Consider the following 57,274-nt stretch of genomic DNA (forward strand, 5'->3'; position numbering starts at 1 on the left):
GAGAAGAGTGATCAGTTCGATGGTCAATCGCGCTACGAGACCTGGGTGTTCGGCATTCTCAAGCACAAGATCCTGGATGCCTTTCGCACCCGCAAGCGCCAGCAGCAATGGCAGGACTGGGAGGATCCCGGCATCGAGGCCGAAGTCGACCAGCAGTTTCAGGACTCGGGGCGCTGGGCCGTGGCGGCGCGTCCACGGCATTGGGGAGACCCGGCCCAGACCCTGGCCAGCGAGCGATTCTGGCAGGTCTTCGATGTCTGCATGACCGCGCTGCCCGAAAAAACCGCTCGCATCTTCACCATGCGCGAGTTTCTGGGACTTTCGACCAGTGAGGTCTGCGAGGAGGCCGGTATCAAGGAAAACAACTGCTGGATCATCCTGCATCGCGCGCGCTTGAAACTCAGGGCCTGCCTGGAAAAGGGCTGGCTGACGGAGGAATGACCATGAAAATGTTGATGTGTCACAAGGCCACTCGCCTGATGTCGAAACGTCTGGATGTGCCGCTGACACGCAAGGAAAGACTGGCGCTGACGTTGCATCTGGCCATGTGCGGCGCCTGCAAGAACTGCAACCGGCAACTGACGCTGATCCATACGGCAGGCCATGAGTACGAAGAGCAGGCTTGGCCCACCGACCCGCAGACGCCGGCCCGGTGAGTGTGCCCGAGACCGCAGCGCCGGGCGGTCAGGATACCCTGACACGCCTGCTGCAACCCATCTTCCTGGGCAGCCATTTCTACCATGCCGCCAAACACTGTGGTGAGTGGCTGCTGAACCACCAGCATGCGGTAGCGCCGAGTTTTCATCTGGTCACCGAGGGCCAGTGCCGGCTCACCTGGCAGGACGGCCAGGAGGAAATGCTGGCGGAGCGCGAGCTGGTCTTTTTCCCCGGGGACACCCCCCACCAGTTGATGCCGGGCCCTCGGGAGGCCGTCTGCCACCCGAACATGGTCTCGCTACACAGTCCGCAGCCAGGTACCGGGCTGGTGTGCGGGCAGTTCCGCTTTCTCCACAATGTTCCCCCAACCTGGTTTCATCAGCTGCCGCGCATCGTGCGTCTTCCCGTGGCGATCCGGCACACCGCGCTGGACCAGGTGGTTAACGCGATCATCGACGAGATGATCAGCCACGACAGCCCGGGCCATGAGCTCACCGTCAACGCCCTGGCCAATGCCCTGCTGACCATGGTGCTGCGACACTGCCTGCAGCACTCACTACTGGATCCGCGTAGCCTCGGTGCCTTTCTCGACCCTCCCATCAGCCGGGCCATCAACCTGTTGCACGAGGACCCGACACGCCACTGGACAGTGGCACAACTGGCGACACAGGCCGGGCTTTCAAGATCCAGCCTGAGCGAGCGCTTCCCGCGCGTTGTCGGCACCACGGTGGCCAATTATCGGGCCAGGCTGCGCATGATACTGGCCGATCAGGCGCTCGCCAGAGGAGAGAGTGTTATGGGCGCCATGCTGGCCAGCGGCTACCGCTCGGAATCCACCTTCCGCAAGGCCTATCAGCGCATCCGTGGCATGCCGCCCAGGCGACTTCATCACCCGCCGGCCTGACATCCGGGAAGGCCCAAGCGATGCGGCACACATCCAATGCCTGGACGCTGCGACATGAACGCCGGACGTAGCAACGCGCAGCCCCTTGCCCCATCGGGCTAGCATCGAAATGCTGTATTCACACCTTTCAGGAGGACAGCATGACCGATTTCACCCTGCACACGCCCGAGAGTGCCCCCGCCGAGTCTCGCGAGCGGCTGGCCGCAGCGCAGCAACAGATGGGCTTTGTGCCCAATCTCTTCGCCATGATGGCCGAAGCGCCCGCCTTGCTCGAGGCCTACCAGACACTCGATGAGATTTTCTCGCGCACCAGCCTGAGCGCGGCGCAACAGCAGGTCGCACTGCTGGCCATCAGCTCGGTCAATGGATGCAGCTTCTGCGTAGCTGCGCACACGGGTGGCGCACAGGCGGCACAGGTCGCTCCCGGCGAGATCGACAAGCTGCGCGAGCTGAGCAATCCTGACGATCCCAAACTGGCGGCAGTGGCGCGCTTCGCCAAACACCTGGTCGAGATGCGCGGCTGGGCCAGCGACGAGGAAATCCAGGCCTTCCTGACCGCCGGCTTCGAGAAGCAACAACTGCTGGAACTGGTCATTGCGGTCAGCCTCAAGACATTGTCCAATTTCACCAATCACATCGTCGAGACACCGCTCAATGAAGAGCTGCAGTCACTCGCCTGGCAGGACCCGCGGAACTGACCGGCCGGCACGACCTTGACCAGGGCGGCATACCCGACCGGGATGCCGCCCTTTTGTGTGACATCAAGCATCGCCTGTAAGGATGCGGGCCATCTCGCGACCAAACCCACATGAACGGCGTCCGAGCCGTTACCCTGAGCACCAGGCCAACTGCATACCCCAGGATTCAAGGAGAACCGGTGAAACCTTACCGCTTAGTGATCATCGCCGTGATTGTCGCCCTGGTGGCCGTCTTTTTCGGCGCCGGACTCGATGACTACCTGACCCTGGAGTCCATCAAGTCGCTGCAATCGCGTTTCGATCAATGGTTCGCCGCCTCGCCGTGGCTGGTGGCCGGCGGCTTCTTCGTCATCTATGTGCTGATGGCCGCCCTGTCGCTGCCCGGTGCCGCCCTGCTGACCCTCTTGGGTGGCGCCCTGTTCGGCCTCGGTTGGGGCCTGGTGCTGATCTCCTTCGCCAGCAGCCTCGGCGCCACCCTGGCGTTCCTGCTGTCGCGCACCCTCTTCCGCGAGACCGTGGAGCGACGCTTCGCACGCCAGATCGAGACCATCAACCGTGGCGTCGAGCGCGACGGTGCGCTCTACCTGTTCAGCCTGCGCCTGGTCCCGCTCTTTCCGTTCTTCGTCATCAACCTGGTGATGGGCCTGACCCGGCTGCGCACCCCGGTGTTCTACCTGGCCAGCCAGATCGGCATGATTCCCGGCACCTTCGTCTACGTGAACGCCGGCCAGCAGCTCGGCCAGCTGGAGTCGGTCGGCGGCATCGTCTCGCCCTCGCTGCTGCTGTCCTTCGCCCTGCTGGGCATCTTCCCGCTGGTGGCACGCTGGGGCGTCGACTGGCTGCAGCGCCGCCGGCGCTATCAGGGCCATCAGCGGCCGGCAAGCTTCGACTACGATGTGCTGGTGATCGGCGGCGGCTCGGCAGGGCTGGTCACCAGCTACATCGCCAGCGCCGTGAAGTCCCGTGTGGCGCTGGTCGAACGCGAGGCCATGGGCGGCGACTGCCTGAACACCGGCTGTGTGCCCTCCAAGGCACTGATCCGCGCCGCCCGTGCCGCTCAGCAGGTCCGCGAGGCGCCGCGCATGGGCGTGCACGCCGGCGAGCCACGCATCGATTTCGGCGAGGTCATGGATCACGTCCGCCAGGTGATTCGCGAGGTGGAACCCCATGACAGCGAGGAGCGCTATACCGGCCTGGGCGTCGAAGTCCAGCGCGGTTCGGCACACCTGACGTCGCCCTGGACGGTGGACGTCGATGGTCGCCGCCTGAGCGCCCGGCATATCGTCATCGCCACGGGAGCCACGCCCTTTGTGCCGAATATCCCCGGCATCGAGCAGGTCGAGGTGCTGACCTCCGACAACCTCTGGTCGCTCACCGAGCTGCCCGAACGCCTGGTGGTCATGGGTGGCGGGGCCATCGGCTGCGAGCTGGGCCAGAGCTTCGCCCGCCTGGGCAGCCGGGTCACGCTGGTCGAGGGCACGCCCCAGTTGCTGGGCCGCGAGGACGCGGAGGTCGGCGAGCTGGTCGAGCGCACCCTGAGCGACGAGGGCGTCACGGTGCATACCGGCACCCAGGCGGTGGAGGTCTGTGTCGAGGCAGGCGAGAACTGGCTGGTGGTCGAGAGCGCCGCCGGCGAGCGCTCGCATCTCGCCTTCGACCGGCTGCTGGTCAGTGTCGGCCGCCGGGCCAATGTCGAGGGGCTGGGGCTCGAGGAACTGGGCATCACCACCCGCGACAACGGCACCCTGGAAGTCAACGAACAGTTGCAGACCCACCTGCCCAACATCTGGGCCTGCGGCGACGTGGCCGGCCCCTACCAGCTGACCCATGCCGCGGCCCACCAGGCCTGGCACGTGGCCGTCAACGCCCTGTTCGGCGAGTTCAAGCGCTTCCGGGTCGACTACCGCATCATGCCCGCCGTGACCTATCTGCAGCCCGAGGTGGCGCGGGTCGGCCTCAACGAACGCGAGGCACAGGCTCAGGGCATCGCCTACGAGGTCACCCGCTATGAGATGGCCGAGAGCGACCGCGCCATCGCCGAGCGTGCCAAGAGCGGCTTCATCAAGATCCTCACGCCCCCCGGCAAGGATCGTATCCTGGGCGCCACCCTGGTCGGCGAGCATGCCGGCGAATGGCTGGCCGAGGTCACCCTGGCCATGAAGCAGGGCATCGGCCTCAACAAGCTGCTGGGCACCATTCATCCCTACCCGACCCTGTCGGAGGCCGTGAAAGGCTCCGCCGGCCTGTGGAAGAACGCCCACAAGCCGGAACGCCTGCTGGGCTGGCTGGCCCGCTATTTCGCCTGGCGACGCGGTGAAACAGCGGCGTCCCGGAAAGTGCCCGGCAAGGGCGGAGGCACCGAGTAACAGAGGGGAAATGGCACCGCTCGCATATTTAGGCGGCTACATTTATACTTTCGTCGTAATTTTTCGCGATCCTGGCGCTTAGGAAACGCTGAATAAATCGACGAGCATAGTGAAGCGCAAGGCGCACGGAGCATAGAAAGCGAGACATAACATATAGTTAGGCGAGCTTTCGAGCACCGCGCAACGTAGCGATTTGCATGCGCAGGCATTTAAGCAGTGTTTCCTTTTGCCGGGATCGTGTTCGTTTGAGGAGCTCACCCATGTCCACCGCCCCCAAGGCACATAACCCCCGACTGGCCGAGGTGGCCCTTGCCCTGGGCGGCTTCGGCATCGGGACCAGTGAGTTCGTGATCATGGGCCTGCTGGAGCGTGTCGCCGCTGACCTGCAGGTCGCCACCGCCGAGGTGGGCTATGCCATCTCGAGTTATGCTCTGGGGGTCGTCGTCGGCGCGCCGCTGATCTCCGCGCTGGCCGCCCGCCTGCCGCGCCGCATGCTGTTGATCGCCCTGATGCTGGTCTTCGCCGTGGGCAATATCGCCAGTGCCATGGCCACTTCCCTGTGGCCCTTCGTCGGCCTGCGCTTTCTGGCCGGTCTGCCCCACGGCGCCTATTTCGGTATCGCCGCCCTGGTGGCCGCTGCCGCCGTGCCGGTGGAAGAGCGGGCCAGGGCGGTGAGCCGAGTGATGCTGGGCCTGACCTCGGCCATCGTGGTGGGCGCGCCGCTGGCGACCAGGACCGGCCAGTGGCTGGGCTGGCACAGCGCTTTCCTCGGGGTCGGCCTCATCGCGCTGGTGACGGCGCTCATGATCCGTCTCTGGGTACCCAGCCAGCCCCGCGATCCCCATGCCAGCCCCAAACGCGAGATGTCAGCGCTGGTCAAGCCGCGCGTGCTCTTCACCCTGGGCGTCGGCAGCATCGGCTTCGGCGGCATGTTCGCGGTCTTCAGTTATGTGGTGCCCACCCTCTCCAGCCAGGCCGGCATGGCCGAGACCCTGGGTCCCTGGGTGCTGGCGATCTTCGGCGTGGGGACCATCATCGGCAACCTGGCCGGCGCCCGCGCGGCGGACAAGAACCTGACCCGGGCCATTCCCTGCATCCTGGTGTGGTGCCTGCTGGTTCAGGGCGGCTTCTACTTCGCCGCCAACCATCTGATCACCGGCCTGCTCTTCGTCGGCCTGGTGGGCACCAGCATGGCCCTGGGCCCGGCCCTGCAGACTCGTCTGATGGATGTCGCCGGCGATGCCCAGACCATGGCGGCCTCGATGAACCATGCCGCTTTCAACGGCGCCAATGCGCTGGGTGCCTGGCTGGCGGCGGTGGTCATCAAGGCCGGGGCCGACTGGTCGTCTTCCGGCCTGGTCGGCGCCGGACTGGCCTCGTGCGGCCTGGTGGTCTTTGCCATCGGCCTATGGCAGGAGCGGCGACAGCCGAGCGCGACCCGGACAGCGTAACCCCGGCCAGACAGGCACGGCTCGGGGCTGGGGCTGGGGCTGGGGCTGGGGCTGGGGCTGGGGGAGGAGATATGCGATACTTTCCCGTCCCATGAGCCATGAGCCGCCCACTGCTTAGGACCCCTGCCCATGCCACAAGGTACGCTGTTCATCGTTTCCGCTCCGTCCGGCGCCGGCAAGACCAGCCTGGTGCGCGAGCTGATCGAGAGCCTCGACGGCCTCAAGGTATCGGTCTCGCATACCACCCGCCCGCGTCGGGAAGGCGAGGTCGACGGCGTGAACTACCATTTCGTCGATCATGCCGAGTTCGAGTCGTTGATCGAGCAGGGCGAGTTCTTCGAATACGCGCAGGTTTTCGACAACCTGTACGGCACCTCGCGCGGGGCCGTCGAAGCCCTGCTCAAGGCCGGCCAGGACGTGATTCTGGAGATCGACTGGCAGGGCGCGCGTCAGGTCCGCGAGCGTTTCCCGGATGCCGTCTCGGTCTTCATCCTGCCGCCATCCCGCGAAGAGCTGGAACATCGCCTGGCCGGTCGCGGTACCGACCAGCACGCCGTGATTGCCTCACGCATGCGCGAGGCAATCAACGAGATGTCGCATCATCACGAATATGATTACCTGGTGATCAACGATGACTTCACCACGGCACTGCGCGAGCTGCAGTCGCTGATCATCGCCCAACGCCTGAGCCAGGCGCGCGCCGGCCAGCGCCTGGCCCCCCTGCTGGGGGCGCTCTTGTCAGAGGCACCGGGCGTCGAGTAATCTATCCCGTCTATTCACTGGAATCCCTGGGGCGCCATGACGCCGGCCGGGGTTTTTCCCGTCAGCATTCAGGAAGGCACCCATGGCCCGAGTCACCGTCGAAGATTGTCTGGAAAACGTCGAAAACCGCTTCAAGCTGGTGATGATTTCCACCCACCGTGCCCGCCAGCTGTCCCGCGGCTCGCGTGATGCCCTGCTGCCCTGGGAAAACGACAAGCCCACGGTCATGGCGCTGCGCGAGATCGCCGAAGGCCTGATCGACGCCAGCGTGCTCGATGAGCCGATCGAGGCGTCCCAGCCGCCGGTTCGTCGCGAGTACAATGCGCCGGATGCTGAACAGGAAGCCCCCCTCGACGAATGAGGCCTTCATGGGCCCGGCCACGGGCCTGTCGACCTTGCTCGGGGCTGACACGACGTTCGGGGCTCTCACGACGTACTCAAGGCGCGCTGCATGTTCACCATTGATGACCTGGCCGACCGACTCGGCGGCTATCTACCCCAGGATGAGATCCAGCAGGTCAAGCGTGCCTTCTATTACGCCGAGCAGGCACACGACGGTCAGCGTCGTCGCTCCGGCGAACCCTATGTGACGCACCCGCTGGCGGTCGCCAACATCCTGGCCAACATGCACATGGACCATCAGAGCCTGATGGCTGCCATGCTGCACGATGTCATCGAGGATACCGGCATCGACAAGCAGGCCCTCGGCAAGCAGTTCGGCAAGCCGGTGGCCGAGCTGGTGGACGGCGTCTCCAAGCTGACCCAGATCACCTTCGAGGACAAGGCGGTCGCCCAGGCCGAGAACTTCCAGAAGATGGTGCTGGCGATGTCCCGCGACATGCGGGTGATCATCGTCAAGCTGGCCGACCGACTGCACAACATGCGCACGCTCGGCGCCCTGCGCCCGGAGAAGAAACGGCGCATCGCCCGCGAGACGCTGGAAATCTATGCGCGCATCGCCAGCCGCCTGGGTATCAACACCATCCGCGTCGAGCTCGAGGACCTCTCCTTCCAGGCCCTGCACCCGATGCGCTCGGAACGCATCAAGCGCGCCGTGGCCAGTGCCCGCGGCCATCGCCGGGCGTCGATCCGCCAGATCCAGAACAGCCTGCAGCAGAGCCTCGACGACGAAGGGCTGAAGGGCTCGGTGGTCGGCCGGCAGAAGCACCTGCTGTCGATCTATCGCAAGATGCGCGATCAGCGCAAACCCTTCGCCGAGATCATGGATGTGTTCGGGTTCCGCATCATCACCCAGGATGTGGATACCTGCTATCGCATCCTCGGCGTGGTGCACAACCTCTACAAGCCGGTGCCCGGGCGCTTCAAGGACTACATCGCGATTCCCAAGGCCAACGGCTACCAGAGCCTGCACACCACCCTGTTCGGCGCCGGGGGCATGCCCATCGAGGTGCAGATACGCACCCGCGAGATGGAAGCCATGGCCAACAACGGCATTGCCGCCCACTGGTTGTACAAGGCCGGCCAGACCGAGCATCCGATTGCCGAGGGCAGCCATGCCCGGGCACGCGCCTGGGTCAAGGGCCTGCTCGAGATGCAGCGCCATGCCGGTGACTCGCTGGAGTTCATCGAACACGTCAAGAACGACCTTTTCCCGGACGATATCTACGTGTTCACGCCCAAGGGCGACATTCGCGAGCTGCCCCAGGGCGCCACGGTGATCGACTTTGCCTACAATGTGCATACCGATATCGGCAACCGCTGCATCGCCTGCCGCATCGATCGCCATCTGGCGCCGCTGTCGACCCGGCTGGAAAGCGGCCAGACCCTGGAGATCATCACCGCGCCCGGCGCCAAGCCGAATCCGGCCTGGCTCAACAGTGTGGTGACCGCCAAGGCGCGCTCAGCGATTCGGCATGCCCTCAAGCACCAGCAGCAGACGGAGGCCGCACAGCTGGGTCGCCGGCTGCTCAACAAGTCGCTGGCCGCCTACGAGACCAGCCTCGAGGAGCTGCCCGAGGGCGCCATGGCGGCCGTGTTGAAAGAACTCGAGCTGGACGATGCCGACGCCTTGCTGACGGCTATCGGGCTCGGCACCCGGGTGGCGCATGTGGTGGCACGGCGCCTGGTGGCTCTGCCGCATGACGATCAGGTACCGGTGGCCAGCGAGCAGGTCCAGGGGCCGATCATGATCAGTGGCGCCGAAGGCATGGTGATCAAGTATGCTCGCTGCTGCCATCCCTTGCCGGGCGACGAGGTGATCGGCCACCTGTCGGCCGGCAAGGGCATCGTCGTGCACCGTTCACGGTGCCGTAATCTGGCCGAGATTCGTCGCGACGACCCGGAAAAGCTGTTTCCGCTCAGCTGGGCCGACCAGGGCGACGAAGACTTCCCGGTGCCACTGCGCCTCGAGGTCGAGAGCCGACGCGGGCTGATCGCCGAACTGGCCAGCGTGGTCACCGATGCCGATGCCAACATCGAACGCGTGGATATCGAGGAACGCGACGCTCGGCTGGCGATCGTCAGCCTGACCCTGGCGGTACATAGCCGCGGCCACCTGGCGCGCATCATCAAGCGACTGCGCAATCTGTCACACGTCAGCAAGATCAACCGCCTGAGCAATTGATTCAACCTGCCCTCGGCCTGTCGTCATCGTCGGCAGGCCAGGTTAGCTATTTCATCAACATCACAACACCATCACGGGAGCGCACCATGAGCAACAAGGCCGTCATCAATACTCAACAAGCGCCTGCCGCCATCGGGCCCTACTCTCAGGCCATCAAGGCGGGCAACACGGTTTATATCTCCGGCCAGATTCCGCTGGACCCGGCGACCATGGAGATCGTGTCCGACGATTTCGAAACCCAGGCCCGTCAGGTCTTCGCCAACCTCAAGGCGGTCTGCGAAGAGGCCGCCGGTGGCCTGAAGGATGTGGTCAAGCTCAACCTCTACCTGGTGGATCTGGACAACTTCGCCATCGTCAATCAGATCATGGAAGAGGTGTTCGACTCTCCCTATCCAGCGCGTGCTGCGGTGGGCGTCAAGGCGCTGCCGAAGGGCAGTCAGGTCGAGGCGGAGGCGGTGTTGGTCATCGGCGACTGAGGAAAGGATGATTCATTGCTGCGCTCGATATCCTGGCCGCCGGCGGTGCTCGCTATCCTCATGTAGCAGGCTACACTCCGGTAGCTGCGCTCCGGCAGCGACCAGCCTATCTTCGCTCACAACATGAATCTTCTCTTTCCTTTTACTGCTAAATGAGACTTTTCCTCGCGCTGATTCCCCCGCCCGGGCTGCGCCGGCAGCTCGGGCAGCTGGCCGATGCGGCTCACGCCCAGTGCGGTGGCCGGCGCATCGTCGATGACAACCTGCACCTGACCCTGGCGTTTCTGGGCGAGCAGTCCGAGGCGGGGGCCGAGTCGCTGAGCCGCTGGCTGGAGAGCCAGGTGTTCGGCGCAGGGCAGTGGCGGCTGGATCGCTGGGGCCATTTCGCCGGGCCGCGCATTGTCTGGGTGGGTGGCCCGGCGTCGCAGGAACTGTGTCGGCGCCGAGAGTCGCTTGTCGCGTCGCTGGAAAGCTTCGGCATCGAGGTACAGCCCCGGCAGTTCAGGCCGCACATCTCGCTGTTGCGAGACGCCCGGCCCCCGCCCGCCACAGGCTTGCCCACGGTCGCGCTGGAGTGGTCCTATGCGCGTGTATCACTGGTCAGTTCGGTGCCCACGCCACACGGCAGTCGCTATACGACCCTCGCCAGCTCACGCCCTTGAGCAGCTCACGCGCTCACTTTTCCGGCAGGTGTCCGCCGGCCCGCAGGACGTCGGTATAGCCCTCGCGGAAGGTCGGGTAACGGAATCGATAACCGCTATCCAGCAGCCGGGTATTGTCACAGCGCTTGCTGGCCCGGCGGCGCAGCGGCGACTGGATGGTCTCGCTGGACTCGACCTTGAGCTGCTTCGCCATCCAGGTCATGACGTCATGAATGGGCGCGGGTTCGCAGTCACTGGCCAGATACAGCTCGTGCAGGGACTCACCGTCCAGCGCCTTGCCGATCAGGTGAGCGAGCACGCCGGCACAGTCATCACGGTGAATGCGGTTGGAGTACATGACCGGAGAGGCGGCGGCGATGCGGCCTTCCTTGACCTGACGGATCAGGCGGTCGCGCCCCGGGCCGTAGATGCCCGAGAAGCGTATCACGCTGCCCGGCAGGTCATGCTCGGTCAGCGCCTGTTCGGCCTCGCGCATCAGCTTGCCGGAAAAACCGCCAGGTTGAGTCTCGCTGGCCTCGTTGACCACCTCACCATCCTGCTGGGCGTAGACCCCGGTGGATGAGACAAAGAACACATGGCGCGGTGGCGTCGCGCGACGCCCCAGCTCGGCGAGCACCGTCGTCAGCCCCGCCGGGTAGGCGGCCCGGTAGGCATCCTCCTCGAAGCGATCCGCACTGACCACATACACCACGATATCGGCATCCGGCAGCGTCTTCAGCGCCTCGGCATCGCCCAGATCGAGGGCCAGCGCCTCCAGCCCGCTGTCGGCCAGTTTGCGTGCATCACGGCGCACCCCGACGACCCGGTGGCCCGCCTGCTGCAGCTCGCCACCAAGGATCGTGCCGATATCGCCACACCCCAGAATCAGCGTTGTCGTCTTCACTCTTCTTTCGCCCCCTGATAAAAAGTCTCTATCATACGAGGATGCCCTGACGGCGGGACCCCCTACCACATGAAAGGATGCCCGGCACCACGATGACACTAACAGAACTCCGCTATATCGTAACCTTGGCCCAGGAGCGCCATTTCGGGCGCGCCGCCGAACAGTGCTTCGTCTCCCAGCCGACGCTGTCGGTGGCCGTGAAAAAGCTCGAGGAAGAGCTCGGCGTGGCCCTGTTCGAACGCTCCAAGTCCACCGTACAGGTCACCCCCCTGGGGGCGCGAATCGTCGAGCAGGCCCAGCGCGTGCTCGAGCAAAGCAGCGTGATCAAGGAACTGGCCACCGCCGGCCGCGACCAGCTGGCCAGCCCGTTGCGCATCGGCGCGATCTATACCATCGGGCCCTATCTGTTCCCGCACCTGGTGCCCGAGCTGACCCGCCAGGCCCCGCAAATGCCGTTGTACATCGAGGAAGGCTTCACCGGCGACCTGCGCCGCAAGCTGCGCAGCGGCGAGCTCGATGCCATCATTGTGGCCCTGCCGTTCACCGAGACGGATGTGGTGACCAAGCCGCTGTATGACGAGCCCTTCGAGGTCCTGCTGCCGGCCGATCATGCCTGGGCCAGCCGCGACACCATTGCCAAGGAAGACCTGCTGGAGGAACGCCTGCTGCTGCTCGGCGAGGGCCACTGCTTCCGCGACCAGATTCTCGAGGCCTGCCCGGCCATCAGCCACAAGCTCAACAGCCCCAACAATACACTGACCGCCGAGGGCGGGTCGCTGGAGACCATTCGCCACATGGTCGCCTCCCGGCTGGGCATCACGGTACTGCCGCACTCAGCCATCGGCCATCACTATGAGCAGGGCCTGCTGACCACGCGCCCCTTCGCCGACCCGGCTCCCGGCCGCACCGTGGCGATCGCATGGCGCGCCAGCTTCCCGCGGCCGCAGGCCATCGATGCGGTGACCCAGGCCATCGCGACATGCCGCAAGACCGAACCGGCCATGGCATGACACAGCTCGACGCCCCTGTCACCAACCTCAAGGGGGTGGGCGAAGCCCTGGCCCTCAAGCTGGCTCGGCTGCGCATCGAGAGCGTGGCCGACCTGCTGTTTCACCTGCCCCTGCGCTATCAGGACCGGACCAGCGTCACGCCCATCGCCACCCTGCGCTCGGGCAGCGAGGCCGTGGTCGAGGGCGAGGTTGCGGCGGCCGAGGTGGTGCGCGGGCGTCGTCGCAGCCTGCTGGTGCGCCTGCGTGACGGCTCGGGCATTCTCAGCCTGCGCTTCTTTCATTTCTCGCCAGCTCAGCAGCAACAGTTTCGCGCCGGGGTACAGGTGCGCGCCTTCGGCGAGGCCCGCGCCGGGGCCACCGGCCTGGAGATCTATCACCCGGAATACCGGCTGCTGAGTGATGCCAACGCCCCGGTGGAAGATCACCTGACGCCCATCTACCCGGCTACCGAGGGCCTCCACCAGACCCGTCTGCGTGCCCTGATCGGTCAGGCGCTGGAGCGCCTGGAGGCCGCCCCCGAGGAGCTCCCGGAATGGCTGCCCGATGAGCTGCGCCAGCGCTTTCAGCTGCCGGCCCTGCACGACTGCCTGAAGACCCTGCACCTGCCCCCGCCGGACGCCGACCCGGAGGCCCTGGCCGAGGGCAAGCACCCGAGCAGCCGGCGCCTGGCCCTCGAGGAACTGCTCGCCCATCAATTGAGCCTGCGCGAGGTGCGCCTGCGCATCCAGCAGGATGGCGCACCGCCGCTGCCGGACGGCCGCGGCCTGCAGGCCCGCTTCCTGACCCAGCTGCCCTTCTCGCTGACCGGGGCCCAGCGCCGCGTGCTCGACGAGATTCGCGCCGACCTGGCCGGCGAAATGCCCATGCTGCGCCTGGTGCAGGGCGACGTGGGCTCCGGCAAGACCGTGGTGGCCGGCATGGCGGCCCTCTCGGCCATCGCCGGCGGCTGCCAGGCGGCGATCATGGCGCCCACCGAGATCCTCGCCGAACAGCATTACCGCGCCTTCCGCGACTGGTTCGAGCCACTCGGCATCGAGGTCGCCTGGCTGGCCGGCAAACTCAAGGGCAAGGCCCGGCTGGATACCAAGGCGGCCATCCAGGACGGTCGGGCACGGATGGTGGTCGGCACCCACGCCATCTTCCAGGGCGATGTGCACTTCCAGCGCCTGGGCCTGGCGATCATCGACGAGCAGCACCGCTTCGGCGTCCACCAGCGCCTGGCCCTGCGCGAGAAAGGCGAAGCCGGCGGCCTGACGCCGCACCAGCTGATCATGACCGCCACGCCGATTCCGCGCACCCTGGCGATGAGCGCCTACGCCGACCTGGATGTCTCGGTGATCGACGAATTACCCCCCGGGCGCACGCCGGTGAAAACCGCCGTGATTCCCGACGAACGTCGCCCCGAGGTGGTCGAGCGCATTCGCCATGCCTGCGACCAGGGCCGACAGGCCTACTGGGTGTGCACCCTGATCGAGGAATCCGAAGCCCTGCAGTGCCAGGCCGCCGAGGCCACCCGCGACGAGCTGGAGGAAGCGCTGTCGGGGCTCAACATCGGCCTGGTGCATGGTCGCATGAAGGCCAGCGAAAAGGCCGAGATCATGGCCGCCTTCAAGGAGGGCGAGCTGGACCTGCTGGTGGCGACCACCGTCATCGAGGTCGGCGTCGACGTACCCAACGCCAGCCTGATGATCATCGAGAACCCCGAGCGCCTGGGACTCTCGCAGCTTCACCAGCTGCGCGGCCGCGTCGGCCGCGGCTCCACCGAGAGCTACTGCCTGCTGCTCTATCATCCACCGCTCTCCGAGACCTCGCGCCAGCGCTTGACGGTGATGCGCGAGACCACCGACGGCTTCCGCATCGCCGAACGCGACCTGGAGATCCGCGGCCCCGGTGAGGTGCTCGGCACCCGCCAGACCGGCCTGGCGCAGATGAAGATCGCCGACCTGGAGCGCGACGCCGACCTGCTGCCCCAGGTCTCGCCCCTGGCCGAGGCACTGCTGGCCAGCCGCCCGGACGCCAGCCAGGCACTGATTCGACGCTGGCTCGGCGAAACCGCCGATCGTTACGGGCAGGTGTAGCCACGAGCGCCGGGGCGACGCCCCGGCTACGAGACACGAGTAACGAGCTGCTAGCAGATTCGAGCCAATTCCAGTGTACTGACCTGATCTCACGGCTCTTGGCTCTTGGCTCGAAGCTTGAAACCCAAAGCATACGAGCGGCGAGATGCGAGATACGAACCCCGAAAACCCAGCTCGTGGCTCGTGGCTCGTGGCTCGTGGCTCGAAGCTTAAAGCTCCGATCCCAGCTCGGGCACCGCTTCCAGCGCCGTGGCCACGAAGCGCATGAAGGTGGTGACGCGCGCTACCCGCCGCAGGTCTGGATGGGTCAGCCCCCACAGTGAGGTGGCCAACTCTGGCACCGTTTCGCCGATTCGCGTCAGGCAGGCATCGCCATCGCCCAGGTAGCAGGGCAGTACCGCCCGCCCCATGCCATCACGTACCGCGATGTACATACCCATCAGGCTGTCGGCCCGGTAGTGGCAATGGCGCTCGACATCCTGCTCGGCCATCCAGCGCTCCAGCGCGCGGTACGTCATGCCCTCGTCAGGCCCCACCCAGGCCGGTGCTTCCCCTTCCTCATCGACCGCATCCCGCGGTGCGTAGACCGCCTGCTCGATACGCCCCAGGCACCGTCCCACCAGGTGTTCGGGCGGCGCGTTCGACGGGCGGATCGCGACGTCGGCCTCACGACGCGAGAGGTCGAATAGCTGGTTGGAAACCGAAACCTCCAGGGCAATCGCCGGGTATTCGCGACGAAACGCTACCAGAATCGGCGACAGCAGTCCGGCCAGCAGGGTATCGGTGGTCGTCAGTCGTAGCGAACCCGAGGGACGCAGATCCCGCCCCACGACGCGTCGCTCGGCCTCCAGGATTTCCGTTTCCATGCGGCCAGCCACCGCCCCCAGATCTTCACCCGCCGGGGTCGGCGCATAGCCGCCGGCCGATCTCTCGAAGAGTCGAACGCCCAGGCGCCGCTCGATGTCCCGCAGGCGTCGAAACACTGTGGCATGGCTCACGCCCAGCGTTCGCGCCGCACCCGACAGACTTCCCGAGCGGCCCACCGCCAGCACGATTCTGAGGTCATCCCATTGCAGAGTCTGTTCATTCATGCAAAACCCATTTTCATACCAAGGGAATACCTGTTCATCATCGCAATGGGCAGTATGGCGCCACAACCATCATCGAGAGGCGTCACACCATGCGAATTCTGATCGTGCACTGCCATCCCGACCCGCATTCCTTCAACGCGGGTCTGACGACCTTGGCGGCTTCGACACTCAGAGCACAAGGCCACGATGTCGAGATTTCCGATCTCTACGCCGATGGGTTCGATCCGGTCGAGGGTCCGGCCCACTATCCACTGCGGGCACAGGCGGACGCCTTCTCGCCACTGACCGAACAGCGTCACGCCAGCGAGACCGGCCGGCTGCCCACCGACGTGCAGCGCGAGATCGCGCGGCTCGAGCGGGCCGAACTGGTGATCTTCCAGTTTCCGCTCTGGTGGCACGCCCAACCTGCCATGCTCAAGGGCTGGATGGATCGCGTTTTCGTCTATGGCGGGCTCTACACCAGCCGGCGGCGCTACGATGAGGGGTACTTCCGCGGCCGTCGCGCCCTCTGCTCGGTCACCACCGGAGGGCCGACTACCACCTTCGGCCAGGGCGGACGCGGCGGCAATATCGACTGGCTGCTGTGGCCGATACACTATTCGCTCTACTACATGGGCTTCGATGTCCTGCCGCCCTTCCTGGCACACGGCATCCAGGGTGGTGGTCCCACCTACCAGAACAGCGAGCGTTTCGCGGCTCAACTGGAAGACGACAAGGCCCGCTGGGTCCAGCGCCTGGCCGGCCTGGACGAGGATCGGCCACTGCCGTTCACCGGCTGGGACGACTGGGACGAACATGGGGCCCTGAAGCCCGGCGTCGAGGGGTTCGACCCCTTCATTCAATCGGGCACAGGTGGCTGGGTGGCAAATCGGGAACGATATCTACAGGGACAAGAGCGGCGGCAACCGGATTGAAAGCAGAGCCGTTTCCCTCTTGGCGGACGGCTGGCGTAAGCTCGTAGCTCGTAGCTCGTAGCTCGTAGCTCGTAGCTCGTAGCTCGTAGCTCGTAGCTCGTAGCTCGTAGCTCGTAGCTCGTAGCTCGTAGCTCGTAGCTCAGCGTATCCGCTTGCTTTTTGCCGGCAATTGCTTATCTATAGAGGCCACTAGTGTCACCAGTGCCGCACCCGGCATAGCTTGCTTCAAGGAACCATCCCATGCGCACCTTCGACTGCCACTGCTGCCAACCGGCCAGCCGGCTTTTCTATGACAACACCCGCTGCCTGGGTTGCGACAGCGAGGTCGGCTGGTGCCCGGTGTGCTGCTCCATCACGGCCCTGCGCCAGGACGATAATGACTGCTATCACTGCACCACCCCCGGCTGCGGTGCGGCGCTGGTGAAGTGCGATAATTACGCCCTGCACGGTATCTGCAACCGGCTGCTGACGCCGGACCAGTACGCCTTCTACGGCGGGCTGTGTGATTGCTGCCGGCACAATCGCGTCATCCCGGACCTGCACGTCGAGGGGCATCGCGAACGCTGGGCGGCCCTGGAGCGCGCCAAGCGACGCCTCGTCTACACCCTGGACCTGATGGGGCTGCCGCACCCTTCGCCCCGGGATGACGCGGCGCTGCCGCTGACCTTCGCCTTCATGGCCGACGCGACGCCGGAGAACAGCTTCGCCCATGCCACCGGCAACGAGCAGAAGGTCTATACCGGGCATCACGAAGGGCACATCACCATCAACCTGATGGAGGCCGACGACGTCGAGCGGGAGCGCCTGCGCGTGGATCTCAACGAGCCTCACCGCACCCTGATTGGCCACTTCCGCCATGAAATCGGCCACTACTACTGGGAGTTGCTGGTCAAGGGGCAGGACGAGGCCGCCTGTCGCGCGGTCTTCGGCGATCATGATGCCGTCGGCTATGGCCAGGCGCTGGAACGCTACTATGAACAGGGGCCGGCGCTGGACTGGTGGGAAAATCACGTCTCGGCCTATGCCACCATGCATCCGTGGGAGGATTTCGCCGAAACCTGGGCGCTCTACTTGAACATGGTGTCGCTGCTCGACACGGCGGACAACTCGGGGCTGCGCCACTCGCCACAGGATGGTGGCATCGACGCCATGATCCTGGCCTTCCAGCAGATCGGCCTGGCCATCAACGAGCTGAACCGCGAAATGGGCCTGCTCGACGCGGTACCGGCGGTGATCACCCCGGCCATTCGCGACAAGCTGGCCTATATCCACGGCCGAGTGACGGACGCCAGCCGGCTACCCGGCTGAGCCCCGGCCGGCGCGCCGCCCGCGCGTTCAGTCCTCCTCGTCATCCAGCGCGGCGGTGGCCGACCCCCGCTCGCTGACCACCGGCCGCGTGTCGACGACAAAATAGGCGCTGGCGATGGCCTCGTGGAGGCGCTGAAAGTGCACCTGAAAGGCATCGATCCGCTCATGCAGTTCGGCCGGAGCGCGCGACAGTGCCTGTACATCCGCTTCGGCAACCTCCGCGCGCGCCAGTGTCGCCGCCGCCAGCGGGCGATGATGACGCGGCAACGCCTCCAGCTCCCAGCTGACTTCCTCCAGGCTGCGCAGCACCGAGCGAGGCAGGCTGTGGCTCTGCAGCAAGAACCTCAGCACATCCGGGCCGCGCACCCTGAGTCGCACTTCCTGGCGATACATCTGGTAGGCGGACAACGACTTGAGCACACTCATCCACTGCAGATGCTCGAAGGGCACCAGCTCGCCGGGGGAGCGCGGCAGCAGGTTGCGCGAGCGCACGTCGATGATGCGCGTGGTCATGTCCGCCCGCTCGACATGCCGCCCCAGGGACAGGAAGGTGCGCGCCAGGCCATGGCTCAGGGTGCCCTCGATCAGGCCATTGAGGGTCTGGCAGGAACGAATCACGCTGTCCAGGAAGGCATCTCGGCGACGCGTGCTGAGTACGTCGTCGCCGAGCTCGGCGACCTCGAGGTAACAGCGATTGACTTCCTCCCACACCTCCCGCGGCACCACATCGCGGGTGGTTCGCAGGTTTTCGCGGGCCTGAGCCAGCGACGACAGGATCGAGCTGTCGTACTCGCGAGAGAGGCACAGGAACTTCATCACATGTCGCTCGCTGCGCGTATCGAAGAGCGCATCGAAGAGGCTCTCGGCGCCCGTGATATCGACCAGTGCCGCCCAGCTCAGCGCCGCCCCACGCGGCATGTCGAGCAGCAGGTTGCTGTTGACGCTGATCAGTCGAGCGGTGTCTTCGGCACGCTCGATGTAGCGCGCCACCCAGTACAGATTTTCGGCGACCCTTGAAAGCATGGTCTATTCCCCCTCCGTCTCGACGATCCAGGTATCCTTGCTGCCTCCGCCCTGGGAGGAATTGACCACCAGCGAGTCCTTGACCAGCGCCACGCGGGTCAGGCCGCCCATGGTCACCTGTGTCTCCGGACCGGAGAGGATGAAGGGGCGCAGATCCACATGCCGCGGCTCCGGCGCCCCCTCGAACAGCGTCGGCGCCGTGGACAGGTCGAGGGTCGGCTGTGCCATGTAATTGCGCGGGTCCTGACGAATCAGCTCGGCAAAGGCCTCGCGCTCTTCGGGCGTCGAACGCGGGCCGATCAACATGCCATAGCCGCCGGACTCATTGGCCGGCTTCACCACCAGCTCATCCAGGTGCTCGAGGACATAGTTGCGATCGTCCTCGAACATGCACAGATAGCTCGGCACATTGGCCAGCAACGGCTCCTCGTTCAGGTAATAGCGGATCAGCTCGGGCACGAAGGTGTAGACCACCTTGTCGTCCGCCACGCCGGCACCCGGGGCATTGGCCAGCGCCACGTTGCCGGCCCGCCAGGCCCGCATGAGCCCCGGCGTGCCGAGCATGGAGTCGGCCCGGAAGGCTTCGGGATCGAGGAACAGATCATCGACACGCCGATAGATCACATCGACCTGCCTGAGACCGTCCACGGTGTGCATATAGACGATGTCATCGGCGCCGACGAGCAGATCGGAGCCCTGCACCAGTTCGACGCCCATCTGCTGCGCCAGGTAGGCATGCTCGTAATAGGCCGAGTTGTAGATACCCGGGGTGAGCACCACGATCTGCGGGTCGACGCCGCTGCGCGGTGACAGGCTGGCCAGCATGTCGTAGAGCTGAGCGGGGTAGTCGTCCACGGGCAGGATGCGCCCGCTCTCGAACAGCTCGGGCAGGATGCGCTTGGTCACGTTGCGGTTCTCGAGCATGTAGGACACGCCCGAGGGCACGCGCAGGTTGTCCTCCAGCACATAGACCTGGCCACTGGCATCGCGCACCAGGTCGGAGCCGCAGATATGCGCCCAGACCCCGCGGGGCGGATCGACACCCACGCACTGCGGCCGGAAGTTGACCGACTGCTCCAGCACCTCGCGGGGCAGCACGCCATCCCGGACGACCTTCTGGTCGTGGTAGAGATCGTCGATGAAGAGGTTGAGCGCATCCACGCGCTGCTTGAGGCCCGCCTCGATGTCTCGCCACTCGTCGGCCGGGATGATGCGCGGCACGATATCGAAGGGCCAGGCGCGGTCGATCGAGCCACCCTCGAAATACACCGTGAAGGTGATGCCCATGGTGCGAATCGCCACCTCGGCCGCCGCCTTGCGCTCGGCCAGCGCCGCCGGCGAGAAGCCTGCCAGGGCATCACACAGCGGTCGCGCCGCCGTCCGCGGAACACCGCTCGAATCCAGCAGCTCATCGTAGAACCGCTGGCCGGGATACTGCTTCCAATCCACGTTGCTCATTGTTGAGGTTCCTCCTTGGATGCCATGGCCGCTTGTTATGGCGCCTTGTTCAAGCCATGGGCGTGCACGCCACATCGAGCGGGCACCCGATCCATCATAGAGACAGCCCAGCGGCAGGGCTATAGCGGGAAGAGGGAAGAGGGAAGAGGGAAGAGGGAAGAGGGAAGAGGGAAGAGGGAAGAGGGAAGAGGGAAGAGGGAAGAGGGAAGAGGGAAGAGGCCAAGCTGGTGCTAGGGTTTGTGGCGTCAAGGGGTTTCTTACCTCTTCAAGGCGCGTAGCGCCGTTCTTCCCTCTTCCTTCTTGAGCGGCGCTAGCCGCGTTCTTCCAGCTTCAAGCTCCCGGTGCGTCCGGTTGACCGATGGAGCAGGCGGCGTGGCGCAGGGGGGCCAGCTGCTGACCGATCAGGGCCAGCTGGGTGCGCAGCAGCTGGGGGTCGTCGCGGGCGGGTTCGGTATCCAGCGCGGCCAGGGCGTCATTCAACCTGGCGTCCTGCTCCTCCAGGGGAGCCTGATCGCGCAGGCCGGCGGCCAGAGCCGCCAGCGAGTCCTCGATGGACTCGGCCGCATGCTCCACCGGGCCGGAGTAGTGTTCCGTGCGCTCATCGCGATGCGCCCCGAGGGCCGAGAGGTAGTTGAGCAGGGTGTGCGAGTGCAGCAGAAAGCGCAGCCCCACATCGGCATCGCGGCGGAACCGCTCGGGCTCCTGCAGCACATTGCCGATCAGGGTCGACAACTCGGCATCGGCATTGTGGGCGTTGCGGCGCGCCAGCCGATAGGTCAGGTCATCGCGCTTGCCATGGCGGTATTGATCGAGGATGGCCTCGAGATAGGCGCGGCTGGCGTCCAGGGTCGTCGCCGCCTGCTGGTGCAGCTGCCGCCCCTGCCAGTCGGGCAGAATCAACAGCACCGCCAGGCCGGCGATGCCCGCGCCCATCAGGGTATCGAACAGGCGCGGCCAGATCAGCCCGAAGCCGTCGCCCACCTGGTTGAAACAGCACAGCACCATCAGGGTAATGAAGGCGGTGGCGAACATGTAACGCCGGCCACGCGCCGCAAAGAAGGCAACGCCGGCCATCACCGCGCAGCCGATCTGCACCAGCGGCGAGGGAAACAGCGTGATCAGGGCCCAGCCCGCCAGCAAGCCGATGATGGTGCCCAGAATGCGTTGCCGCAACAGGCGGCGGGTAGCGCCGAAACTGGGCTGACAGACGAACAGGCTGGTCAGCAGAATCCAGTAGCCCTGGGTGGGATGGATCCAGTGCAGCAGGCCATAACCCGCCACCAGGGTTACGGTCAGGCGCACCGCATGACGAAAGATCGCCGAGCGCGGCGTCAGTTGCCCCAGGACCCGCTCGCGAACGTCGTCCAGGCCGTGCGGGGTGCGGTCATACAACGAGGCATCTTCGTGGGAATCGGGGCCTTCCGGGTGACGGGCACGCCCGAGAATGTCCTGCAGGGTCGTCAGGTTATCGGCCAGCGCACGCAGATGCGGCAGCAGCGACTGCCATTCGCGGCGCGGTTGGGCCCCCAACTGCTCCACCGAGGCGTTGAAATCCTCCAGGGCCATCTCGCTGTGCCCCTGCACGAAGGCGCGATTGAGCAACAGCGAGCGCCCCAGCTCGCGGCACGTCTCGCCCTGTTGCGCCAGCAGGCGCTGGGCGCGAAAGAGGACGTCATGGTGAAAGAAGGCCTGGCTCAGCTCGTGATACGGGTAATGCGTCGAGCTGGCCCGCTCATGGATGTCCTGGGCGATAAAATACAGCCACAGGTAACGGTTCAGCTTGCTGCTGCGGCTCTCCTGGAGACGGCGAAAGATCATCTCCTTGGCCTGATTGAGCGCCGCGACCACACGTCCGTTCTGGCGCGCCAGCTCATAGCGGCGTTGCTCGACATCCAGGTCGCGCCGCGGCTCGAACAGGGTCGACTTGAGCTGCAGATAGCGGCTCAGCTCGCGAAACACGCGGGCCAGCGCATGCTTGAGGGGCTGGCGGGAAAACAGCCGACACCAGATGACCGATATCACGCCGTACCAGGCCGCCCCCGCCACCAGCAGGGCCGGCTCCCGCCAGATATTCTCCAGCGCCGGGGCGGCGCGGTTTTCCAGACTGATCATGGTATAGGTGGCGAGAATCAGGGTCGCCCGCGCGATGGTCGCGTAACGCTGGTTCACCGCCCCCAGCATGGTCAGGCCAAAAGTGCTGACCGCCAGGCCCACGACGAACCAGAGCGGCCTGTTGAACAGCACCTCGACCGACAGGGCGGCCACGGCAAAACAACCCAGCGTGACCAGCAGGGCCCTCCAGCGACCCTGCCAGTGGTCGTCCGTCTCGGACAGCGCACTGGCAATGATGCCCAGAAACAGCGGGATCAGACTGTGCAGCGCCGTGAACCACCAGCACACCAGCACCACACCGGTGAAGGCAATGAAGACGCGCAGACTGTAAGCGAAGGAATCCAGCGCCCAGAGACGACGCAGCGAAAGGAACAGCGATGACAGCGATGACAGCGACATAGGCTCCAGGAAAGCAGTCGGCGAGGCGCAAGCGCCCTGACAATTCAGACTTTAGTATAACGTCTGATGCCGAAATGTCCGAACCCGCCCCTCAACGCTCTGACCGGCCTCTCGCGCCGATGATCGAGGGAATGGTCGTACACCGAGCCTCACCAGGCTCGTCACTCGCGGCGCGCAGCTCGTAGCTCGTAGCTCGTAGCTCGTAGCTCAAATATCGCGCAACAGCTTCTGCAGGCGCGTCAGGTCGCCGGAGTCCCCGACCAGGCGCACACGGCCGTCCATCATGCCGTCGAGAAAGGCTTTCTGGGTGGGTTTACGCAGAATGCGCACTGCCGCCGCCGCGCTCTCGAAACGCAGTTCCAGGTCGAGATCCACCGGTAGCCCCTTGCCGGTCTCGATGCCCTGGGACGACATGCGGTAATGCCGGGCAATGGAGAGATCCTCGGTGGCAATGCCCCAGTCCAGACCACGCATCTCGGTCAGACGTTCACGAAACCTGTCCTTGCGACGCAGGGCGCGCTTGAGCATGACACCCAACAACCATAGCATGATTCGAAGTTTCATGGGGATATCCGAGGCAGAATCGTTCAGGCAGGAAATTCACGGCCCGCCCGTTCAGGCGAGCCGTGCCGGGGCACCATTATTTGGCGACCGCGTCCTTGAGCCCCTTGCCCGGCTTGAAGGCTACCGTCTTGCTGGCCGGAATGGTCAGCGACTCACCGGTCTGCGGGTTCTTGCCGGTACGTGAAGCACGCTCGCGCACCGTGAAGGTTCCAAAGCCGATCAATGACACGTCATTGCCATCGGACACACTACCCGTGATTTCATCGAGAATGACGTTGAGAACCTGACTAGCCTTGTCCTTGGATAGATCAGCACGCTCGGCAATCGCCGCGGCGAGTTCTGGTTTACGCATATAGCCCTCCTTGTTTGACTACAACCGGGGTAACCCCTCCGGCCATCTTATTGTTGACGCGAAATGCAGGACATCCCTCACATTTCAACGCAGCCCGCCGGCCCTGGATCGACGACAGCCGGGCTGGCACGAATCACGCATCGCTGAGCGATGTCGAGACTAGCCTAGCAACGAGGGAGCGATCCGCGCCAGTTCGACTTTCCGACGGACCCGGCTGCCTGTCAACGCAAACCCCATCAAACGTCCGTCCTCATCCTCCGCCAGCGCGCTCAAGTCGCGGCCCTCGCCCTCAATGCGCCACTCGCAGGCCACCCCGTCGGGCGGCGGCAGGGAGACCACCGGCAACAGTGGCGTCTTGACCAGCACCGGCCAGGCGCCGTAGGCCACGGCACTGGGAGAGCCCGCCAGCGTCGCCGCCAGGGCCTTGGCCCCGGCCTGCAGCGGCTGCACGTACATGGCATTGACGCCATCGACACAGGCCACATCGCCCAGGGCGTGGATGCCCGGCGCCGAGGTCGCCAGGTAACGATCGGTCAGGATGCCCTGCGCGGAAACAGCCAGCCCTGCCGCCTCGGCCAGCTGCGTGCGGGGCCTCAGGCCGGTCGCCACCAGCACCAGGTCCGCTTCGAGGTTCGCGCCATCATCCAGGCCAATGGCCACCCCGGCGCGACCGGACTCCAGCTCAACCACGCTGCGGCCGGGGTAGCGGCGCATGCCGGCCTCGCTGAACGCCGCCCCCAGGGCCTCGCCCAGGGCCGGCGGCAGCAGTTGCGGCAGGGGCGTGGCTTCCGGGGCAATCAGGTCGACGGCGTGGTCACCCGCCAACAGGTCATTGGCGTACTCGCAGCCCACCAGGCCGGCCCCCACCACAGCCACTCGCGCCGGCCTGCCGAGGGATGTCAGGGCCGCATGAAAAGCACGGTAGTCATCCAGGTCATTGATGGTGAAGACCCGTCCATCCAGCGTCTGCGGCCAGTCGAGAGGCGGCGTCGGCGCCGCACCGGTGGCCAGCACCAGCTCGTCGTAGGCCAGACGCTCGGCGCCCAGCTGCAGCTCACGTGCCGCCGGGTCGATGGCCTCCACGCGCGTATGGGTGCGCACCACCACCCCCAGGGAATCGGCCACCTCGAGGGCCGACCGGCTGGCCAGGCGCTCCGGCGGCAGGCGCTTGGCGAAGCCCGTGGACAACATGGGCTTGGAGTAGTCATCGCCACTGTCGGCCGTGATCAAGGTGATCGGTCGCTCGGGCTGGTGGGCACGCAGCTGGCGCACCAGGCCCAGGGCGGCCATGCCGGAGCCGATAAGGGTCAGGGGAGCGGTCATGAAATCCTCGTCACACGGCCCGCCAGTCCCATGGCGGGGTAGAAGTTCGAGGCATCATGGTACACTAGCCGCCCCGACGATTTGGACGCGGAGCGCAACTCTTGCCGACAGGCCCATCATTCCAGCCCCGCTGGCGACCCCTGGCCGCCGCTCGCCCGGATATGAGCCCGCCCTGGTGGGAGTGGCTCGCCTCGCAGGATTCCCTGACCGATCGACTGATCGCCGCCGGCCAGCCACGCCGCTTTCGCGTGCGCCTGCTCGATCAGCGCCATGGCCGGCCTCGTCAGGATGAAGCCGAGGCGCTGGGCCTGGGCGAGCACCAGCATGCCTGGCTGCGCGAGGTCGCGCTATGCCTGGACGAGCAGCCCTGGGTGCTGGCACGCTCCGTATCACCGCTCGGCTCGCCGACCGACCAGCACCGACTGGAGTGGCTGGGCGAGCGCTCGCTGGGCAGCTGGCTGTTCGCTCAATCCGACCTGCAGCGCAGCCCCATCGAGGTCTGCGCCGGCGGCGGCCCCTTTGCGGGCGCCCAGGGCCCCTGGGGACGTCGCTCGGTGCTCAGGCATCAGCGCATCACGGTGCTGGTGCAGGAGTTCTTCCAGCAGGCGATGGTGGATGATCTGGCCATGCCTTCGCGTTAGCCTAGGCGCTCCACCCTCAACCCGACGACCCATCCGGCACCGGCAACCGGGGGTCGAGCATACGAGACGACCCGATGGACTCTTCCCTGTTGCGCCCTTCCGGACTGGCCCGCCTACCCGACTTCCTGCAGCTGATGCGGCTCGATCGCCCCATCGGCACCTGGCTGCTGATGTGGCCCACCCTGTGGGCGCTGTGGATGGCCGCACAGGGCGTGCCCGAGCGGGCCACCGTGCTGATCTTCGTCGTCGGCGTCTACCTGATGCGCGCCGCCGGCTGCGTGGTCAACGACTATGCCGACCGCCACTTCGACGGCCACGTCAAGCGCACCCGCCAGCGCCCCCTGGCCACCGGGCGCATCAGCGAGACGGAAGCCAAGGGGTTGTTCGCCACCCTGGTCGTGCTGGCCTTCGCCCTGGTGTGGCTGACCAACCCCTTCACGGTGATGCTCTCGGTCGCCGGGGTCATGCTGGCCTTCATCTACCCCTTCATGAAGCGCTACACCCATCTGCCCCAGGTGTTCCTGGGGGCCGCCTTCTCGTGGAGCATCCCCATGGCCTTCGGCGCGGTGCTGGGCGAAATCCCGGCCGTGGCGTGGTGGCTGGTGGCCGCCAACGTGGCCTGGACCGTGGCCTACGACACCCTGTACGCCATGGTCGACCGCGATGACGACCTGCGCATCGGCATCAAGTCCACCGCCGTGCTGTTCGGCCGCGCCGACAAGCTGATCATCGGCCTGCTGCAGCTGATCACCCTGGGACTGCTGGCCTGGGTCGGCCACGCCCTGGGGCTGGGCGGCTTCTTCTGGCTGGGGCTGGCCGCCATGGCCGCCACCTTCGTCCATCAGCAACGCCTGATCCGCCATCGCGACCGGGATCGCTGCTTCCAGGCCTTTCTCAACAACCACTGGTCGGGCCTGCTGGTCTTCGCCGGTATCGGGCTCTCCTGGTGGCCGCCGCTCGGCGGCTGAAGCGCGCCATCACGCGCCGCAACCGGGCAGAAAAGTGAAGCGCAAGGAGCGCTTGTCACATGATTGTCACAGGGACATGCTGTCATCGTCACCAAGTTGTCACTGACCTTGACCATGAGGCCCCGGGATGAGCGACAAGACCGTACTGATTGTCGATGACGAAGCGCCGATCCGCGAGATGATCGCCGTGGCGCTGGAAATGGCCGACTACCACGTCCTCGAGGCGGACAACGCCCAGAGTGCCCACGCGCTCATCGTCGACCATCAGCCCGACCTGGTGCTGCTCGACTGGATGATGCCCGGTACCAGCGGTATCGAGCTGGCACGCCGACTGAAGCGTGATGAAGCCACGGCCGAGCTGCCGATCATCATGCTCACCGCCAAGACCGAGGAAGACAACAAGATCCAGGGCCTGGAATCCGGGGCGGATGATTACATCACCAAGCCGTTCTCGCCGCGCGAACTGGTCGCCCGCCTCAAGGCGGTCCTGCGCCGCTCCACCCCGCATGGGGTCGAGGATCCGGTGGAAGTCGATGGCCTGCTGCTCGACCCCGTCAGCCACCGGGTCAGCGTCGACGGCCAATCGCTGGAGGTCGGCCCGACCGAATACCGCCTGCTGCAATTCTTCATGACCCATCAGGAACGCGCCTACACGCGCGGTCAGCTGCTCGATCAGGTCTGGGGCGGCAACGTCTATGTCGAGGAGCGCACCGTGGACGTGCACATCCGCCGTCTGCGCAAGGCGCTGGGCGACCCCTATCAGCAACTGATCCAGACCGTGCGCGGCACCGGCTATCGCTTTTCTGCCAAGGGCTGAGAGCGCCCGGGCCGTGCCGCCGGGTCGCAGGCAGGCTAGAGTAAGGGGCAGGCGGCCTGGGCTCCCCGGCCGCTGATGCGCCCGATCGGGAGCCGGGCGATATCGACCAGCCAGACAGGATTCAGAGGCCCAGATGCGCATGCTGCACACGACCTCGACGCCTCGGGGCAACACGCATTATCCACAGGCGGTTCCGGCGTGAAGCGGCTGTGGAAAAAAGAACTCTGGCGCCTGGTGGGCCTGACCGCCCTGGGCGGCGTACTCGGCTGGCCGTTCTCCGCCATCGGCATCGGGGTGGCCATTGCTCTGGGCCTGCAGCTGGCGTATCAGCTGCGCCAGCTCAGCGCCCTGCACGACTGGCTGGCCAACCATCCCCATGAAGAGCCGCCCGCCGCCAGCGGCCTGTGGGGCGAGCTGTTCGACCGTTTGTATCGCTACCAGAAGGGCCAGCGCATCACCCAGCGGCGACTGCGCGACACCCTGAGCCGCATCCAGGAATCCTCCGAGGCCATGCGCGACAGCGTGGTCATGCTCGATCGCCACGGCGACATGGAATGGTGGAACAGTGCCGCCGAGCGCATGCTGGGCCTCAAGCCGGCGCATGATCGTGGCCAGCACATCACCAACCTGCTGCGCGATCCCAGCTTCGTCGACTACTTTCAGGCGCGTGAATATCGCGAACCCCTGACGATGACCTCGCCGATCGACGAGCAGATGATCCTGCAGTTCCAGATCACCCTGTATGGCGACGACGAGCGCCTGGTGATGGCCCGCGACATCACGCGCCTGCACCGCCTGGAGCAGATGCGCCGCGACTTCGTGGCCAATGTCTCGCATGAACTGCGCACCCCGCTGACGGTACTCAGCGGCTATCTGGAAACCTACAGCGGCATGACCGACCAGTTGCCCGGCCGCATGTCACGCGGCATCGAGCAGATGCGCGGCCAGACCACCCGCATGCAGAACCTGGTCAACGACCTGCTGCTGCTGTCACGGCTGGAGATCGACCAGGGCGGCCAGGACGACGCCCCGCTGGAGCTGGCCAGCATGATGGACAACATCCGCCGCGATGCCGAAGCCCTGTCCAGCGGCAGCCAGCACTTCGAGGTCATCATCGACGAGGCGCGTCGCCTGGTGGGCAGCGAAAAGGAAATCCACAGCGCCCTCTCCAACCTGGTCTTCAACGCCGTGCGCTATGCCGGCGAGGATCGCCACATCACGCTGCGCTGGGCCAGTCACGCCGACGGCGCCTGCCTGGAAGTCGCGGATGACGGCGAGGGCATCGACCCCCACCATATCCCGCGTCTCACCGAGCGCTTCTACCGCGTCGACAAGGGCCGCAGCACCGCCACCGGCGGCACCGGCCTGGGGCTGGCCATCGTCAAGCACGTGCTGCTGCGCCACCAGGCCTGGCTCGAGATCGACTCGCACCCCGGCGCCGGCGCCACCTTCCGCTGCGTCTTCCCGCGCGAGCGCCTCGCCAGCGCCCAGAGCGAGATACCGGCCGCGCTGACCACCAGCGACTAGGCAATGTCTGAAAACTGCCTGTGCTCGGCTATACGACGTTGAAAATCTGCTCGCGCGCGAGTCCGATCAAATTGCTCATTTACTCCTTGTAAACTCCGCATTTTCACAGCTTTTCGCCTTGTCTAACCTTCGCTCGTCGACTTTTCAGACAGTGCCTAGCGCGAGGCGGTCACTGGCGTCAGGTCACGATAGTGGCGATCCCACATCAGCACCGCCGCCGCCACGGCCCCCGGCAGCAGAAACAGGTTGGCCAGCGGCACCCAGGTGATCAGCATCACCCAGCCGCCATACGTCAGCGTCGGCCAGCGCCGGGTCGCCAGGCGTCGCCGCATGTCGGCGAAGCTGACCTTGTTGTTGTCCATGGGATAGTCGAGATAGGTGATGGCCATGGTCCAGGCCGAGAACGCCGCCCACAGGACCGGCGCCATCAGGTTGATCACCGGAATCCAGCTGATCACGAACAGCAACAGCATGCGTGGCAGGATATAGCCCAGCTTGACCAGCTCGCGGCCCAGCGCATCGAGAGCCGTGCGCACCAGGCCACGGTCGTCCAGCGGGGCACGACCGGTCACCTCGATCTCGACCTTCTCGGCCAGAAAGCCGTAGAAGGGCGCGGCGATCAGGTGCGTCACCAGGGTGAAGGTGAAGAACACGATCACCACCAGGCTGATCACGAACAGCGGCCAGATCAGCCACGAAAGCCAGTCGAGCCAGCCCGGCACCATGGCCATCCAGCCATCCAGCCAGCCGCCGAAATGGCTCAGCACATAGCTCAGCATGCCGGCATAGACCAGCAGGTTGGCCAGGATCGGCAGAAACACATAGCGGCGCAGGCCGCGCGAATAGACCAGCCGGGTCCCCTGCGACAGCGCCGTCAAGGCATTCAGCATCGGTGTAAATCCTCCTCACGACGAAACAGGCCGTCGCTCCCGGCGACGGCCTGTTCGGGTAGACCTCTCGGCGCCACGCCTGTCAGCGGTCGCCGACTTCCTCGTCGAGATCATCCGGATCCGTGTGGCGGATGTCGAGCCCCTTGACCAGATACACCACATATTCGGCCAGGTTGTTGGCATGATCGCCGACGCGCTCCAGGGCGCGCAGGATCCACATGATGCCGAGCACCGGCGAGATCGAGCGGGCATCCTCCATCATGAAGGTCATCAGCGAGCGCATGGCCGACTGATACTCGCTGTCGACCTTCTGGTCCTCCTCGACGATCTGCAGGGCGAGATCGGTATCGAAGCGGGCGAAGGAGGTCAGCGAATCACGCATCATGCGCCGCACATGCTCGCTGATGATGCGAACCTCGACGAAACCGCGGCTGCCCGAGTCATTCTCGATCAGCTCGATGGCGTTGCGGGCGATCTTGCTGGCCTCGTCGCCGATACGCTCCAGGTCGGAAGCGGCACGGATCACCGCCAGCACCAGACGCAGATCGGACGCAGCCGGCTGACGCCGCGCCAGCACCCGGGTGCACTCGTCATCGATCTTGATCTGCATGTCATTGACGGCGCGATCATTGTCGACGACACGCTCGGCCAGCGAGGAGTCGGCGTCGAGCAGGGAATTCACCGCGTCCTGTACCTGCTTCTCGACCAGGCCGCCCATGGCCATCAGGTGGGTCTTGAGTTCCTCGAGTTCGTGATTGAACTGACGAGAGATATGCTGACTGTGAATGTCACTGGTGATGTCCATCAGACTCTCCTCGGGACGGGCTCATCAGGCCATGCGTCCGGTGATGTAATTCTCGGTTCGCGCCAGGCGCGGATTGGTGAACAGGGTATCGGTGGGACCGTACTCCACCAGCTCGCCATCCTGCAGAAAGGCGGTGTAGTCCGAGACGCGCGCCGCCTGCTGCATGTTGTGGGTGACCAGCACCAGCGTCAGTGTCGACTTCAGGTTGCGGATCAACTCCTCGACCTTGAGCGACGAAATCGGATCCAGCGCCGAGGCCGGCTCATCGAGCAGCAACACCTCGGGACCCACCGCCAGGGTGCGCGCGATGACCAGGCGTTGTTGCTGGCCACCGGACAACGACCAAGCGGACGCCCGCAGACGGTCCTTCACCTCATCCCACAGGGCGGCCGAGCGCAGCGCCCACTCGACCACGTCATCCACCCGCCGCTTGGGCATGCGTCCTTGCAGTCGCAGCCCGAAGGCCACGTTGTCGTAGATCGACATGGGAAAGGGGTTGGGCACCTGGAAGACCATGCCCACCCGGCGCCGCAGCTCGGCCACCATCATCTCGGGGGCGTGAATGTCCTGGCCCTCGAGATGGATGCTGCCTTCGCGTGACACCGACTCATTCAGGTCATGCAGACGATTCAGCGCGCGCAGCAGCGTCGACTTGCCGCACCCCGAGGGGCCGATGAAGGCCGTCACCCGATGGCGCGGCACCCGCAATGTCAGGTTGCTCAACGCCGGCTTGTCGCCATAGCGCAGGGCGAAATCGCGCACCTCCAGGCTCGAGGCCTGCGCGCTGAAATCGATCAGAGCGCCCGACGTGGAAGGCGTATGCTGCATGACCGTCATGAACCCTTTCCCGTAAGCACCAGGGCACTGCCTGGAGGAAAAAACCACGCCACCCGCACCGCTTCGAGCGCCCGTTCAGGCAATTGCCTGGGCCGATGGTGGGTGACCGCTTTTCTCACTAGTCCGGCAGTGTACCGTGACGCCCTCTCAAATAATGGCGCAAGAATATTGCAGTCAGGTTAAGCACCAGAATCACCACTACCAATAATAGCGCCGTGGCATAGATCAGCGGCATGGCGGCCTGGACATCACCACTGTGAAAGGCGGCATCGAAGATGTGATACCCCAGATGCATGAACTTTCTATCAAGATGCAGAAAGGGGAACTCGCCGTCCAGCGGTACCTGAGGCGCCAGCTTGGCCACCCCCACCAGCATCAGCGGCGCGACTTCGCCTGCCGCGCGCGCCACGGCCAGGATCACCCCGGTCAGCATGGCCGGCATGGCCATGGGCAGCACCACCCTCCACAGCATCTCGGTGCGCGTCGCGCCCAGCGCCAGCGCCCCCTCGCGCTGGCTCTCCGGAATCCGCGCCAGGCCTTCCTCGGTGGCCACGATCACCACCGGCAGGGTCAACAGGGCCAGCGTCAGCGAGGCCCACAACAAGCCGCCCGTGCCGAAGGTCGGCGACGGCAGGCTGGAGGAAAAGAACCAGTCATCCAGATGGCCGCCGATGCCATAGACGAAGACCCCCAGCCCGAACACGCCATAGACGATCGACGGCACCCCGGCCAGGTTGCGGACCCCGATGCGCACCCAGCGGATCAAGCGCCCCTGATGGGCCACCTCGTTGAGATAGACCGCCGCCAGCACGCCGAAGGGCATGACGAAGATCGACATCAGCACCACCATCAACACCGTGCCGAAGATCGCCGGCCACACGCCGCCCGCCGTGTTGGCGGCGCGCGGGCCCTCGGAGAGAAAGCGCCAGACGCCCCGGCCCCAGGTCGCCAGTTTGTCCACCGGCCCCATGGCATTGGGCTGGAGCGCGCGCACCACCTCCGTCAGCGGCTGACGCCGCTCGCCGCCGCTCACGTCTTCCAGCACCAGGGTGTCATCGGGCAACGCCGCCTGCCGCGCATTGACCTGCGACTGGGCGCTGGCCAATGCCGCTCGGTCCTCGGCCGTGGCCTGGCCGGCCTCGACACGCCGCACCAGGGGCTGAATGGTCTCCTCGCGGAGCCGGGCGATCTGTCGGCGCCCGTCTTCCACCACCGCCAGCCGCTCCTTCAGGGCCGGCCAGGCCGCGTCACCGCTGAGACGCTCGCCGGAAGCCGTGTCGATGGCCACCAGGCGCCCGATGAACTCGCCCCAGCGCCGTCGCTCCAGCACCACCAGGTCCTCCGGGTGCGCGATGCCCTGGATCCGCTCGAGCGCTACCCACTCCCAGATATCGCCGTCGACATCACGATTGCCGACGCGATACAGGCGTTCGCGCGCCTCCTGGCCGGGCAACGGCGCCTCCTTCACCGCGCGCCCCGCCAGCTGGCGACCATCGTCGAGGGTCACCAGGGCCACATCCGCCGGCCAGAAGTGCCCCAGGCCACGCACCGCCAGCAGCCCCAACAGCAGGGCCAACAGGGCCAGGGACGTCGCCACGCTGCCGGCGGCCAGCCAGGCCCAGGGGCCTTCCCCGGCCGACTTGCGCTTCGAACGCTGCCAGGGATGCATCACGCCAGACCCTCCATGCGCCGATAGCGGCGCCGCAAGCGCGCGCGCACCACTTCCGCCAGGGTGTTCACGCAGAAGGTAAAGGCAAACAGCAGCAGGGCCGCCAGCAGCAACAGACGATAATGCGTGCCGCCCGGGGCGGCCTCGGGCAGTTCGATGGCGATGCTCGCGGCCATCGAGCGCAGGCCATCCAGCGGGTTGGCGGTCATCAGCGCGGTATTGCCACTCGCCATCAGCACGATCATGGTCTCGCCCACCGCTCGGCCGGCGCCGATCATCACCGCCGACAGCACCCCCGGCCCGGCCGCCGGCAGCACCACCTTCCACAGCGTCTGCCAGCGCGTCGCGCCCAGCGCCTCGGCCCCTTCGACCAGGTTGCCGGGCACGCCCGACAGGGCATCCTCGGCCAGTGCATAGATGCTCGGCATCACCGCGAAGCCCATCGCCATGCCGACAATGATGGCATTGCGATTGGCGTATTCGAGCCCCAGGTGAACTTCCAGCCAGGTGCGCAGGCTGCCGCCGAACCACCAGGCCTCGAGCAGCGGCGCCAGCCACACGGCCAGCCCCCAAATCACCAGCAACCAGGGCATCAGCCAGACGGCCGCCCAGCCCATCGGCAGGCGCTGGTGCAGCCGGCCTCCCAGGCGCGACCAGAGCCCGCCGGCCAGCAGCACGCCCGGCGGCAACAGGATCAGCAGCGCCGCCCCCAGCGCCAGATGGTTATCGAGCCAGGGCGCCAGCACCAGCCCGGCCACGAAGCCGATAACCACGCCCGGCATGGCCTCCATCAACTCCAGGGTCGGGCGCAGACGGGCGCGCAGCCGCGGCGACATGAACAACGCCGAGTGCGCCGCCGCCCCCAGGGCCAACGGCACCGCGATCACCAGCGACCAGGCGGCCGCCTCCAGGGTGCCCCAGACCAGTGGCAGCATGCCGAAGCGTGGCTCGCCGCCGCCCTCGGGCAAGGCCGGCTGCCAGCGATGCACCGGCGCCTCGAGCCCCGTGTAGGGCTGGGGCAACCAGAGAGCCTGCAGATCGATGCGCGGGGTGTCCGCCGACGACCAGAACAAGGGCAGCACTTCCACCGCCAGGAAGATGCCGATCGCCATGACCGCCACGATCACGCCGATACCGCCCGCCGTGATCAAGGCCGTGGCCAGGCGATCACGCGTCTGGCGCACGGAGCGGCGCAAGGGGGGCGTTGAGGCGGAATCGGACATGCAGCAACCAGTGTGAAACGAGGGCAATAGCGGAAAAATACGACACTATCATGACAGTGACATGACAGTGCCGCCCGGTATCAGGGTTGCACGGCGGGCAGCGCCTCGAGCCCGAGCTGTCGTCGCTGGCGATTGAGTTCCTCGCGCGGCAGCGCGACGAAGCCCAGCTCCTCGGCGACTGCCTGCCCTGCGGGCGAGAGTACCAGATCGATGAAGGCCCGCTCGACGGCCGGCAGGGATTCACCGGGCGGGCGATTGACGTAGAGCCGCAGGTCGCGTGAAAAGGGATAGTCGCCGCGTCGCACGGCTTCAGGCTGCGGGCGGTGCTCGACGCCCTGAGCATCGCGCAGGGCCAGGGTCTTCACCCCCGGCGTCAGGTGATTGAGGCCGGCATACCCGATCGCCCGCGGATCGGCACTGACGGCCGACACCACCGCCGCCGACCCCGGATGCTCCCTGACCTGCGGGCGGAAGGCCCCATTGCACAACGCCTCGCGACGGAACAGCTCATGGGTGCCCGAGACGGCATTGCGGCCATGCGGGGCGATCAGCCCCTGAAGGGTCCCGTCGAGCAACGACGACCAGCGCCGCAACCCGGCCTCGCCGCCGCAGCGCCGGGTCTCGGAGAAGATTGCATCCAGTTCGGCAAGGCTCAGGCTGGCCAGCGGGTTATGGCGATGCACCACGACCACCAGAGCATCCCGCGCCACCACCAGTGACTCGACCGGGTAGCCATGACGCCGCTCGAAGGCCACCCGCTCGTCGTCGGTCATCGGCCGCGACATCGGCCCCAGCAGGGTCGTACCGGCCGTCAGCGCCGGTGGCGCACTGGCCGAGCCACTGGCCTTGAGCTGCAGCCGCATGCCCGGATGTTCGCGAGCCAGGTGCTCGCCCCAGCGCAGCATCAGCCCGGCCATGGTGTCGGACCCCACCGTGCCCAGGGTGCCCACCGGCTCTTCCGCCCCCGCGCGGCCCGCCTCGGTGTCGTGCGCCAACACGGGCGACGCGCCGACCATGCTCAGCAACAGCAGGCACATGCCCAGACAGACGGGAATGGCGCGCTTGCGAATGGTCTGACCCTGAACGGCAGTGGCTGCCGGCATGGAACCTCCGAGATTTCCGACGCACTGCGCCATGCTGTCGTGAATCGCCCATGACGGCCGCCGGACGATACGCTGTTCCAGCGCGGCACGCGGGTCAGTCCGCCACGTCAGCCGATGAAAGGTGGCGACAGCCACCGCTTGCCCTCTATCATGACCCGCTAAACAACAAGCAGGCAGCCCCCATGAGCGAACTCGACGACATCCCGGCACCGCGCGGCCAACTGGCCCTCAAGCTGGTCGCCAACCGCCAGGACACCAACTTCCATGGCGACATCCCCGGCGGCTGGCTGGTCAGCCAGATGGACCAGGCCGCCGAGCTGACCGCCAGCCGCGAGGCCCATGGCCGCACCGCCACCGTCGCCATCGAGGCCATGGACTTCCTGTGCCCGGTACGTGTGGGCTCGGTGGTCAACATCTTCACCGCCATCGGCGAAATCGGCCACAGCTCGATCAAGCTCGATGTCGAGGTATGGAGCCGCTCGCCCATGGAACGCAACCCCGATGAGCTGCACAAGGTCACCGAGGCACGTTTCGTGCTGGTCGCCCTGGACGACAACGGCCGCATCCGCGCCGTGCGCCAGAACGAGAGCTGATCGATCAGCTCTCGCCGAGCTGCCGCTCGCGCGCCTTCAGATAGGCAAACTCGCCGACATCAGTGAAGGGGCGCACCTTCTGCTGGAAGTCGCGGTAGGACTCGTAGATCCGGCGCGACGCCTCATCGCTCTCGACCTGCTTCTGCAGCACGTCCCGCGACGACTCCAGCAGAGCCGACATCACGTCCTCGGGGAATTCGCGCAGCTTGACGCCATGCTCATCGACCAGCGTCTTCAGCGCCTCGGCATTGCGTAGCTGGAACTCGCTGATCATCGCCAGATTGGAAGCCCGCGCCGCCTCGGTGACCACCGCCTTGAGATCATCCGGCAGCGCCTTCCAGGCATCCAGATTGACGGTCCCCTCGAGGATGGCGCTGGGCTCGTTCCACGCCGAGGTATAGTAGTAGTCCGCCACCTGATGCAGGCCGAAGGCCAGATCGTTGTAGGGCCCGACCCAGTCGGCGGCATCCAGCACCCCGGTCTGCAGGGAGGTGAAGATCTCGCTGCCGGGCGTGGTCATGGTGGTCACGCCGATGCCGCTCATCGCCTCGCCGGCCAGCCCGGGCAGGCGCAGCTTGAGGCCCTGCATGTCGTCCAGCGACTTGATTTCCTTCTTGAACCAGCCCGCCATCTGGGTGCCGGTGTTGCCCACCGCAAAGGGCTTGAGATTGTGCTCTGCGTAGACCTCGTCCCACAGCGTCTGACCATCGCCATGGTAGAGCCAGGCATTGGTCTCGGTGGTGGTCATGCCGAAGGGCACGGCGGTAAAGAACTGCGCCGCCGCCACCTTGCCGCGCCAGTAGTAGGACGCCGAATGCCCCATCTCGGCCGTGCCGGCGGACACCGCATCGAAGACCTCCATGGCCGGCACCATCTCGCCCGCCCCATGCACCTTGACCTTCATGCGCCCGCCCGACATGCGCTCGATACGCGCCGCCAGATCATTGGCCCCGGTGCCCAGCGCCGGGAAATTCTTCGGCCAGGAGGTCACCATGTTCCAGGTGATCGTCTCCTGGGCAGAGGCAGTGGAAATGAAGGGCGCGGCCACGGCACCCGCCGTGCCGGCACCCAGCGTCTTGAGACTGGTCTTGAGAAAATTGCGACGCTCCATGGCGAAGGCGACTCCGTATCGTAATTTTTCATCCTGCCCGCAAGCAGCGTGTCCACGAGGCAGTATGCGCGAAAGGCAAATTCATCGGCAACTCAGGGCGCGCGCTCCAGTTCGATGTCAAGCGGAGCGCGAAGCGAGCGCTTCGGCTTGCCCAGCACCTGAACGCCCAGGGCCGTGAAAAAGATCACCGCAAACACAGTCGTCGGAATCTTGCCGAAGAAATGCAACGCCAGGGCACCGAGGATCACCGGCACCGTGACCATCACGATACGCGAATACTTGCGGACCGCCTCTTCCATCCGACCCAGATGCCGGGCCAGCGCTTCGCGCGACTCGCCTGCCACCAGATCATCCACGCCACACTTGGGGCACGCGGCGGTCTGGTCACTCAACAACCGCTGCGCGTGACGGTGCCGCAAGCCAACCTGCTGCTCACAGGCCGGGCAGATGTAAGTTGCCACCTTGATACCGGCGTCTTTCATGTTGGGCCTATTCACTCTGAATGCATGGGGAAGTTCAGCCCCATGTTGCCTCAATCAAGGCGCCACGGCCCACCTCACGGCTGCACCCTGGCCTGGCTGGCGGCGGAGATGATCTCGCCGCCGTGGTCGGTCTTGCAGCCGAGGTAGGCCGTGGGCTTGCCATCGGTGCTGGAACTCCCCGAGCCCTCGATGATAGTGGCGCCACAGGCGGTCTTGTCGCCCACCCGGGCCACCGCCTGGCCCTCGACCCGGGAACGCGGCGAGCCGGAGACAATCGGCGTAACGCCGTGGCCATTACAGGGGCAACGATGCAGATCGCCCTGGCGTGCGATGGGTTTCATCGGCAGATCACCCACTGACCGTTACGGCGGATGAAGTAAGGCCTTATCTTGCTTGAAACGCCTTCTTCCTGCACATGGTTAAACCGTATCGGGACCTGAACCCCCTCTGTTGTCAGCCAGGCCACTCGATTATCCGCCGCCAAGTTCAGGGTTAATGGCTCTTCTGGAAAACTATTTAATTGATAAATATCAGGATTGTCGAAAAACATATTGTAGCTGAAGCGGTGACGAACATAGGCTTCTGGCGTATCGGTTGCAGTAGCGAGCTCTTGGGTTCTTGTCGATGCTGCCGCCAATAGGGCATCGTTGTTGCCCGCGGCAAAGAGCTTATGCAATCGACGGTACTCACGGGTCAGGCTGTCGCGGGTGGCGTCATTATCGCGCAAAACATCACCCTCTTCCCAGCACCAAGTGGGCATCGGCTGGCGATTATTTAAGGATATATGCAACGTGTCAAAGTCCTCTTTTCTAACAAAGCGGATCTCACTTTTACGTGGTTGCAAAGGAGCGCCCACGTCTCTTGATACAACCTCCGGTTTGGCACCTTCCTCTCCAGGTCTCATCACCACCTCAAACGCCGTGCGGGCTTCGGTGTTGGGGTTTTTCCCCGGTTCCCAGTACAAAAGGGAAACCCGCACTTTATGTGCAGCGTCGTACTCATATGGAAATGTATCTAAATTAATAGTGTTCTTACCGTTCCTTATATATTCGGTGACTGACTGGCGGCGATCAAAACTACTGGGGGTGCCAGTAAAATCGAGCATAATACCATGTACAGATAGCGATGATGGCAAACCGTTAACACTCCACCGGACGCCAAATTGATAATCTTCACTCTGTGCCATTGCCTGTGCCCCTATACTGATCATAAGCGTTATAATAAGTGCAGTAAGCGATTTCATACGGTAACGTAAACCCTCGTTATGTAAACCCATAAAACTCTCCTTCCCAGGCTTCAGCCAAGCGGTAGGAATGGGTACTGCCATCTTCTTGCCAACGTTTACCATCGGAGGTCTCGATTACTTGGGCGCTGCGGCCCCTTGTTTTACCACCAACAGCAGGCTCGTCTTCACTAGACTCTACATCCGCCTTCTTATAGCCCTGTACGCGAAGCACAGCACCAGCATGAGAAAGCTGGTAACCCCACTTCCCATCCTTTATGGTAATATCAATGCTGCCGCTGGTCGCGATTTCCACTCGGTATTTGAAGACCGTTTCCTCGGTAAAAAGGCTGTCGAAATACCCCATCATCCCGCCGCCCACCGCAGCGCTCAATTTGATATTGACCTGGCCCTGGGGCTCCTCAAAAACCTCTTTCTGAACATTATACTCGGCTCTAAGCATGTGGTTACCGAGCGTGTCTTCCGTGGGGGAGGGGCCAACACCCAGGCCGACCTCCATGAACAACTCGGGAGTGAAGCCATATTCTATCACCCACAAATCACGGCCTGATTCGGCATCTTCCATGAACGCAACGAGCGCAGCTCCGGCGGGATGCCTCATGGCTACCCGCTTTAGAGCTTCATAGATATCGACTCTGATACCGCACTCATAGGCCAGAGAAAGGCCGGGGGTTATGTTCCACGAGGCCCCGGGCGCACCTTCTTCCTCGACCTGTTCGGTCGTGGCACCAAGCATCAGCTCTGGCCCAATGCTGTAGAAACTGAAAACCCTGTCGTCATCATTTTCGGTAGCACTCAGATTTTTGGCTATACGCTGCGAGGCGTCGGTCAGGGTGCTGAAGAACCGTTCAACCGTACTGTTCTGATTCCTCTGATTATCGGCCCGCCGAATCGATGGCCCGGTATCATACGTCTCGGTTTGGCTCGGGCTGGTACCTACCGTGATTGTCCTGCTCTTGGCGCCACATACCACTGTCATGTCGGCATGTATGCCCCACCCCTGGCGACTTGAGGCCTGCCTGACTCGCGGCCCCATCCCTTTTTGGTCAGCCAGTTCACGACCTTCACTTTTTTCTACAAACCGTGTGCCCAGGTTTGGCGGTGCTATGGTGACCAAGCCATCAAATTTCAATTGAGGAAGCGTAACTGAGGTAAAGACGAAGTCGTTGGTACCATCATGGCTGATCCGAAAGTCCTGCTCACTCACCATGGCTTTGCGGTTCATGATGATATCCAGCAGCATGGCGGCCGTTTTAACGGCGAGTCCCGCCTCCGGTGGTATAAGCCCCATGAGTGCACCGGGCAAGGAGATGGGTGGCACGGGTTCGGTCAGCACCGTAAAGTCGACAGTCGTGGTCGTTCCTGGGCTGAGCACAGTGCCGTCCATTTCGTCGGTCCAGTACACTCGGTGCTCTCCGTGTGAGCAGTTGTCGAGCGTTATCGCTACCTGGCCCTCGTCCTTGAGCTGCGTCCCCTCCAGAAAATCCTCTAACGTCCCCTCGCCTGCCACAAACTGATGTGCCACGAAGTAGATGGTGCCGTCCGTTTCCTTTAGCTCATTTTCTCCTTGAAGGGTGACGCGGTTATTTTCTCCACCATGACACACCACCTCAACTTTCTTTATGCAGGGCGTTAACGAAGCACACTCAACACAACTGCCACCGAATTCACTATCGTGCGTAGGAACTTCAAGCTCAGGTAATGGATCGATCGGACTATCAGTAAGCGGCTGGCCCCCGTTGTTCAGATAATCCTCGTATTGGGCACGTGCCGCATCCTCCTGCACGACCTGACCCACTGGGTCATTGCCATGATGCAGGGCCGATTGGAGGGAGCGCAGGGTGCGTAGCGGACTCGAGAAATGCTCCGGCTGCTGCTCCACCAGTGCTGCCATGTCTTCAATGCTCGGCTGATAGCTCATGAGCGTTCCTCGTTCATGATGGGCCGGTAGTTATCCTCGCTGGCCGGGTCACCCGCCGCGCCAAGCAGCGAATGCCGCACGCGACCATGGGGCAACCAGGTCAGCAACTGCTCACGCTTGCGCCAACCGGCGGTCTGCGGGTTGGCCAGTATCTTCCCGGCCTCCGGGTGGCGTTGCGGGAAGTCCGGCCCCAGTTCCATCACGCACCTGGCCAGTGTCTCGGTCTGTCGAGTGGAGGTCAGCTGGTAGCGCTGCCCCAGCTGGGTGGCCTCCTCGACCACGCGACGCCGCTTGTCGGCTGGTGATTGGGGATAAGGCTCAGCTAGCGATCGAGCCAGCGCTTGTCGTGACCTGAGCTGGGCCAGCTTGCCGAAGTGCTGATACTCCGTCTCGCCAATCGCGAACTGGCGACCCGGTGTGTTGTCGGCAGGCGTTTCGGCGTTGACGGTGACGCGCAACAACCGCCCGTGCACTTCGTCGTTGCCGGCATCCAGGCCCATCGCCGGCATCAGTTCGAGCTCGGGCGGCAATGTCATCGAAGGCGACAAGCTCATTACCATGGCGTCCAAGGGCGCCATCAGGGCGGTCAGTTTCCACTTCGCCAGTGCCTGGCTCATGTCCAGCGCCACCCGGGGGTCGTAGAAACGGAAATACACCGGCGCCTGGTCGTTGGCCGGGGTCCACAGCATGGTGAACTTGCGCAGGTGGGTACGCAGCTGTTTCAGGGTGGCCGTGGACTGCAGCAGGATGCCCCAGTGATGGTCCTGGGGCAGGCCCTGGAGCCAGGTGACCAGCTCGCTGTCGGGTTCGAGGCGCACCAGCCAGGGCGCCATGGCGCGGGTGTCGGCGTCCGCCGAGGCATACAGGCAGGCGCTTTGCACTTCGCTATCGGCGACCCGGGCCATCACCTCACGGCAGTTCACGCCGTCGATGACGGCCCAAAGAGGCGGCTGGTCGGAGTCGAACAGACTGTCCCAGTCCGTCTCGCTGTAGGTGGCCGGCGGCGGGACCGGCTCAGCCGGCGCGTCATGGGCCATCGCCGGCTCGGGTTCGTGGAGGATGGGCAGCATCTCGCCACAGGCCACCGGCGCCGCCTCGGTGAGGCTGTTGGCCAGGTCCACCAGCGGCTGCTCCATGCCCTGCTCGCGAAAGCGCTGGATCAGCGGCTTCACCTGCTCGAAGGCTGTCAGCTCGAGGCCGGCCTCGCGCAGCGAGTGTTCGACACGCTGGCGCGCTTCGACGGCATCCAGGGCCCAGACCACCGCCACGCTCACCGCCTCATCGGTCACTGCCTGCCATTGCCGAGCATCAGCCGAGGGCGCGCGAACCTGACAACGACCTACCCAGTTATCACGCTGTGACATGGATCATTCTTCCTCTGCCGGGCAATGCGAGACGAAGGGAGCGCCCTCCCCGGCGGCAGCTTCAAGCACCGCCGGGATGGCCGGCGTGGCGGCAGCGCCGGGGGATGCCGAGCCGACATTCAGCGCCGGCGTGACATCGACACTGCCATTGGCCACCACCAGTGCGGTGCCACCGGAGACGAGGGTGATCTTGCTGGCATCCAGGACGATCTCGCCATCGGCCTTGAAGGTCAGGTCACCGCCTACCTGGGTGCCACTGTCGCCCTTGACGGTCTGCCCCAGGTCGCCCCCGATCTTTTCACTGCGGTCAGTGGTGACCGTGACATCCTGCTTGCCCTCGATGCTTTCGACCCGATTCCTGGCGACCGTCAGAAAGGAGTCGTTGCCGATGGAGGCCGTGTCATCGAATTCGACGCGCTTCTGACGGGAGTTGTTGACCTGGAGTTCCAGGTTGCGCTGGGCATGCACATAGATGAACTGTGCGTCGGCCTTGTCCTCGAAACACAGCTCATTGAAGCCATCGCCCTGATGGGTCCGGGTCTTGAAGGTGGTGCGCGTCTTGTGCGCCGGCAGTTCGTAGGGCGGCACGTTGACGGCGTGGTGGGTGCGCCCGGTGATGATCGGCTGGTCTGGGTCGCCTTCCAGGAAGGAGACGATCACCTCGTGGCCGATGCGCGGGATGGCCTGGAAGCCATAGCCACCGCCGGCCCAGCCCTGGCTGACGCGGATCCAGGCACTGGCGGTCTCGTCCGGCTTGGCGTAGCGGTCCCAGGGGAACTGCACCTTGACCCGGCCGTGTTCGTCGCAGTAGATCTCCTCGCCCTCGGGGCCGACCACGAAGGCGACCTGCGGGCCATCGATGCACGGCCGGGGCTCGGGCTCGGCCCGCCAGGTGATGTCCGACGGCGCCAGGCTCAGCCGGTTGTTGAGGGTGGTCTGGCCGTCGGCCTGTGCGGCGTCTTCTTCCAGGGCCTGGGGCTGGGTGCCGTGGTGTTGAACACTGACCACCTGCCAGTCGCCCGGGGCCGGCAGGTCGTCGCCGCCAAGGGTGAAGCGCCGGCCGGGCGCCAGCTCGGCCAGGTTGCTCTCGGCCTCGGCGGTGGTGGCGTCGCGGCGCAGCCATTCCAGGCGGTGGCGGGTGAAGGCCTTGCCGGAGGGGTCGGCCTTGAAGCGCCCGGGGTAGTCGAAGTGCTCATAGCTGTCGCGCTGAGCGTGCTGGCCGAGCCCTTCGCCCTGCTTGTCGTGCAGTTGCGCGTAGGCGGGCTGCTTGAAGCTGTAGTCCTTGAGGGTGGCGCTGGCCGGGCGCACGCGGCTGGTCTGGCGCAGGCGGCGCACATGGGTCTCGGGCGGTGTGCCACCGGCGCGGTGGTGGTAGGTGCTTTCACCCAGCGAGCTCAGCGCCTGGGGCGAGTCGGCGAACACCAGGCGGTGAATGCCTCCCTCGGCGTCCTCGAACTCGTGAAAGAAGCTGAAGCCCTCCTCGGCGGCCAGGCGCTGGATGAAGGCCAGATCGGTCTCGCGGTACTGCACCACGTACTCGCGCGTGGCGGGCTGGCGGGTGGCGGCGAAGGCCACGTCGGTGAGGCCGTTTTCCTCGCACAGGGTGTTGATCACCGTCAGCGGCGAGACGTTCTGGAAGATGCGCGAGTTCTGCCGCAGCGAGAGCCGCCACAGCGCCGGGCGAATGGTGAAGTGGTAATGGGTACGGCGATGGCCGCGATCCCCGCGGGCGAACTCGCTGACCACGCCGTGCACGCGGCGGGTCGGCTGGTCGTCATGCCAGACCGTGAGCGTGGCGCCGCTTTCCAGCAGGTCGCCGGGCTTGAGGTCGGGGCGACGGCTGGCGGCCTCGACCTCCAGAGTGAAGGGCGCGGAGAGCGCCTCGTCGAGCTGGAAGTCGACCACCGCCAGGTCGAGGCTGTCGCCGCCGGCCAGGCTGAGCGTGAAGTTCAGGCGATTGGGCTTGGCCATGTCAGCTACCCTCCCCGGTGGCGCTGCCGATCCTCATCACCGAGGGGCTGCCTTCGATGAGCGGCGTGGGGGAAAAGCCTTCATGGTCGGTGCCGATGTCGCCGACCAGTACGAATTTGTGTGCCATCTCAACCTCCTTGTCTAATGGGCTAAGGTTCCAGCTGAGCGACCTGCTCGCTTGGAGTCATTCCATTGGGCCGGGGCCTCGTAATGGGCCACGCCCTGAGCGTCGGTGTAGCGACATTCGAAACCGGCCTTTTCGAGGCTGCGAATGGCCACGCTGCACTGGCGCGGCAGCCGCACTTCCACCGGGGTGCCGCGCAACACATTGCGCAGGGCGGTCAGCAGCCGGCCGGCATGGCGGCGCTCCTGCCACTGGGGCTCGACGTAGAAGAAGCGCAGTTGCCAGGCGGCCTCGTCATCGCGGCGGCAGACGAAGGCCATGCCGAGGGCGTGGCCATCCTCGTGGCGCAGGGCCAGCAATCGGCCCTGCCAGTGCGCCACGCCCTGCTGTTCGCGCTGCAGCCAGAGGCCGCGATGCACGACGAACTCGAGGGCCCGGCTCAGGGTCTCGAGGCGCGCCTCGTCGCGCAGCACCCAGGGCGAGGCCCCGCTGCGCTCGGCGCGTCTGGCGGCCTCGAGGAAGCCATCGATGTCGTCCGTGCGGGCATCCTCCAGCGGCAGTGACAGCGGCCTGGCGGGCGCCGTGGCGGTGGCGTCCGAGGCATGCGGCTCGGCCGGGGGTGTCGCGGTGTCACGCACCGACCCGAGGGTCGTCCCCCGCGCCTTGTCGACCCAGTGCTTAATTGCCTTGAGCATTGTCGCGACCTCCCTCGTCACGCTGGGCATCATCCGCCGTGTCGGCTTCGGACTCACGTTCGGCATACAGCGCCACCGGCAGGTTGAAGCCGGCCACCAGCGGCCTGGTGAAGGGGTTGTGCGGGCCGTCGGCGCTCAGTCGGTAATGCACGCTGCCACCGTCGACCTCGAAGCTGAGCTCCAGGGCGTGCTGACCGGCCCCAGTCAGCTGCGCCTGATCGAGCAGGCGGAACCAGGCCCAGGGGCCGTTGCGGCTCAGGGTGCGCGGCGAACGGTTGTATTCGCTGGGCACCAGGGTGATGCGGCTTTCATTGCTGTCGCGCAGGCCATTGGGCCAGATCATCGAGACCGGGTGGCGCGAACCATGGGCATAGTCGATGAGCTGGCCGTCGACACTGATCACCGCGCGCCGCTTGTTGGAGCTCAGCGACAGGGGTTCGAGGGAGAAGGGCACATCCAGGCTGCCGTCACGGTCCAGGTAGGCGTCACGAATGCGCTCGGCACGCTGGAAGGCCTGCATCACGCCCTCGCGCAACAGGGAGTTGCCCCGCGAATCGCGTAGCGCTTCTTCCTCGATGAACGGCTTGAGGTTGGACTCGTAGAAGGCATCCAGGGTACCGCCGGCGGCGAAGAAGTCCTCGAAGTCGTTGAGGGCGACGTCGCGCTCGGAACCCGGCGCCAGCGGATAACGGCCCGCCAGTCGGCTCTGGAAGGGCGCCACCACGTCATCGCGCCACTGCTTCTCGAGGTGGCGGATGGCCGAGCCCATCAGCAGCTGCCAGCTCTGGTCGGCCAGGCTGGTCAGCATGCGGCCAACCGGGTCCGGCGTTTCCTCGGCGATGCGCTGCAGACGGGTGATGGGGTCACCGCCGCCCAGCGAGATGCGATCCCGCGCCAGCAGGAAGGCCTCGCGGCCGGAGTCACTGGCTTCATCGACCTGGCGCAGGTAGTCACGCAGCTCGCCGACGGCCGTCTTGATCTCGCTGAGGTTGGAAGGATTGTCGCCACGCGCCCGGGTCAGGGCGTCGAGCTCGACGAAGTCGCGTTCGATCTCGCTGGCCAATCGATAGCGTGGCGATTCCTGCAGAGCCTGACGCGCCTCCTCGTCGCCCTCGGGGAGCGTCGGGTAGAGGTCGGTCTGCTGCGCGACCTCGCCGAGCAGGCGATCCAGCGGGCGGCTGGCGCCGATCAGGCCATCGGCGACCACCACGGCCTGATGGATGTCGGGCAGGGGCACCATCTGGATATCCGCCAGGGCCTCGCGCCAGGTGCGGCGGTAGTCGCTGACATAGAGTTCGCGCAGGGCATCCTGCAGGCGTTCGCGGTCAGCCTTGCTGAAGTCGATGTCGTCGCGCTTGCCGAGTACCCACATGTCGATCAGGGCCAGCTCGGTGGCCTGGTCGAGCTTGTCGAGGAAGTAGTTTTCGAAGCCACCCCGGGTCAGCAGGCTGGGGATGCGCACGTTCTGCGGATCGTCGTTGCGCGACATGAAGACCAGGTTGAAGGCCGGGCCGACACTGTCGCGCAGGTCGAGCATGGCCGAGCTACGCTGGTCGCTGCCGGACTTGAGGGAGGCATAGACGCGCTCGTGCATGGGCTGGCGGGCCAGCTCGCGTTGCGCCGCCGAGATGCTGCCACGCAGTGGGGCCATGGCATCCTGGGCACCGGGCACATCGGCCTCGGCATGACCGGCCAGGTCGGTGTCGGCCATGGCATTGTCGAGGTGATAGAGCAGTCGACGCTGCACATCGCCCTGCCCGGGGAAGGCCCGCTGCCAGCGCTCGGCCATGAAGTCGTGGACACGTTCGGGCTGGCGACCGCTGGCATCGGCCATCATGCGAATGATGCGCAGCAGCGAGAGCTTGCGGTTGCTGCCCTGCGCGGCGTCGTTCATGTCATCCATGATGCCGATCATCAGCGAGGGCAGGAATTTCTGCTCGAGCAGCTGGAGATAGGCATTGTCGATCTCGGCACCCAGCTCATGCCCCTGATAGAGCCCCATGTCGGCGAACAGCCAGGGCCGTGAGCGGTAGTCACCGAACTCCTCGGTGGTGCTGATCAAGCGGTTCAGTGGCTTGAGCAGGTCGCGCCCGGTGGGATCGCCGATGTTCCACTCATCGGGCTTGAGCATCAGGAAGGACTGGGCCTTGTCTTCCACCGCGGCCAGAGCCTGCTGGTTCTTCTGGTAGAAGTGGCTCCAGCCGCCGACCATCGCCAGGCCGACGAATAGGCAGGCAAAAGCGCTGTAACGCTTGAGCTTTTCGCGTCGCCAGATCACCCGGGCGTTGTCACCGGCGAGATTGGCTTCAGGGTAGATGATGCGCTCGAAGAGTTCCTCGGTGAAGTACTGCCCGGACCGCGCGGCGCGGTGGGCGGGCAGCACACTGGCGTCCATGCCGTAGCGGCGCGCCGCGGCATCGACGAAGGGGTCTTCGGGCACGCCCTGCTGATACACCGAGGTGAAATAGGCCCCGCGCACCATGGCGGCGGTGGAGAAGCGGTCGCTGGACAGTGCCTCGGTCAAAAAGCCATGCAGGACGTCACGCAACCCGGCCAGCTGGCGGACGAAGCGGAACACCGCCTCGCGTTCGTTCTGGTCGCGGCACTCGTTGAGCAATGTGGGCAGTTGGTGATTGAGGCGTTCGAGCATGGCGTCGTAGTGCGTGACGAACTCGTCTTCCCACTGCCCGGGGGTGTCCAGGGCCTCGGCGGAGAAGGTGAAGCCCATCGGCGCCCTGCGGGCGGTGCGCGAGTAGTGACGGAAGAACTCGTCGAAACCGTGCAGCAGGTCCATCTTGCTGAAGGTCACGTAGACCGGCAGGCGGCTGCCGTGGCGCTCCATCAGCTCGCTGAGGCGGGCGCGCAGCAGCGCGGCGTAGGCCTTGCGCACCACCACCCGGGCATCACTCAGGCGTGCCAGGTCAAGTACCAGCACCACGCCATCCAGCGGCCGCCTGGGGCGTTGCTCCTCCAGCCAGTCGACGAAGTGATTCCACAGGCGGCTCTTGGCCTCCTCGGGGGCATTCTCCTGCAGGGCGCCCTGGGTCAGCAGTTCGCCATCCGGGTCGATGAGGACCGCCCGGTCGCCGATCCACCAGTCGAAGCCGAGCTGCTCACGCCGGTGTTCCCCGGAAGCGTTGAGGAGCTGGGTGAGCGAGAAGTTCTGGCCGGAGCGATTGACCAGGCTGGTCTTGCCGGCATTCTCGACGCCCATGACCAGGTACCAGGGCAGCTTGTAGCGCGCCTTTCTGCCGCCGCCCAACCGGTCGACCAGGGTCGCCAGGATGCTGTCGAGCCGCGCCTGCTGGCGATCGATCTGGTCGAGAACCGGGTCGTCCGCACGCTGTGCCGCCGACTCGGCCTGTTCGTCGACCGCCTTGAGGCGTCGCGCCAGGCGAATGCCCCAGACCACGGCCACCACGACGAGCAGCGCCAGGGTCGCCAGGGCGCGATTGACCCAGGGCCCGAGGGGACGCGTGTCGAAGGCCTGCCATTTTGGCCCCAGCCACCAGATGGCCACCACCAATACGATGAGCAGCAGCCACCAAAGCCACTTGCCCAGGTTCTTGAGGCCGCCCTGCACGCCCTTGGCGGCATTGGCGTGACTGCGGGCCTGGTTGGCCTTGCTCTGCATGCTGGAGAGCCCGGGCACCCAGCGGCTGAGCGCCGATCTTATGCGTCCTTTCATTTGACTGCTTTCCTCATCCCTGTCGATTCGGTTGTGCTCATGACGCGCCCTCGCTCAGCGCCTGGAGCCGTTGCGGCAAGGCCGGCTCCCAGTGGTCGAGGTGGATGCCGCTGACGGCGTCGTGCAAGGCTTGATAGTGCTGGCGTGCCATGGCCTCGAGGCCGGCGTCGCGTAGCAGGTCGGCACTGGCCAGGCGCCAGTAGACGCGCTCGCGGGGCGAGCCCGCGGCGGCGAGCCCCTCATCGAGCACGGCCAGCGCCGCGCCCAGCCCCTCGCCTTGCAGCCGCTCGCGGGCGGTTTCCAGGCCCTCTTGCCAGGGGTCGCCTCCCGCCCCCAGGCTGGCGCCGGTTGGGCTGTTGTCTGTAGCCGAGGCCAGCCACTGCCGGGTGGCGTCATCGAGGAAGGCCGTGCCGTCGCTGAAGGTCAGTCCGTCGAGGCCGGGAAGGCGATCGACGAAGCGGCGGACCTCATCACGAATGGCCTCGGCACAGCCCTCATGTTCGAGTCGCCGGGCCATCTCGGCGCTCAGGCGGTGGCCTTCCAGCCAGTAGGGGCTGAGCGCCAGGCTGTTCTCGATGCGCCGCCATTCGTCGAGGCTGGGCCGGCCCGCCAGGGCCTCGCGATAGGCGGCCACCCGGTCGGCGGAAACCGGGGCCAGGTCGGTGCGGCCATCGGCACGGCTCATCGGCAGCGTCTGAATGGTGTGCCAGATGGCATAGCGGCGCAGTCGATAGCCCAGGGGGTCGCCGGGGGACTGGTCGTTGAGAAACTCGGCCATCTTGATCAGCGACTGCCGGTTGGCGCGTTCGTTGCCGGACTCCAGGCGCATCTCGGGGGCGCGCGCCGGCTCGGAGGCATCGCTGTCGGTCGCCGGAGCGGCCGTCTGCCGCGACGTTGATGCCTGCCGAGTGTCGTGGCGGCCGGTCGAGGCGGCAGCGGCGTCCGCGTCGGGGTCGGTCTGCTCCAGCAGGCGCGCCAGGTCGATCAGTGCCTGGTCCGATAGCTCGCGGGCAACGGCCTGCTCGCGCAGTCGCTGCAGGGCCTGGCGACACGCCTCCAGTTCGGCCTCGGCGGCCGCGAAGTCCAGCGCTGCGGCCAGCTTGAGGCCACGTTGGGTAAACTGCTGAAACAGCTTGCCGCGCATGCGATTGCCTTTTGCCCCGGGCGCGGGATAGGCCTCGGCCCACCAGTGTTCGAGGCTGCCCGCCAGCAGGTGCAGCGACAGCGCGAAGCGCACCGGGTCGCCGCCCTGTTGCAGACAGTGCAGCAGGTGGCCCAGTACGCGCAGGTCCTTGCCCTGTTCGGTGAGCAGCCGCACGGCACGGTCCTCCGCGCCGGCCCAGTCCATGTCGCCATGCTGCAGGGAGCCGACGCGCATCATCTGTTCATCGAGCCAGTCATAGTCGTCGCTGTTGCCCACGGGCTCGCCAACGCCCTCGGCGATGGGGCCGAGGATGTCGTCGAGCTGGGATTCGCGGGTGATTCTTATCGCCATATCGTCATCACGGAGTCGCTTGCCTGAGGTTGTCGCTGCCCGTTGCTGTCACCAGCGGCACATGGTGCGCAGTGGCTTGATGCGCTCGCGCAGGCCCGCCACGTCGAAACTGAGGCCATCGATGACCGGCATCTCGCTGGCCAGCTCCAGGCGCTGGCTGGACAGCAGACGCTTCAGGGTGTCGATGGCCGGCAGCCCGCGGCCGCCGCTGAGCACATGACCGCCATCCAGCACGCGCCAGTCCTGATCGGCCCTTGCCGATTCGCCCTCGAGGGTCAGTGATACCCGGGTGGCATCACTGGGTTCGGGCAGGTGCAGCTGAAATCGCGTGATGTTGGCGGCACAACTGATCACCAGCACCGGTCGCGGCGGCACCGTGCCCAGTGCCGGTACGCTCAGCAGGACGCTGTCGTCGGTCTTTGCGACCATCAGCCCCATGTGCTGGGCATCGCGGCCGGCCTCGAGGCGCGCCACGCGCTGCCACAGCCGCGAGCGCTCGCCGGAGGCCACATCACTGCCTGTCGAGACCTCGCGAAAGAGGTCGTCATAGCACTGCAGGCGCTCCAGACGGACGTCGCTCGCGGCACATTCACGCGCCTGGTCGAGGCGCTGCTGCGCGGCGTCGGCGCCCTGTTTGTTGGCCTGAGCGGCGCCAGCGAGGCCCAGCGCGACACAGCATGCGGCCCATGCCAGGCGCGGGCGGCGCTTGCCGGTGCAATGGTGTCGGGAGTGAGTTGCTGTCATGAGTTATCCAGATTCAGTTGGCGGCACTTGTGCGCCAGGGTCCGCTTGGGAAGCCCCAGGCTCTCGGCCGCCAGCGTTCGATTGCCCTCGAAGAGTGCCAGCCGCTGCTGAATCAGCGCCGCCTCGTAGTCGCGCAGTGCCTGACGCAGATCGCCGATGTCGTCTTCCTCGCCTGTCGCCCTGGCCGCCTGCGACTCGAGCGGGTCATCGTCCTCATCACTGGCGGCGGGACTGCGGGGCAGTGCCATCAGGTCGATATCATCGCCGCTGTGCGTCATGGCGCAGGCGTAGTCGATCAGGTTCTTGAGTTCGCGGACGTTGCCCGGGTAATCGCGGTCGTGCAGCTCGGCCAGGGCCGCCCGGCTGATGCCCACCAGCTCGCGGTCCTCGCGCTCGCAGAAGTCGGCGATGAAGGACTGGACCAGCGGCTCGATATCTTCACGACGCTCGCGCAAGGGCGGCAGCGCCAGCGGGAACTGGTTCAGGCGATAGTAGAGGTCGGCGCGGAAGTGGCCATCGCGCATGCGCTGATGCAGCGGCTGGTGGGTGGCGGCGATCAGTCGCAGATCGACCCGGCACTCCTCGCTGGCGCCCAGCGGGCGATAGCGCCCGGACTCCAGCACCCGCAGCAGCTTGGCCTGGAGCGACAGCGGCATGTCGCCGATTTCGTCGAGAAAGAGGGTGCCGCCATCGGCCTGACCGACCAGCCCCTGCTGAGCGCGGTCGGCGCCGGAGAAGGCGCCCTGGGCATAGCCGAACAGCTCGGACTCCAGCAGTGCCTCGGGGATGGCCGCGCAGTTCAGCGCCATGAAGGGTTCTGCAGCGCGCACCGAGGCCCAGTGTATGCCGCGCGCCACCAGGTCCTTGCCGGTGCCGGTTTCGCCGCGCAGCAGCACCGCCAGCTGGGTCTCGGCGGCGCGCACGGCCTGATCCCGCAGGTTCCGGATGCTGGCGGAGTCGCCCTTGATCTGCTGACCCAGGCGGCCGCTCAGGGTCTGACGCCGGGCATTGGCATTGAAGCGGGTCAACGAGTCCTGCAGGTTGGCCTGACGCTGGCGTTCGCCCTGCTGACGCAGATGCCAGGCCCAGAGCTGACAGAGCAGGGACTCGAAGGCCTCGAAATCCGTGCTGGCGGTCAGCGGCGCGAGGCAGTCGCGTGGCCCGACCAGGCTCATGACGCCCAACCATTGGCGATCGTCATCCGGGGCGCGCAACGGGCGTACCTCGAGCATCCAGTCCGGTGCACAGTCGGCGACCAGGGCCTGGAAGGCGGAGTGGTCGAGGCGCGAGCGCGCTTCGCCCAGCGCGAGCTGCATCGGCTCACCCCGCCGAATGGCATGGGCATAGGGGTGCGTGAAGTCATCACAGGCCAGCCGCACGCCCTGATCCTCGTCCGAGAGCCAGCGCCCGCTGGTATCCAGCACCAGACAGCCGGCCCGGGGAATACCCAGCTGCTGAAGCAGCGTTGCGGCGCGCTGACACAGCTGGCGGGGAGACTGACTGTCGACCAGCGTCAGGGCACCGACCATCCCGGCCAATGGCGCCGAGTCGGGGGTGGTGACGCTGGGGTCGATCGTCAGCGCTTCCATGGGTCACACCACCTCTGCCTTGAAGCCGTCTTCGCAGACGCCGAGCACCACACGCGAGATGGGTTCCTGACGCGACAGGCGCTCGAGGATCGAGCGCGAGACGGGCGGCAGCAGCTCGCCCTCGATGACCGAGTCCAGCATGCGGGCGCCGTTCTCGCTACGGTTGGCGCGCTCGCAGATGGCCTCGGCCAGCGCCGGCTCGAGGGTCACCTCGGCCTGGCGATGGCGGTCGCGAATGCGCTCGGCCAGGGTCTCGAGCTTGGCGTCGACGATGCGCTGCAGTACCTGCCGGTCCAGCGGGAAGTAGGGCACCACTTCCATGCGCGCCAGCAGGGCCGGCTTGAAGAACTCGGCCAGCACCGGGTAGAGCGCCGGTTCCAGGGCCTCGGGCTGGTCGGCATGGCGGACGATGGTCTCGTAGCCCAGGTTGGAGGTCAGGAAGAACAGCACGTTGCGGCAGTCGATGAGCCGGCCTTCGCCGTCGGCCATCTCGCCCTTGTCGAAGGCCTGGTAGAAGAGGTTGAGCACGTCGGGGTGGGCCTTCTCGACCTCGTCCAGGAGTACCACCGAGTAGGGGCGCTGACGGATGCTCTCGGTGAGCAGGCCGCCCTCGCCGAAGCCGACATAGCCGGGGGGCGAGCCGATCAGGCGGGAGACGGTGTGCTTTTCCTGATATTCGGACATGTTGATGGTCGTCATGAACTGACGCCCGCCGTAGAGGCTCTCGGCGATCTGCACCACGGTTTCGGTCTTGCCCACTCCGCTGGGGCCGACCAGCAGGAAGGCGCCCAGCGGCAGGCCCGGACGACGCAGGTCGGCGCGCGCGGTCAGCAGGTGACGATGCAACCGCTTGACGGCCTCGTCCTGGCCCTTGATGGCCCGGCCCAGCTGCTCGGGCAGCTCGGTGAGGCGCGTCAGTTCGTCACTGCTGATGCGCTCCACCGGCACCCCGGTCCAGTCGCCGATGACCTCGGCGATCCGGGCTTCCTCGACACTGGCATGCACCAGGGCATGCTCGCGCTGCAGTTGCTCGAGGCGCGCCTCGTATTCGCTCAGGGCCTGGCGGCGCTGCTCATCCTCGTCGGGGAGGGCATCGCCGGCGTCCGGCGAGCCGTCGAGCAGGGCCTGATGCAGCTCGAGCATGGCATCGACGCATTCGCGCTGTTCCTGCCAGGCGCCCTGCAGCGCCTCCAGCTCGGCTTCGTGACCGGCCAGGCGACTCATCAGCTCGTTGCGGCGTTGCTCGTCGGTCGCACGCCCCAGGCGCGTCTCGCGCTGCAGGTGGTCGTGCTCGCGCCGTGCCGCCTGGTATTCGCTCTGCAGGTGACTGAGGCGGCGTGGCTCGGCGTCCAGTGCCTGAGCGAGACGGGTGCAGGCGGTGTCCAGTACGTCAATGGCCTTGTCGGGCAGCTGGCGGCCGGCCAGGTAGCGGGCGGAGAGTTCGGCGGCGGCGCGCAGGCCACTGTCGCCGATCAGGACGCCATGGGTCGTTTCGTAGACATCACGCAGGCCGCGCAGGATGACCAGTGCCTGTTCGGTATCGGGCTCGGCCAAGGTGACGGGCTGGAAGCGCCGCGACAGCGCCGGGTCCTTCTCGAAGTGCTTCTTGTACTCGCGCCAGGTGGTCGCGGCGATGGTGCGCAGCTCGCCGCGGGCCAGCGCCGGCTTGAGCAGGTTGGCGGCATCGGCGCCGCCTTCCTGGTTGCCGGCGCCGATCAGGGTGTGCGCCTCGTCGATGAACATCAGGGTGGGCCGCGGCGCCTGGCGCACTTCCTCGATGACGCCCTTGAGGCGCTTCTCGAACTCGCCCTTGACCGAGGCACCGGCCTGCAGCGCGCCCAGGTCCAGGGCGATGAGCTCCACGTCCGCAAGCGAGGCCGGCACCTGGCCGGCGACGATACGCAGGGCCAGGCCCTCGACGACCGCGCTCTTGCCGACGCCGGCCTCGCCCAGGACGATGGGGTTGTTCTTGCGACGCCGGCCGAGGATATCGAGCATCTGGTCGATCTCGGGGTCACGTCCCAGTACCGGGTCGAGTTCGCCGTTGCGTGCCTGCTCGGTGAGCGAGGTGGCAAAGCGCTCCAGGGCGGAATCGCCGCCATTCGCCGGGCGTGGCGCATTCGACTCGGAGGTGGCGACCACGGCCTCGGCCGATTCGCGGGTCAGCAGCGTGAAGTCGCGACGCAGGCGTTCACGGTTGATGCGTTCCAGCACGCTGCGGCTGCTGGTGCCCAGATAGCGCTCGGCATGGTGCAGCAGGGCGGTGAGGATCAGGCCACTGCGCAACTCGCGGTGTTCGAACTCGGTGCTGGCCAACAACCAGGCGTCCTGCAGCAGCTCGACCAGCAGCGGCGAGAAGCTCGGCACCTCGGTGTCCAGCTCGGCGGGCGGGCGGGCGTCCTCGACCAGCGCCTGACGCAGCTCGTCGACATTGATGCCTTCCACCTCGAGCAACACCCGCACGTCGCACAGTGGCTGGTCGACCAGCGCCAGCAGCAGGTGCGTGGCGCTGATTTCCGCGGCCTGCTGCTCGCCACACAGCGCTGCGGCCTGTTCGAGTCCTTGACGGGCAACCCCGTTGAGGCGGCCGATCAGCGCCGCCAGATCCATCCTTAGCATGCCTGCTTCCCTAGTTGGTAATCCGGTCGAGTAACGCACCGACCTGACCGGCCTGGTGCTCCAGCGAAATCGAGAGTCCGAGGTAGATCACCAGCATCATGCCGGCGAAAATCGCGAAGATGCCCCACAACGGCATGCCGTCTCCCTGGCGCCGGGAGGTGTTCTGCACGTTGTCCAGCGGGTGGGTGAGCAGGTCGTCCTCGTGGTGGTCCAGCGAGGCCAGCTGGTCACCGAGCTCGCGCAGTATCTGGTCGTATTCGTCCTTGCCGTGGGAGCGCACCTTGTAGCGGCCCTCGAAACCCAGACACAGGCAGAGGTAGATGAAGGCCAGCATGTCACGATAGCGCCGCGGCTCCTGGCGCAGGCGCGAGAGGATCGAGAAGACCTTTTCGCCGCCCCAGGTCTCGTTGTGAAAGCGCGCCAACAATGAGTGCGCGGCCCAGGCACTCTGGTTGCCCCAGGGCGTGGCCATGACGGCTTCATCGATGAAGGAGCAGAGCACATAGCGATAGGCCAGCAGCGTGGGCCGGTCGTAGCCCTGTTCGGTGAGCTCGACCTCGATGGACGCCACCTCCTCGACGACCTGGCTATACAGCTGTTCGATGCTTTCCATCTGCTCGACATGGCGGATGCGCACCACCATGCCCAGCAAGGGGCTGGCGGCATCGACCAGCGGATTGATGCTGTGGCCACGCAGCCGGAACCAGTAGTCTTCGTCGGCATCCAGGTGGCCGGCGTGGCCGTGTACCAGCCAGTCGAGCCCCTCGGGGTTGATGGTGTCCTCGTGGCGCGTGGCGTCAGGTGATACGAGCGTCGACATGGCTTAGCTCCTGATGGCCCAGAACTGCATTTCCAGCCCGGGAAAGTCCCCGGCCACGTGAAAGGCAAAGCCGCTGGCACCGCGCAGCATGTTCCAGGCCTCGCTGTAGCGGTCCAGGCGGAAATAGGTGTAGCCCGCATGGAACGGCAGCTGACGGGGGGCCACCGGCAGCGGCTCGAGGGGAATCCCCGGCAGCTGGAGGCTGATCAACTCGCGCACGCGCTCGACGCTGGCCACCTTGGTCTGCTGAACGAACAGCTTGCGCAGGCGCTCCGGCGGCATGTCGGCACGTACGGCGAGGATGAAGTCGGCGTCGTCGAGCAGGCTCGAATCCTGCAGGGTGGCCACCTTGAGACCGAAGCGCCGCGCCTGCAGCTGTATGGCCAGTGCCCTGGGCTCCAGCACCGTGGACAGCGACTGGCGCAGGCTCTGCATCAGCGGCCGGAAGGCGGTTTCCGGGTGGTCATGGTCATAGGCCGGGAACTCGGGCGGCAGGCGCGACTCGCCGGTAAAGGTGAGGATCTCGCAACAGGCCTCGAGCATGGCGTTATAGAGTCGCTCGGGATGCAGATGGCCCAGCCGCGACAGGTGCTGAAAGCGCGGGTGCACCCGGTTGAGCAGCTGCAGCAGCATGAACTCCGAGACATCGGCGACCCCGCTCTGGTCGGGAGTGGCCATGCGATGCGCCAGGTTGCGCGCCCGCTCACGTACCAGCCCCGCCATTTCACCGACGAAGCGTTGCAGTGCCGGGGCCGCCTGGACATTGAGCAGGGTCGGCAGGAAGTTCTCGTCCAGTACCAGGCTGCCATCGGGACGCTGCTCGACGATGCGGGCCACCGCCAGGCAGGCATAGGCACTGCGATCCTCGCCTTCCAGCAACAGACGCGGCGCGACGCGTGCCAGATGGAGATCAGCCAGGTCGCCTTCCTCGGAATGCAGGTCGCGCACGCCGCGCATTTCGGCGCGGTAACGCGACGGCAGCGAGGAGGCCTGCCAGGAGACGTCGGCCACGCCATCCGTGGACAGCGGCAGTCCCAGGTAGACGATCTGGTTGGCGCTGGCCGCGTTACGGATTTCCAGCGCCGGCGGCTCGATATCATCATCGGGCAGATGAAAGGCGGTACCGTCCGGCATCACGCCACTGGCCCGCGTCAGCGCGATGCGCCCGAAGCTCAGGTACTCGGCATTGATTTCCAGCGACAGAAACCCGTGCAGATGACCGCCGACGCCACGCAGGCGAGTCTCGATCAGCCCTTCCAG

At 65.7% G+C, this 57,274-nt stretch carries 50 protein-coding genes (2 of these 50 cut by a window edge); 20 read left to right on the forward strand and 30 right to left on the reverse strand.

Features of this window, described 5'->3' with window-relative positions:
• The 11 genes from QWY79_RS06475 to thpR all read left to right on the forward strand — a co-directional run.
• Positions 1-441: the 3' portion of a sigma-70 family RNA polymerase sigma factor gene (locus QWY79_RS06475; protein ID WP_290271053.1), read on the forward strand. Its footprint begins 183 nt before the window's first position; the window shows 441 of its 624 coding nt (coding positions 184-624); its start codon lies beyond the left edge, outside the window; its stop codon occupies positions 439-441.
• 2 nt (positions 442-443) lie between these two features.
• The gene (locus tag QWY79_RS06480) at positions 444-656 is read left to right on the forward strand and encodes a zf-HC2 domain-containing protein (RefSeq protein ID WP_290271054.1); all 213 of its coding nucleotides are present in this window, start codon (positions 444-446) and stop codon (positions 654-656) included.
• Positions 623-1,561 carry an AraC family transcriptional regulator gene (locus tag QWY79_RS06485; RefSeq protein WP_290271056.1) on the forward strand — a complete coding sequence of 313 codons (939 nt, stop codon included), beginning with the start codon at positions 623-625 and terminating at the stop codon, positions 1,559-1,561. The genes QWY79_RS06480 and QWY79_RS06485 overlap by 34 nt, the downstream gene beginning before the upstream one ends.
• Before the next feature lie 140 nt (positions 1,562-1,701).
• A complete protein-coding gene (locus QWY79_RS06490) occupies positions 1,702-2,259 on the forward strand; it encodes a carboxymuconolactone decarboxylase family protein (protein ID WP_290271059.1) in 558 nt (185 codons plus the stop codon).
• Positions 2,260-2,438: 179 nt separating this feature from the next.
• Positions 2,439-4,625 (forward strand): dihydrolipoyl dehydrogenase family protein, encoded by a 2,187-nt coding sequence (locus QWY79_RS06495; RefSeq protein ID WP_290271061.1) that lies wholly within the window; start codon positions 2,439-2,441, stop codon positions 4,623-4,625.
• A gap of 260 nt (positions 4,626-4,885) precedes the next feature.
• Positions 4,886-6,076, forward strand: a complete 1,191-nt coding sequence (locus tag QWY79_RS06500) for an MFS transporter (protein WP_290271063.1) — start codon at positions 4,886-4,888, stop codon at positions 6,074-6,076.
• A gap of 129 nt (positions 6,077-6,205) precedes the next feature.
• The gene (gmk, locus tag QWY79_RS06505; protein ID WP_290271064.1) at positions 6,206-6,838 is read left to right on the forward strand and encodes a guanylate kinase; all 633 of its coding nucleotides are present in this window, start codon (positions 6,206-6,208) and stop codon (positions 6,836-6,838) included.
• 82 nt (positions 6,839-6,920) lie between these two features.
• On the forward strand, positions 6,921-7,199 hold the full coding sequence (rpoZ, locus tag QWY79_RS06510; RefSeq protein ID WP_290271066.1) for a DNA-directed RNA polymerase subunit omega: 279 nt from the start codon (positions 6,921-6,923) through the stop codon (positions 7,197-7,199).
• Positions 7,200-7,289: 90 nt separating this feature from the next.
• Positions 7,290-9,422 carry a RelA/SpoT family protein gene (locus tag QWY79_RS06515; RefSeq protein ID WP_290271069.1) on the forward strand — a complete coding sequence of 711 codons (2,133 nt, stop codon included), beginning with the start codon at positions 7,290-7,292 and terminating at the stop codon, positions 9,420-9,422.
• Between the two features lie 86 nt (positions 9,423-9,508).
• Positions 9,509-9,898 (forward strand): RidA family protein, encoded by a 390-nt coding sequence (locus QWY79_RS06520; RefSeq protein WP_290271071.1) that lies wholly within the window; start codon positions 9,509-9,511, stop codon positions 9,896-9,898.
• Between the two features lie 152 nt (positions 9,899-10,050).
• Positions 10,051-10,560 carry an RNA 2',3'-cyclic phosphodiesterase gene (thpR, locus tag QWY79_RS06525; RefSeq protein ID WP_290271073.1) on the forward strand — a complete coding sequence of 170 codons (510 nt, stop codon included), beginning with the start codon at positions 10,051-10,053 and terminating at the stop codon, positions 10,558-10,560.
• Positions 10,561-10,573: 13 nt separating this feature from the next.
• On the opposite strand, the gene QWY79_RS06530 is transcribed toward thpR, so the two are convergent.
• Positions 10,574-11,443 carry an SDR family oxidoreductase gene (locus tag QWY79_RS06530; protein ID WP_290271075.1) on the reverse strand — a complete coding sequence of 290 codons (870 nt, stop codon included), beginning with the start codon at positions 11,441-11,443 and terminating at the stop codon, positions 10,574-10,576.
• A 92-nt stretch (positions 11,444-11,535) separates the two neighbouring features.
• Here QWY79_RS06530 and QWY79_RS06535 point away from each other — a divergent pair, with 92 nt between their 5' ends.
• Together QWY79_RS06535 and recG are read left to right on the forward strand one after the other, a co-directional pair.
• Complete coding sequence (locus QWY79_RS06535; protein WP_290271077.1) at positions 11,536-12,453, forward strand: hydrogen peroxide-inducible genes activator; 918 nt, start codon at positions 11,536-11,538, stop codon at positions 12,451-12,453.
• Complete coding sequence (gene recG / locus QWY79_RS06540; RefSeq protein WP_290271434.1) at positions 12,450-14,531, forward strand: ATP-dependent DNA helicase RecG; 2,082 nt, start codon at positions 12,450-12,452, stop codon at positions 14,529-14,531. Before QWY79_RS06535 ends, recG begins: the two co-directional genes overlap by 4 nt.
• Before the next feature lie 209 nt (positions 14,532-14,740).
• Here the strand turns inward: recG and QWY79_RS06545 are convergent, their stop codons facing one another.
• A complete protein-coding gene (locus QWY79_RS06545; RefSeq protein ID WP_290271079.1) occupies positions 14,741-15,622 on the reverse strand; it encodes a LysR family transcriptional regulator in 882 nt (293 codons plus the stop codon).
• 89 nt (positions 15,623-15,711) lie between these two features.
• On the opposite strand from QWY79_RS06545, the gene QWY79_RS06550 reads away from it, so the two are divergent.
• Positions 15,712-16,536 (forward strand): NAD(P)H-dependent oxidoreductase, encoded by an 825-nt coding sequence (locus QWY79_RS06550; protein ID WP_290271081.1) that lies wholly within the window; start codon positions 15,712-15,714, stop codon positions 16,534-16,536.
• Between the two features lie 240 nt (positions 16,537-16,776).
• Positions 16,777-17,844: a zinc-binding metallopeptidase family protein gene (locus QWY79_RS06555; RefSeq protein ID WP_290271083.1), complete on the forward strand. Its 1,068-nt coding sequence runs from the start codon at positions 16,777-16,779 to the stop codon at positions 17,842-17,844.
• Between the two features lie 27 nt (positions 17,845-17,871).
• On the opposite strand, the gene QWY79_RS06560 is transcribed toward QWY79_RS06555, so the two are convergent.
• The 6 genes from QWY79_RS06560 to QWY79_RS06585 all read right to left on the reverse strand — a co-directional run bounded on the left by QWY79_RS06560 (position 17,872) and on the right by QWY79_RS06585 (position 25,075).
• A complete protein-coding gene (locus QWY79_RS06560) occupies positions 17,872-18,867 on the reverse strand; it encodes an alpha-E domain-containing protein (protein ID WP_290271085.1) in 996 nt (331 codons plus the stop codon).
• A gap of 3 nt (positions 18,868-18,870) precedes the next feature.
• Positions 18,871-20,325 (reverse strand): circularly permuted type 2 ATP-grasp protein, encoded by a 1,455-nt coding sequence (locus QWY79_RS06565; RefSeq protein WP_290271088.1) that lies wholly within the window; start codon positions 20,323-20,325, stop codon positions 18,871-18,873.
• Positions 20,326-20,655: 330 nt separating this feature from the next.
• On the reverse strand, positions 20,656-22,836 hold the full coding sequence (gene yccS / locus QWY79_RS06570; RefSeq protein ID WP_290271090.1) for a YccS family putative transporter: 2,181 nt from the start codon (positions 22,834-22,836) through the stop codon (positions 20,656-20,658).
• Between the two features lie 207 nt (positions 22,837-23,043).
• A complete protein-coding gene (locus QWY79_RS06575; protein ID WP_290271092.1) occupies positions 23,044-23,400 on the reverse strand; it encodes a hypothetical protein in 357 nt (118 codons plus the stop codon).
• A gap of 76 nt (positions 23,401-23,476) precedes the next feature.
• Complete coding sequence (locus QWY79_RS06580; protein ID WP_141321836.1) at positions 23,477-23,752, reverse strand: HU family DNA-binding protein; 276 nt, start codon at positions 23,750-23,752, stop codon at positions 23,477-23,479.
• A gap of 159 nt (positions 23,753-23,911) precedes the next feature.
• Complete coding sequence (locus QWY79_RS06585) at positions 23,912-25,075, reverse strand: NAD(P)/FAD-dependent oxidoreductase (protein WP_290271094.1); 1,164 nt, start codon at positions 25,073-25,075, stop codon at positions 23,912-23,914.
• A 161-nt stretch (positions 25,076-25,236) separates the two neighbouring features.
• Between QWY79_RS06585 and QWY79_RS06590 the strand changes: the two genes are divergently transcribed.
• The 4 genes from QWY79_RS06590 (at position 25,237) to phoR (ending at position 29,028) form a co-directional block, all read left to right on the forward strand.
• Entirely contained in the window at positions 25,237-25,716 is a 480-nt protein-coding gene (locus QWY79_RS06590) for a chorismate--pyruvate lyase family protein (RefSeq protein WP_353960362.1), read from the forward strand.
• Between the two features lie 74 nt (positions 25,717-25,790).
• The gene (gene ubiA / locus QWY79_RS06595) at positions 25,791-26,684 is read left to right on the forward strand and encodes a 4-hydroxybenzoate octaprenyltransferase (RefSeq protein WP_290271099.1); all 894 of its coding nucleotides are present in this window, start codon (positions 25,791-25,793) and stop codon (positions 26,682-26,684) included.
• A gap of 127 nt (positions 26,685-26,811) precedes the next feature.
• On the forward strand, positions 26,812-27,501 hold the full coding sequence (gene phoB / locus QWY79_RS06600) for a phosphate regulon transcriptional regulator PhoB (protein ID WP_290271100.1): 690 nt from the start codon (positions 26,812-26,814) through the stop codon (positions 27,499-27,501).
• 198 nt (positions 27,502-27,699) lie between these two features.
• Entirely contained in the window at positions 27,700-29,028 is a 1,329-nt protein-coding gene (phoR, locus tag QWY79_RS06605) for a phosphate regulon sensor histidine kinase PhoR (protein ID WP_290271102.1), read from the forward strand.
• Between the two features lie 155 nt (positions 29,029-29,183).
• Here phoR and cysZ read toward each other — a convergent pair whose 3' ends face one another.
• The 6 genes from cysZ to QWY79_RS06635 all read right to left on the reverse strand — a co-directional run bounded on the left by cysZ (position 29,184) and on the right by QWY79_RS06635 (position 35,555).
• Positions 29,184-29,918: a sulfate transporter CysZ gene (cysZ, locus tag QWY79_RS06610; RefSeq protein WP_290271104.1), complete on the reverse strand. Its 735-nt coding sequence runs from the start codon at positions 29,916-29,918 to the stop codon at positions 29,184-29,186.
• 82 nt (positions 29,919-30,000) lie between these two features.
• Entirely contained in the window at positions 30,001-30,723 is a 723-nt protein-coding gene (gene phoU / locus QWY79_RS06615) for a phosphate signaling complex protein PhoU (protein ID WP_290271106.1), read from the reverse strand.
• 24 nt (positions 30,724-30,747) lie between these two features.
• Complete coding sequence (gene pstB / locus QWY79_RS06620) at positions 30,748-31,560, reverse strand: phosphate ABC transporter ATP-binding protein PstB (protein WP_290271108.1); 813 nt, start codon at positions 31,558-31,560, stop codon at positions 30,748-30,750.
• Between the two features lie 118 nt (positions 31,561-31,678).
• Positions 31,679-33,229: a phosphate ABC transporter permease PstA gene (pstA, locus tag QWY79_RS06625; RefSeq protein ID WP_290271436.1), complete on the reverse strand. Its 1,551-nt coding sequence runs from the start codon at positions 33,227-33,229 to the stop codon at positions 31,679-31,681.
• Positions 33,229-34,452 (reverse strand): ABC transporter permease subunit, encoded by a 1,224-nt coding sequence (locus QWY79_RS06630; protein WP_290271110.1) that lies wholly within the window; start codon positions 34,450-34,452, stop codon positions 33,229-33,231. Before QWY79_RS06630 ends, pstA begins: the two co-directional genes overlap by 1 nt.
• 80 nt (positions 34,453-34,532) lie before the next feature.
• A complete protein-coding gene (locus QWY79_RS06635; protein WP_290271111.1) occupies positions 34,533-35,555 on the reverse strand; it encodes a phosphate ABC transporter substrate-binding protein in 1,023 nt (340 codons plus the stop codon).
• A 182-nt stretch (positions 35,556-35,737) separates the two neighbouring features.
• Here QWY79_RS06635 and QWY79_RS06640 point away from each other — a divergent pair, with 182 nt between their 5' ends.
• The gene (locus QWY79_RS06640) at positions 35,738-36,148 is read left to right on the forward strand and encodes an acyl-CoA thioesterase (RefSeq protein ID WP_290271113.1); all 411 of its coding nucleotides are present in this window, start codon (positions 35,738-35,740) and stop codon (positions 36,146-36,148) included.
• Between the two features lie 4 nt (positions 36,149-36,152).
• On the opposite strand, the gene QWY79_RS06645 is transcribed toward QWY79_RS06640, so the two are convergent.
• The 16 genes from QWY79_RS06645 to tssK all read right to left on the reverse strand — a co-directional run.
• The gene (locus tag QWY79_RS06645; protein WP_290271116.1) at positions 36,153-37,259 is read right to left on the reverse strand and encodes a TRAP transporter substrate-binding protein; all 1,107 of its coding nucleotides are present in this window, start codon (positions 37,257-37,259) and stop codon (positions 36,153-36,155) included.
• A 92-nt stretch (positions 37,260-37,351) separates the two neighbouring features.
• Positions 37,352-37,741: a hypothetical protein gene (locus QWY79_RS06650; protein WP_290271118.1), complete on the reverse strand. Its 390-nt coding sequence runs from the start codon at positions 37,739-37,741 to the stop codon at positions 37,352-37,354.
• Between the two features lie 74 nt (positions 37,742-37,815).
• On the reverse strand, positions 37,816-38,082 hold the full coding sequence (locus QWY79_RS06655; RefSeq protein ID WP_290271120.1) for a PAAR domain-containing protein: 267 nt from the start codon (positions 38,080-38,082) through the stop codon (positions 37,816-37,818).
• Complete coding sequence (locus tag QWY79_RS06660) at positions 38,079-39,017, reverse strand: hypothetical protein (protein WP_290271123.1); 939 nt, start codon at positions 39,015-39,017, stop codon at positions 38,079-38,081. Before QWY79_RS06660 ends, QWY79_RS06655 begins: the two co-directional genes overlap by 4 nt.
• Positions 39,004-40,905, reverse strand: coding sequence for a hypothetical protein (locus QWY79_RS06665; protein ID WP_290271125.1), 1,902 nt, complete (start codon positions 40,903-40,905; stop codon positions 39,004-39,006). The genes QWY79_RS06660 and QWY79_RS06665 overlap by 14 nt, the downstream gene beginning before the upstream one ends.
• A complete protein-coding gene (locus QWY79_RS06670; protein WP_290271127.1) occupies positions 40,902-42,269 on the reverse strand; it encodes a DUF4123 domain-containing protein in 1,368 nt (455 codons plus the stop codon). The genes QWY79_RS06665 and QWY79_RS06670 overlap by 4 nt, the downstream gene beginning before the upstream one ends.
• A 3-nt stretch (positions 42,270-42,272) precedes the next feature.
• Positions 42,273-44,240 (reverse strand): type VI secretion system Vgr family protein, encoded by a 1,968-nt coding sequence (locus QWY79_RS06675; protein WP_290271129.1) that lies wholly within the window; start codon positions 44,238-44,240, stop codon positions 42,273-42,275.
• Between the two features lies 1 nt (position 44,241).
• Positions 44,242-44,367, reverse strand: a complete 126-nt coding sequence (locus tag QWY79_RS06680) for a hypothetical protein (protein ID WP_290271131.1) — start codon at positions 44,365-44,367, stop codon at positions 44,242-44,244.
• A 14-nt stretch (positions 44,368-44,381) separates the two neighbouring features.
• Positions 44,382-45,059: a GNAT family N-acetyltransferase gene (locus tag QWY79_RS06685; protein ID WP_290271132.1), complete on the reverse strand. Its 678-nt coding sequence runs from the start codon at positions 45,057-45,059 to the stop codon at positions 44,382-44,384.
• Positions 45,043-48,747: a type VI secretion system membrane subunit TssM gene (gene tssM, locus QWY79_RS06690; protein ID WP_290271136.1), complete on the reverse strand. Its 3,705-nt coding sequence runs from the start codon at positions 48,745-48,747 to the stop codon at positions 45,043-45,045. Before tssM ends, QWY79_RS06685 begins: the two co-directional genes overlap by 17 nt.
• A 37-nt stretch (positions 48,748-48,784) precedes the next feature.
• Positions 48,785-50,242: a type VI secretion system protein TssA gene (gene tssA, locus QWY79_RS06695; RefSeq protein ID WP_290271137.1), complete on the reverse strand. Its 1,458-nt coding sequence runs from the start codon at positions 50,240-50,242 to the stop codon at positions 48,785-48,787.
• Between the two features lie 48 nt (positions 50,243-50,290).
• Positions 50,291-50,986 carry a type VI secretion system-associated protein VasI gene (vasI, locus tag QWY79_RS06700; protein WP_290271139.1) on the reverse strand — a complete coding sequence of 232 codons (696 nt, stop codon included), beginning with the start codon at positions 50,984-50,986 and terminating at the stop codon, positions 50,291-50,293.
• Entirely contained in the window at positions 50,983-52,575 is a 1,593-nt protein-coding gene (locus QWY79_RS06705; RefSeq protein ID WP_290271141.1) for a sigma-54 interaction domain-containing protein, read from the reverse strand. Before QWY79_RS06705 ends, vasI begins: the two co-directional genes overlap by 4 nt.
• A 3-nt stretch (positions 52,576-52,578) precedes the next feature.
• Positions 52,579-55,194 (reverse strand): type VI secretion system ATPase TssH, encoded by a 2,616-nt coding sequence (gene tssH, locus QWY79_RS06710; RefSeq protein WP_290271143.1) that lies wholly within the window; start codon positions 55,192-55,194, stop codon positions 52,579-52,581.
• Between the two features lie 10 nt (positions 55,195-55,204).
• Positions 55,205-56,014, reverse strand: a complete 810-nt coding sequence (gene icmH, locus QWY79_RS06715; RefSeq protein WP_290271145.1) for a type IVB secretion system protein IcmH/DotU — start codon at positions 56,012-56,014, stop codon at positions 55,205-55,207.
• Positions 56,015-56,017: 3 nt separating this feature from the next.
• A protein-coding gene (gene tssK, locus QWY79_RS06720) for a type VI secretion system baseplate subunit TssK (protein WP_290271148.1) crosses the window boundary here: on the reverse strand, positions 56,018-57,274 show its 3' portion. Its footprint extends 78 nt past the window's final position; 1,257 of the gene's 1,335 nt are visible here — the last part of the coding sequence; its start codon lies off the right edge, out of view — the gene reads right to left on this strand; the stop codon is at positions 56,018-56,020.

This window comes from Halomonas sabkhae (assembly GCF_030409265.1).
Classification (GTDB): Bacteria; Pseudomonadota; Gammaproteobacteria; order Pseudomonadales; family Halomonadaceae; genus Halomonas; species Halomonas halmophila.

Excerpts from the sequence above, each read along its gene's own strand:
- QWY79_RS06480 (WP_290271054.1), top strand. The coding sequence starts at position 444 with ATGAAAATGTTGATGTGTCACAAGGCCACTCGCCTGATGTCGAAACGT.
- QWY79_RS06490 (WP_290271059.1), top strand. The coding sequence starts at position 1,702 with ATGACCGATTTCACCCTGCACACGCCCGAGAGTGCCCCCGCCGAGTCT.
- QWY79_RS06500 (WP_290271063.1), top strand. The coding sequence starts at position 4,886 with ATGTCCACCGCCCCCAAGGCACATAACCCCCGACTGGCCGAGGTGGCC.
- gmk (WP_290271064.1), top strand. The coding sequence starts at position 6,206 with ATGCCACAAGGTACGCTGTTCATCGTTTCCGCTCCGTCCGGCGCCGGC.
- rpoZ (WP_290271066.1), top strand. The coding sequence starts at position 6,921 with ATGGCCCGAGTCACCGTCGAAGATTGTCTGGAAAACGTCGAAAACCGC.
- QWY79_RS06515 (WP_290271069.1), top strand. The coding sequence starts at position 7,290 with ATGTTCACCATTGATGACCTGGCCGACCGACTCGGCGGCTATCTACCC.
- QWY79_RS06520 (WP_290271071.1), top strand. The coding sequence starts at position 9,509 with ATGAGCAACAAGGCCGTCATCAATACTCAACAAGCGCCTGCCGCCATC.
- thpR (WP_290271073.1), top strand. The coding sequence starts at position 10,051 with ATGAGACTTTTCCTCGCGCTGATTCCCCCGCCCGGGCTGCGCCGGCAG.
- QWY79_RS06535 (WP_290271077.1), top strand. The coding sequence starts at position 11,536 with ATGACACTAACAGAACTCCGCTATATCGTAACCTTGGCCCAGGAGCGC.
- recG (WP_290271434.1), top strand. The coding sequence starts at position 12,450 with ATGACACAGCTCGACGCCCCTGTCACCAACCTCAAGGGGGTGGGCGAA.
- QWY79_RS06545 (WP_290271079.1), bottom strand. The coding sequence starts at position 15,622 with ATGAATGAACAGACTCTGCAATGGGATGACCTCAGAATCGTGCTGGCG.
- QWY79_RS06550 (WP_290271081.1), top strand. The coding sequence starts at position 15,712 with ATGCGAATTCTGATCGTGCACTGCCATCCCGACCCGCATTCCTTCAAC.
- QWY79_RS06555 (WP_290271083.1), top strand. The coding sequence starts at position 16,777 with ATGCGCACCTTCGACTGCCACTGCTGCCAACCGGCCAGCCGGCTTTTC.
- QWY79_RS06560 (WP_290271085.1), bottom strand. The coding sequence starts at position 18,867 with ATGCTTTCAAGGGTCGCCGAAAATCTGTACTGGGTGGCGCGCTACATC.
- QWY79_RS06565 (WP_290271088.1), bottom strand. The coding sequence starts at position 20,325 with ATGAGCAACGTGGATTGGAAGCAGTATCCCGGCCAGCGGTTCTACGAT.
- yccS (WP_290271090.1), bottom strand. The coding sequence starts at position 22,836 with ATGTCGCTGTCATCGCTGTCATCGCTGTTCCTTTCGCTGCGTCGTCTC.
- QWY79_RS06575 (WP_290271092.1), bottom strand. The coding sequence starts at position 23,400 with ATGAAACTTCGAATCATGCTATGGTTGTTGGGTGTCATGCTCAAGCGC.
- QWY79_RS06580 (WP_141321836.1), bottom strand. The coding sequence starts at position 23,752 with ATGCGTAAACCAGAACTCGCCGCGGCGATTGCCGAGCGTGCTGATCTA.
- QWY79_RS06585 (WP_290271094.1), bottom strand. The coding sequence starts at position 25,075 with ATGACCGCTCCCCTGACCCTTATCGGCTCCGGCATGGCCGCCCTGGGC.
- QWY79_RS06590 (WP_353960362.1), top strand. The coding sequence starts at position 25,237 with ATGAGCCCGCCCTGGTGGGAGTGGCTCGCCTCGCAGGATTCCCTGACC.
- ubiA (WP_290271099.1), top strand. The coding sequence starts at position 25,791 with ATGGACTCTTCCCTGTTGCGCCCTTCCGGACTGGCCCGCCTACCCGAC.
- phoB (WP_290271100.1), top strand. The coding sequence starts at position 26,812 with ATGAGCGACAAGACCGTACTGATTGTCGATGACGAAGCGCCGATCCGC.
- cysZ (WP_290271104.1), bottom strand. The coding sequence starts at position 29,918 with ATGCTGAATGCCTTGACGGCGCTGTCGCAGGGGACCCGGCTGGTCTAT.
- phoU (WP_290271106.1), bottom strand. The coding sequence starts at position 30,723 with ATGGACATCACCAGTGACATTCACAGTCAGCATATCTCTCGTCAGTTC.
- pstB (WP_290271108.1), bottom strand. The coding sequence starts at position 31,560 with ATGACGGTCATGCAGCATACGCCTTCCACGTCGGGCGCTCTGATCGAT.
- pstA (WP_290271436.1), bottom strand. The coding sequence starts at position 33,229 with ATGCATCCCTGGCAGCGTTCGAAGCGCAAGTCGGCCGGGGAAGGCCCC.
- QWY79_RS06630 (WP_290271110.1), bottom strand. The coding sequence starts at position 34,452 with ATGTCCGATTCCGCCTCAACGCCCCCCTTGCGCCGCTCCGTGCGCCAG.
- QWY79_RS06635 (WP_290271111.1), bottom strand. The coding sequence starts at position 35,555 with ATGCCGGCAGCCACTGCCGTTCAGGGTCAGACCATTCGCAAGCGCGCC.
- QWY79_RS06640 (WP_290271113.1), top strand. The coding sequence starts at position 35,738 with ATGAGCGAACTCGACGACATCCCGGCACCGCGCGGCCAACTGGCCCTC.
- QWY79_RS06645 (WP_290271116.1), bottom strand. The coding sequence starts at position 37,259 with ATGGAGCGTCGCAATTTTCTCAAGACCAGTCTCAAGACGCTGGGTGCC.
- QWY79_RS06650 (WP_290271118.1), bottom strand. The coding sequence starts at position 37,741 with ATGAAAGACGCCGGTATCAAGGTGGCAACTTACATCTGCCCGGCCTGT.
- QWY79_RS06655 (WP_290271120.1), bottom strand. The coding sequence starts at position 38,082 with ATGAAACCCATCGCACGCCAGGGCGATCTGCATCGTTGCCCCTGTAAT.
- QWY79_RS06660 (WP_290271123.1), bottom strand. The coding sequence starts at position 39,017 with ATGGGTTTACATAACGAGGGTTTACGTTACCGTATGAAATCGCTTACT.
- QWY79_RS06665 (WP_290271125.1), bottom strand. The coding sequence starts at position 40,905 with ATGAGCTATCAGCCGAGCATTGAAGACATGGCAGCACTGGTGGAGCAG.
- QWY79_RS06670 (WP_290271127.1), bottom strand. The coding sequence starts at position 42,269 with ATGTCACAGCGTGATAACTGGGTAGGTCGTTGTCAGGTTCGCGCGCCC.
- QWY79_RS06675 (WP_290271129.1), bottom strand. The coding sequence starts at position 44,240 with ATGGCCAAGCCCAATCGCCTGAACTTCACGCTCAGCCTGGCCGGCGGC.
- QWY79_RS06680 (WP_290271131.1), bottom strand. The coding sequence starts at position 44,367 with ATGGCACACAAATTCGTACTGGTCGGCGACATCGGCACCGACCATGAA.
- QWY79_RS06685 (WP_290271132.1), bottom strand. The coding sequence starts at position 45,059 with ATGCTCAAGGCAATTAAGCACTGGGTCGACAAGGCGCGGGGGACGACC.
- tssM (WP_290271136.1), bottom strand. The coding sequence starts at position 48,747 with ATGAAAGGACGCATAAGATCGGCGCTCAGCCGCTGGGTGCCCGGGCTC.
- tssA (WP_290271137.1), bottom strand. The coding sequence starts at position 50,242 with ATGGCGATAAGAATCACCCGCGAATCCCAGCTCGACGACATCCTCGGC.
- vasI (WP_290271139.1), bottom strand. The coding sequence starts at position 50,986 with ATGACAGCAACTCACTCCCGACACCATTGCACCGGCAAGCGCCGCCCG.
- QWY79_RS06705 (WP_290271141.1), bottom strand. The coding sequence starts at position 52,575 with ATGGAAGCGCTGACGATCGACCCCAGCGTCACCACCCCCGACTCGGCG.
- tssH (WP_290271143.1), bottom strand. The coding sequence starts at position 55,194 with ATGCTAAGGATGGATCTGGCGGCGCTGATCGGCCGCCTCAACGGGGTT.
- icmH (WP_290271145.1), bottom strand. The coding sequence starts at position 56,014 with ATGTCGACGCTCGTATCACCTGACGCCACGCGCCACGAGGACACCATC.